Raw genomic sequence first — 57,671 nt, forward strand, 5'->3', positions numbered from 1 at the left:
TCTTCCTTGATGTACTGGATGACCTCATCGGCCGTGCTGAACGTCACTTGTTCTCCTTACGGATCGGTTCCCAGCCAGTGTCGATTGCATGGGTTCGTCGCGACCAGACGCTATGGATGCGGTGTTTCCCTACAGTCAAGGCTGTGTTTCGCCAGTGTTACACGTGCGGCTGGTCGGGTGGCGATGGCCACCCTGTCTCGCCAAGCATGGTAATCCTCCCATCCGCCGCGCGCCCCGTGACGTTGAGCTCCCCCTTTGCGGTGCTGGGCGCACCAGGGTAGCCGCTGATCAGGCGCTGTCGGGCGTGGTCCGCCGTCGAACCCGCGCCGGGCCGAGTGGAGGCGAGACAGCCGCCTATTCTGGAGGCCATGGCGCGTATCACCGGATCCTGGCTTTCCGGACCTTCTGCGGACCCCGGGGACTCGGCTACGTCCGAGTTTCCTGGCGAACTCCTCGGGCTGCCCCGCGACGGAGCGGGCTCGCTGGCCGGGATGGGCCGCCGGATCGCGGCGCTGTTCGTGGACTGGATGATCGCGGTCGGCATCTCGGCGCTGATCGTGCGCGGTGTGAACGCGAACCTTCCGCTGCTCATCTGGTTCGTCATCGGCGTCGCCGCGGTCTCGCTGTTCGGCTTCACGCCGGGGCAGTACTTCCTCCGGTTGCGGGTCATCCGGGTCGACGCGGCGGCCCCGGTCGGCTTCGTCCGGGCATTGGCGCGCCAGGTACTGCTGATATTCGTGGTGCCCGCGCTGTTCACCGACGGCGACGGCCGCGGCATGCACGACCGGGCGACGGGCACCGCGCTGGTCAAGTCGCGGTAGGACCGCCATTCGAACCCTGCCCGCGGGTTGGGGCGATCGAGCGGAGAGAAATGGTGGTTCGACGCGGCGCCATTTCTCTCCGCTCGATGTGCTGTAGCCGCGTGAGAGGGGCCCGCTACCGGACCGTGCGCCCCAGGAAGTCGCGAATCAGTGCGGCGATCTCGTCGCCGTGGGTTTCCAGGGCGAAGTGCCCGGCGTCGAGGAGGTGCAGTTCCGCGTCCGGCAGGTCGCGGAGGTAGGCGCGGGCGCCGTCGGCTCCGAAGATCTCGTCGTGCTCGCCCCAGGTGATCAGCACCGGCGGCCGGTGGTCGGCGAAGTACTTCTGGAAGTCGGGGTAGGAGTCCAGGTTGAACTGGTAGTCCCAGAAGAGCTGGAGCTGGATCTCCTTGTTGCCGGGACGGTCGAGGTAGGCCTGGTCCAGGGTCCAGGTGTCGGGGCTGACGCGGTCGCGACGGTCCTCGGGGACGCCGTGCAGGTACTGCCATTCGGTGGCCTCGAGTTCGAGCAGCTTGCGGACCTCGGCTTCGTTGGCGGCGCGGTCCTTCGCGTGCGCGAAGAGAATCTCCCAGAACGGCGTGAAGCCCTCGAGGTAGGCGTTGCCGCTCTGCGTGACGATCGCGGTGACCCGCTCCGGGTGGCGGCTCGCGATGCGCAGTCCGATCGGCGCGCCGTAGTCCTGGATGTAGAGGGCGAATCGGTCGACGCCGAGGGTGTCCAGGAGTTCGGCGGTGATCTCGGTGAGTTTGTCGAAGCTGTAGTCGAATTCGTCGACTCGCGGCATGGAGGACCGGCCGAAGCCGATGTGGTCGGGGGCGATCAGGTGGTAGTCGTCGCCGAGGTCGCGCAGGAGATTGCGGAACATCGCCGAGCTGGTGGGGAATCCGTGGAGCAGGACGAGAGTGGGGTTCGCGGGGTCGCCCGCCTCGCGATAGAAGACGGTGAGGTCCTGGATCTGGGCGGTCCGGTGGTGCACGACGGTCATGACTCTCTCCTTGGGTCGGTGTCGAACGGGCTTTAACCACTCAAATCAATTTGAACAGTTAGATACGGGCCGACTGTTCCCGCCTCGGAGAGGTTTTTTCGACTTTTCGGCGGCCGATCGCCTGACCAGGCCTGTCCCGGAAAAGACGAAGGCCCGCGTCCCGGAATGTGGGACGCGGGCCTCGTGAAAGCCGTACTCAGCGCCTGCGGATCGTGCGCTGCACGCCGCGCATCTTGGCGCCCGCGGGCATCGGGCCCTTCGGCAGCGCGGGACCGCTGCGCGAGCTCAGGGCGGCGAGCCTGCCCTCGATGTTGTCGATGCGCTTGGTGTCGATGTTGCGCGGCAGCTTGGTCAGGTAGCGCTGGAGTTCCTTCAGCGGGACCTGACCCTCCTCGTTGCCGACGATGACGTCGTAGATCGGGGTGTCGCCGATGAGCCGCGCGGTCCGCTTCTTCTCCTGGGCGAGCAGCCCCTTGAGCCGCTGCGGCGAACCCTCACCGACGAAGACCACGCCGGGCAGGCCGATCACCCGGTGCACCGCGTCCAGCTGGGTGGTCGCCGCGACGCCGTTGCTGACCCGCCACTTGCCCTGCAGGTTGTCCAGCACCCACGCGGCCGCGCCCGCCTGACCCTCGGCCTTCGCGTAGACGTTCTTCTGCACGCGACGCCCGAAGAGGATGAACGCCACCAGCACGCCGAGCAGGATGCCGATCGGAAGCAGGAACCACTGCAGATCGAAGATCAGCCCGATCACCAGGAACAGCACGGTGATGCCGAGCACCGCGCCGATCATCAGGGGCAGCAGGAGCTTGTCTTCCTTGCGCTGCATCTGGAACGCCTGCCAGAGCTGCTGGCGCCGCTCCTTCGACGCCTGCTTGCGCGCCGCCTTCGCTTCGGCCTTCGCTTCCTTCGACGGGTTACCGCCCTTGCCTGCTGCCATGTGTTTCAGAATAGTGGCCGCCGAGCTCATCATTTGCGCCGGGACGGTGGACAGTTTCGAAGGGTTGATCAGCCCTTGCCGTTTTCCCGGAGCGCACCGGCGAGCTGCGACGGCATCGGCTCGTGACGCGCGTAGGTCCTGCTGAAATCCCCGGTCCCGTGCGAGAGCGAACGCAGGTCGATCGCGTAGCGGCTGAGTTCCAACTCGGGCACCTCGGCGCGGATCCGCGTGCGCCCGGTCCCGTGCGGTTCCGTGCCCAGCACCCGTCCGCGACGACTCGACAGATCGCTCAGCACCGGCCCGAGGTAGTCGTCGGAAACCACGACCCAGACCTCGGCGAACGGCTCCAGCAGATCGATGCCCGCCGTGGCCGCCGCCTCGCGCAGCGCCAGGGCGCCCGCGGTCTGGAACGCGGCATCGGACGAGTCGACCGAATGCGCCTTCCCGTCGAACAGCGTGACCCGCACATCCACCAGCGGATACCCCGCGGCGACTCCGCGCGCCGCCTGCGCGCGCACGCCCTTCTCCACCGAAGGAATGAACTGGCGCGGCACCACACCGCCGACGACCTTGTCCACGAACTCGAGCCCCGAACCGCCCGGCAGCGGTTCCACCTCGATCTCGCACACCGCGTACTGCCCGTGCCCACCCGACTGCTTCACGTGCCTACCGCGCGCTTTCGCCGTGCCCGCGAACGTCTCTCGCAGCGCGACCTTGTGATCGACGGTGTCCACCTGCACCCCGAACCGGGTGCGCAGCCGCTCCAGCGCGACATCGCGGTGCGCCTCGCCGAGGCACCACAGCACCAACTGGTGTGTCTGGCTGTTGTTTTCCACGCGCAGGGCGGGATCCTCCGCCGCAAGCCGGGCCAGACCCTGTGAGAGCTTGTCCTCGTCGGACTTGCTGTGCGCGCGAATCGCGATGGGCAGCAAGGGATCCGGCATCGGCCATGGCTCGATCACCAACGGCTTTCCTGTGCCCGACAGTGTGTCGCCGGTCTCGGCGTGGCCGAGCTTGGTGACGTACGCGATGTCGCCCGCGATGGCCTCGCCCAGCGGGCGCTGCTGCTTGCCGAACGGCGCCGTCACCGAACCGACGCGCTCGTCCACGTCGTGGTCAGGGTGCCCGCGGTCGGCCAAGCCGTGCCCGCAGACGTGCACGGTGTCGTCGGCGTGCAGGGTGCCGGAGAAGACGCGCACCAGCGACACTCGGCCCACGTACGGGTCCGAGGCGGTGCGGATGACCTCCGCGGCCAGCGCGCCGTTCGGGTCGCAGGCCAGCGGGGTCGGCGCGGCGCCGTTGGTCGCGGGCGCCGCCGAGACGACGTGTTCGGTCGGGGCGGGGAAACCGCCCGTGATCAAGTCGAGCAACTCCATCGTGCCCAGCCCCTGCCGCGCTTCCTCCGGCGCGGGTGCGCCGAACAGCACCGGGTGGAAACTGCCGCGCGCCACCGCGCGCTCCAGATCGCCGACCAACGTGTCCAGTTCTATGTCCTCGCCGCCGAGATAGCGCTCCATGAGCGACTCGTCCTCGCTCTCGGCGATGATGCCCTCGATGAGCCGATTCCGCGCCTCGTCCAGCTCCGCGGCCTGCTCCGCCGACGGCTCGCCGCGAACTCCTTCACCAGAGGCGTAGTCGACCACGCAGTGTGGCAGCAACTCGATCAGCCCCGTGACCGGGCGGTGCCCATCGACGCCACGCGGCCCGTACACCGGCAGATGCAGCGGCAGGATGTTCTCCGACGCCCCGCCACCGAGCACTTCCCGGCACGTCTGCACCATCTCCTCGAAGTCCGCGCGCGCGGTGTCCAGGTGCGTGATGACGATCGCGCGCGGCATGCCGACGGCCGCGCACTCCTCCCACAGCGCACGAGTCGCCCCGCTCACCCCCTCTGCGCCCTCGGCCGCCGAGATGACGAACAGCGCCGCGTCCGCCGCGCGCAACCCCGCCCGCAGCTCGCCGACGAAGTCCGCGTATCCCGGCGTGTCGACCAGGTTGACCTTCATCTCCTGCCACGCCAGCGGCACCACCGACACCTGCACCGACCGGTGCTGCCGATGTTCGATCTCGTCGTAGTCCGACAGCGAGGTGCCGTCCTCCACCCGCCCCGCGCGATTCACCGCGCCCGTCGTCAGCGCCATCGCCTCGACCAGGGTCGTCTTCCCCGCTCCGCTGTGACCGACCAGGACCACGTTCCGAATGCGTTCCGGCCGATCCACCGTCACTGCTCTGCCGTTGCCCCCGGCAGGTCCACTCGATTTGTCCACCATGTGTCACGCTTCCTCGCCTCGACACCGCGGTCATATCGAGCTTCCCACCATCGGTAGCCGTGCGTCCACGAATCGGGGGAGAAGGGCGAGGAGCTGGGCCGACGGTCCGTGGGCGCGCAATGGCCGAACAAGATCGTCTCGGCAGATCTCGATGGAACCGATTCGACGGCGCTCGCGTCAGAGGAAGAAGGCGACACCCACAACGTCGTGAGAGCTGCACGTCGCCCGCAGGGATGTAGGAGTTCGAGTAGGAGGGGTTGATGACCGTATTCGATCCGAGCCGTATCGCGGAGGACATCGCGCACATGGCAGCGGATTTCGAGCGTCAGGCCGAGCGATTCGAGCAGTTGCGCGAGCGCATGGCGGCGCTCACCGCCACGGAGTCCAGCAGCGACGGGCGCATCGCTGTCTCGGTGAACAACAACGGCGTCCCCACCGACATCGTGCTTGCTGTCGGCACCCGGGGCATGGATCCCGCGGCGGTCTCGGCCGAGATCATGTCGTGCATGCGCAGAGCTCAGGCGACACTGCGCGCGCAGGTCGCGGAGACCGTGCAGAACACCGTGGGCGACGATCCGGCAGGCGCGGCCATCGCTGATCAGTACGCGAAGAGTTTTCCGGATGTCCCGGCTGGCGACGTTCCGAACTACGCGCTGCCGGAGCCACCGGCTTCCGCGCCACCGCAGCTGTCGGCGTCCCCACAGTCGGCCGTGAGCGTCACGCCCGCCCCGTGGGAATCGGCCCCACAGCCGCGTAACCGCAAACCCGATCGCGATCAGGTCGTGCGGCCGGACGAGCCGGACGAAGACGACGCGTACTACAACCGCAAATCCTGGCTGGTGTGATCATGGGAAATCCTGATGCGATCTCGGTGGATCCGGATGAAGTTCGCAATCATGCGGGCAAAGTGAAGCAGCTCATCGAAAGTCTGACGCTGTCGCTGGAAGCCGCCTCCTACCTCGGTGCCGCGGACGACGGATTCGGCGCTATTCCACGGCCTTTCGTGCAAATGGTGCTGGACGACAATCATCAGAACACCATCGAGGTGCTCCGCAAACTCGGTGAGGACGTCGCACAACTGCCGGACAAACTGAAGGTCGTCGCGGAGACGTTCGATGACAAGGACACCGCTTTCAGCAAGTCGTTGGGAGAGCTGCGCGAGGAGATCGCCGCGGCGAACGGGGAGGCGAAGTGAGCACTCAGATTGGCAACTGGTTCAACGAGCACACCGCGGGTTTCGATGACGAGAAGAAACCCACCGACAACCGATTGATCGCGAACGGAACCGACTACCGCGAGGAGTACTTCCAGGAGACGGTCTTCTTCCTGTCGGACGTCGGGCTGAAGCAGGACGAGGAGACCAAGCGCCCGGGATTTCTGAACGGCACCATCGCCGGTGACGCCTGGGAGGCATACGCCAACCTCAGGAACGGCAAGACGCTCGAGGCGATCACCGGTGGTGTGGCAGCCGGCGTAACGGCCTTCGACGCGATCAAGGACCCGTTCGGTTTCGCCGGCGAACAGATCGCAGGCTGGATGCTCACCCACGCCGAGCCGTACCGGAAAGTGCTGGACGCGCTCGCAGGCAACGACAAGATGGTGAAGGCGTATTCCGAGAGCTGGACGAACATCGCCAACGAACTCACCGGCATGAGCGAAACCTGGAAGAAGAGCCTGGGCGAGGACATCGCGACATGGACCGGTAGCGCCGGTGACGCCTACCGGAACCGTGCCACCGACATGATCGATCAGATTCTCGGAGCAGGCGGTGTCGCGGCCAGCCTCGGGGAGGCGATGCAAATCGTGGCGGACATCGTCAAGGTTTTCCGGAAGATGGTGCAGGACATCCTGGCCAGTCTGCTGGGCGCTCTGATCGGATACACGATCGAACTCGCGCTGACGCTGGGTGGCGGGGCCGCGCACGTCATCGCGTCGGTGTATGGCCGATTCGCGCGCGACGGTTTCAAGATCTCGATGCTGCTTGTCGAGATGGCGAAGGCCTTCGGAGACCTGAACACCCTCATGCAGGCTGTCATGGGTGTCATCAACGCCCTGCTCGGCAAGCAGAACCAGCCGCAGACGGCATAGCGGAGAACTTCGGCTGTTCGCGGGTGTGTGCCTCGAACAGCCTGCGCATACGGAGAGACGAAACCTCATGAGCTACGAACCACAGCCCGGCGCGCGCTTCGGAACACCCGACACTGGCTCTTCCTCAGGTGTCCCGCCGACCAGACCCGCGGGTCACAACGGACTCGCCGCGTATCCGGGTCGCAATATGCCGCCGCACAACGGGATTCAGCCGCAGCACGGTTTTGCGCCGCCCGGCGGCGCCTATATGACTCCGCCGCCCGGCACTATCGGTCCACACGGGTTCCTGCTGAAGCACGGGACCGCTGTGGATCCGGTCGACGCCTATCGCCCGGAGCCCGGAGAGACAGGAATCCTGGTGGATGCCAGCTACTTTCGATGGTGGATCGCCGCCGGTGCCTATGCGTCGGCCCGACCGAGGATCTTCGTGGACGGCGTCGAGGTACCGGATGTGAACTGGGGGAGGACGCATATCCCGACGACTCCCGGACTGCACCACGTCGAGGTCTCGACCAGTAAGCCGAAATGGTGGTACGAGTGGATTTTCCAGTCTTGGGTGCGCGATATGGGGTTCGCCGATACGGTGGTCCCGGTCGCCGCAGCTCACTGCACACTGGTCCACTATCGCTCCCCAGGGCTGTACGTGCTGCGCGGTGCGATCGGCCCCGAGCCCATGCGATGGCCGGGGTTGAACTGGATCCGGTTCAGTTGGGTGATCACCGCAGTATTGGCAGCATTCGTGGGGTTGATGCTTGTCGGGGTCGTCCTCAACATCCTCGATTGACTCTGGCGGTGTAGGGGTTCGGTGCACGTGGCCGCCGGGCTAGCCGCACAGCGGCGGCCCGGCGGCGTGAGTCGGTGGCGGCGTGAGTCGGTGGCGGCGTGAGTCGGTGGCGGCGTGAGTCGGTGGCGGCGTGAGTCGGTGGCGGCGTGAGTCGGTGGCGGCGTGAGTCGGTGGCGGCGTGAGTCGGTGGCGGCGTGAATCGCAACTTGACGCGCCCGGTCTTCACAGCAAGAGTGCGCGGGTGGCTGTCACGACCGATGTGTCCCGAACTACGTTGCGCAAGGTCACCCTTCGGCTGGTGCCCTTCCTAGGCCTGCTGTATTTCGTCAACTACCTGGACCGCGTCAATATCGGATTCGCGGGCCCGAGCGGCATGAAGGCCGATCTAGGGCTGACCGAGACGGCGTTCGGATTAGCTTCCGGCATCTTCTTCCTCGGCTACCTGCTGCTGGAGGTGCCGAGCAACCTCGCCCTGCACCGGTTCGGGGCGCGGCGCTGGATCGCCCGTATCCTCCTCAGCTGGGGTGCGGTCGCCACCGCGATGGCGTTCGTGCCCAACGAAACCGTGCTCTACGTCTTGCGTTTCGCGCTCGGCATCGCCGAGGCCGGATTCTTTCCCGGCATTCTGCTGTACCTCACGTATTGGTTCCCGCAGTCGCAGCGGGCGAAGATCGTGGCGTTGTTCATGGTCGCCGTCCCGGTGTCCACGGCACTGGGCTCGACGGTTTCCAGCCTGATAATCCAATACGGTGAGGGCATTCTCGGCCTCAGCGGGTGGCGGTTCATGTTCCTCGTGGAGGGCATTCCCGCGATCCTGCTCGCGGTCGTGACGTGGTTCTATCTCACCGACAGTCCCGCGTTGGCACGATGGCTCACACCCGACGAACGCCGCTGGCTCAGTACTGAGCTCGCCTCCGAACACGAAGCGGTAGAACAAGCCGAGCACTGGACGGTGCGCAAAGCGCTCACCCATCCCCGCGTCTTCGGCCTGGCGCTGATCTACGGCGGCGTCGTCTACGGGTTGTACGCGCTCGGCTTCTTCCTGCCGACCATCATCAAAGGATTCGAGGAGCAGTACGGAGTCAGCTATTCGATTGTGCAGCGCGGGCTGATCAACGCGGTGCCCTACCTCATCGGGGCCGTCGTGATGGTCTGGTGGAGCAGGCACGGAGATCGCACCGGCGAACGTGCTTGGCACGTGGCGCTACCCGCACTCGTCGGCGGCCTCGCCATTCCTGTCGCGCTGTATCTCGGCAACCCGTTCGCGGCCATGACGGCGGTAACCATCTGCGCTATAGGGGTACTCGCCGCACTACCGACCTTTTGGGCGCTGCCCAGCGAGTTCCTCTCCGGTGCTGCGGCGGCAGGCGGGATCGCGTTGATCAATTCCATCGGAAACGTCAGCGGGTTCGCCGCGCCGTATGTGACTGGCTGGCTGAAAGATTGGACGGGAACGCAGCGTGCCGGATTGTGGGTGGTCGGCGGGTGCATGGTGGCATCGGCCTTGGGCGTGCTGGCGCTGCGCGGTCGGGGCGGTCGACGAGGTGAGGTGCAGCCGGTGTAGGGCCAGACACGGATGGGTGCCGAGACACTCCGTGATTCAAAGAACCCGCCCGTCCTTGATCTTCACCGCCTGTGAGTGGGACGACTTCACTGCCAGTGTCTCCCACGGCGCATTCGACGGCCCCTACATGTGGTCATCGCGCGGCCATGCTCCAGCTCCACTCCATGTCGGAGCATGGCCACTGTCGCGTCCGGGTCTGTGCCGAGGCGGGCTTCGTGCCGTTCTCGGCTTCGGGTTACTCTGTCGCTTCCTGCTCGACGCAGGACGTTGCGTGAGATCACCGCCGGTCGTATCGGCGAGTGCGGTTTTCCGTCCAGGCTCGAATGTTGTTGGCTTCTGCCAGAATTGATCCGTTCTTGTCAGGAGGGGGAAGACATCGTGGTGTTGACCGCGCGATTTCAGCCGGGGGCGGCGAGCCGCCCGTTCGTCGACCGTGAGCACGTGCTGACTCGGTTCGACGAACTGCTGGTCGAAGCCGCCGAACGTCCGCTGGTCATGCTGCTCAGCGGTGTCGGCGGAATCGGCAAGTCACGTCTGGTCACCGAGTTGCGGGCGCGCGTCGAGAAGAAGCATCCGGCGGCGGTGCTCGATCTGCAGGTGCCGAGTCACCGTCAGGCCGCGGACGGGCTGGCCGTGCTGCGCGTTCAGTTCGGTGCCCGGAAGATCAAATTCCACCGCTTCGACATCGCCTGCGCGGTGCTGTGGCAGCGCATGCATCCGCATCTGCGCCTCACCTCCGAATCGCTGACGCTTGCCGAGCACAGCGAGATCCTGACCGAAATCCTCAACGACGCCACCGGGATTCCGGTGTTCGGTACCGCGACCCGTCTGCTCGATCTGGGTGCGCGACGAGCGGTGCGCACCCGCCGGATACGCCACGACCCGATCCTCCAAGAGCTCGACCAGTTGAGCCTCGCGAGCCTGGAGACAGCTGTTTCCTACCTGTTCGCGCAGGACTTGAAGAACGGCACGGAGGGTAAGGGGCCCTACGTGGTATTTCTCGACGCCTATGAGGCCCTGATGGGTGGTACGGACCGCGAGGGCCGCGCCGCGGCTTCCGATGCTTGGTTGCGGGATGTGGTCGCGCAGCTGGACACCGGGCTGGTCGTGATCGCCAGCCGTGAGCCGCTGGGTTGGGAGCGGCATGATCCCGAATGGGGCTCGCGATTGCGGACCGTGCGGGTCGACGACCTTCCAGAGGACGCCCGATTCGAACTGCTCGATTCGTCGGGGATCGAGGACGCCGCCGAACGCGCGGCGATCTCGAGGTCGAGTGCGGGCGTGCCGTTCTACCTACATCTGGCGATCGACGCCCGCACTCGCGCGGGCTGGGTTGCGCCCGCGGAACTGGTCTCCCCGGAAACGATTCTCGAACGCTTCCTCCAGCACGTACGCCCCGACGAAGTTCGGATGCTGGAACTGCTCGGGCTGCCACGCACCTTCGATCGAGACATCTTCACCGCGGTGACTCGGCAATTCGAGCTGCCCGGTCATATTGCGGCATGGAAGTCCTTGATCGCGTACTCGTTCGTCTACTCCGCGGACGAGAGTGACGGTGCCGAGTACTACCAGCTGCACCAACTGATGGTCGCCGCATTGCAGCGCCGCCTGGACCCTGATGTCCGGCGAACGTTGCACGAGCTGCTGCATGACGTATGGTTCGCGCGCGCAGAGGGGCCGGCCGGTCGAGTCTCGGCGTTGCGCGAAGCCGGATACCACGGCGTACGGGCGGGGATTCTGTCCGCCGTGGCACTGCTTGCCTATGTCGATCGGATCGAAGCAGCTGGCGGGAGCCAGGGAATCGGCGGAGTGATCAGCGATCTCGACCGCTACCTGACCGAATCGCATGAGAATCTGGCAGGTATGGCGGAACTCTCGGAACTGAAGAAGTGCCTGGAAGCGGAAGCCGCCCTGCTACTCGGCGACGCCAAGCAGGCCGATCGGCTCACCCGTGATACGCCGCTGGAAAGGACCGGGCCGATCGCCGAGCGCCTTGCAGTCGCCGCGGCGAATGCGCGCCGCATACTCGGTGATACCGACGATGCCTTGGCGATCTATCAGGACGTGTGGTCACGGGGGTCGGGGCGGGCTCGGCTCGAAGCCGGGCTATGGGCGGCGGACCTGCACATGTGCCAAGGCCGATTCGGTCAGGCGCTGGCACTGTGCGAGGAACTCGTCACCATGGCCGATGACGACGATCATGCGTTTCTCGGGGATGTGGCGCGCTTGCGTCATCTCGCCTATCGGCTGGCGTTCGATACCGAGCGCGCCGCACAGTATCTGGCCGAGGCCGACACCCACTATCGAGCGGCGGGCAGCGTCGTCGGTCAGGCCAATATCGCGACGAACGTGGCCGAACTCCAGGCTCTCACCGACCCGGTCCAGGCGATCGAGGCCGCCGGAACCGCTATCACACGGCAGCGCGAACTCGGTGCCATGCACGAGCTCGGAAAGGCTTACACCGCCTTAGGTTTGGCTCGACTGTCGCTCGGTGAACTCGACGCCGCGGAGCGTGCGCTTGCCGAAGCGTGCGAGATTCTCGACAGTGTCGGGTATCGGTCGGGTCGTGCCAGGGCCGAACTGTTCCGCGCTGGGGTCTTCGCACGCCGCGGGCAGCGCGACGATGCGGTACGTAGTGTGCGCTGGGCGATATCCGAATTCGAAGGCGCGAACGTCTATCCGGGGCTGGTTCTCGTCGCACGGGCTGTGCTGGCGCTGTTCGGCTGGATCGAACCCGACGTCTCACGAGCAGCCGCAGCCGCCCGATTGCGTATCCAACCGCCGACGCCCGGACCGAGCATGGACCGTGACGCGGCGCGACTGATCTCGCGGGCACTCGGTGTGAACGCGAATGCGGTGTACGCCCAAGCTCTTTCACTTTCGCAAGCCGCCGCCGGGTACTACAACCACAATGTCCGAGTCGACGGCCCGATGGGTGCGGTGAATGTGCGGATCGCCGTCGAAGGTGCTGACGTGATGGACCTGCGCCAGTGGCCTGAGCCGGCGGTACTGATGGCGATCGAGCCGTTCGTCGCTTCGGCGCCGAGATTGCGCTGGGAATCGGCGCAGCCCGCCTATCAGATCCATGACCATATCGACGGCGATCTGTTGGACGATATTGCGCCGCGAGGGATTTCGGTCCCAACTCACGTGCCGGGGAATGTGGCGCAGCTTTTCGCAAACCTGCGGAATATCCCGCGCGAGTTGCTGCCACCGGTCGAAGACGGGTGGAGCGAGGAGCCCGCAGCCTTCGCTCGGCGACTGTCGGCAGTCACCGAACGTGTGCATGGTGAAAGCAGCGTCGTGTTCGGCGAGTTGTACCGCAGGCTTGGCGTCCCCGATCACCCCCTCGACCGTGTCCTCAATTCGTGGAATGCGCTCGAACCGAGGCCGTTTCGGATGGTGCACGCCGACGTACACCGCAAGAACATGATCGTGCGGAACGGGCAGGTCGTATTCATCGACTGGGAGCTCGCGCTGTATGGCGACCCGCTGTACGACGTGGCGACACATCTGCACAAGATGGGCTACTTCCCGCGGGAAAGGGAGTCGTTTCTCGCCGCGTGGGTTGCTGCCGAGCCCTACGCCACGAGTGGAGAGTGGCGGCGTGACCTGCAGGTCTACCTCGACCATGAACGGGTGAAGTCCGCCATTGTCGACTCGATTCGTTACCACAAGGTTCTCGCGCAGGGGCACGCGAGCGCGGAGCGGGAGTCGGCGCTGGTCGCCAGCTTGATCGGGAAGCTCCGGTTGGCGCGAGAGGTGTGGAGGCAGAGCGAGCCGGTCGACGGCACCGTCGTAGAAGCGGCTTTGCGCGACCGGTATTGAGGTGGGCAAGGCTGAGGAGGTCGCTCATATCGCGGCGGAGTGCGTGGTAGCGCTCAGTTGTAAGCCGCAGGGCTTGTTGGTTGGTGAGGTGTCGGGCCAGCGAGTGACAGGCTCGGGTGGGGATCGCTAGTGCGTTGACCACGAATGTCCGCCGGGTCGGGTGGCACGCCGCTGGGAATCCGGCACATCCGGTACTTCCATGGCTGCTACTCCCTCGGCGACGACCAGTTGTGGGGCGTCACCCGCCACCGCAAAGGCGGCGACCACAGCCTGGCCGTGCTGAAGTCGATCCTCGGCGCACGACCCGACGGTGCCGATCTATGTAATCCTGGACAACCTCTCGGCGAACAAGACACCTCGAATCCGTTCCCGGGCAACGGAAAATAGTGTCGAACTATGCTTCACCCCGACCAGCGCCTCGTGGGCGAACCCGATCGAGGCGCAGTTCGGGCCCGCGGCTCACCTTCGTCATGGGCGACTCCAACCACCCCAACCATCCGGTGCTCGTCGGCCGCCTGTAGGAATACCTGCGCTGGCGCAACGTCAACGTCCGACACCCCGATGTGCTGGCCGCCCAACGTCGAGAACCCGCATCCGCGGCGAACGCCAGCGGCGCTGGGGCCGGCCCCGAACCCACGCCACCGCAGCCTGACCGGTGAAGGTCGTGGTCGACGCGCGGGTCGGGCCGATGTCCTGATGCAGGGTGTCGGATCAGCTCGTCTTGATGGTCCCGCCGTCGATGACGAGGTCGGCTCCGACGATGTTGGCAGCCTTGCCCGAGACCAGGAACGTCACGAGGGCCGCGACCTCTTCGGGTTCGGAGATTCGGCGCGAGGCGATGCCGAACTGCTCTGGCAGCGCCGCCAGCAACTGTTCGTGCGAGATGCCCTGTGCGGCGGCGAGCTTCGCACCCACCCATTCGGAACCGCGCCAGATCCGGGTACCGACCACGCCCGGTGAGACCGTGTTGACGCGGACTCCCTGCGGACCGAACTCCTCGCTCAGGCGCTTGCCGAAGGCAGTGAGCGCGGCCTTGGCCTCGCTGTAGCCGACCGGCCCGGCGGATGGCATTCGCGCGTTGATCGAGGAGACGTTCACGATCGCGCCGCGACGGTCCAGCAGGCTGGGCAGGGCGGCGCGGGTCGCCCAGACGGCGCTGAACAGGTTGACATCCAGGAAGTGCCGCCACTGATCGTCGGTACTGTCGAGGAACCCGCCCAGCGTCAGTCGGTCGGGGTCGCCGCCACCGACGTTGTTGATCAGGATATCGATGCCGCCGAGCTCTTTCAGCGCGGTATCCACGAGCGCGGTGGCACCGTCTTGCGAGCTCGAGTCCGCCGAAACAGTAGCCACGGTGGCCTTTTCGAGTTCGGGTGTGATGGTGCGGGCAGCGCCGACCACGCGTGCGCCCGCGGCGGACAAGGTCTCGGCAACGGCCAGGCCGATGCCGCGGCTCGCTCCGGTGACGACGGCGGTCTTGCCGGTCAATTCGAGATCCATGGAGATTTCCTTTCTTGAACTACAGGTCAAAAATTGGGGCATACGAGAGCCATTGCAACGTGGCGTATGGGTCAGAGGGAGGTCAGGGCGACGTCGATGATGCGATACAGCGCTTCGGCGTCGCGGGTCTTGGCCATGATGCGCAGGCCGACGCTGGTGTTGAGCAGGAACTCGGCCGTGGCCTGCGCATCGACGTCGGGACCGATATCGCCGTCGCGTCGGCCCTGTTCGATCCGGGCGGCCAGCACCGCGACGATGCGCTCCTCGATGCCACGCAGGGCTCGGGTGATCTCCTCGTCGTGGCCACCGAGCTCGGCGGCCGTGTTCACGACCATACAGCCACGCCGAACCGGCTGTGCGACATCGGAATCCACGGTCTCACGCAGGTACGCGCCGATGCGTTCACGGGTGGTTCCCGGTTGGAACAGCACCTCCTCGGCGTGCTCCACGCCCATCCGTCCGTAGTGGGCCAATGCCCGGTCGAACAGTTGCCGTTTGCTGCCGAATGTGTGGTACAGGCTGCCCTTGCCGACGCCGGTGGCCTCGGCGAGTTGTGCGGGAGAGGTGCCGCCGTACCCGCGGGTCCAGAACTCCTCCATCGCGCGCTCGACCACGGTATCGGTTTCGAAGTTCCGCGGCCTGCCCATGCGAAGAACTCTAAATGTTCTTGACCCACAGGTCAAGAAAACTGGCGGTTGCGTCCGTTCGACCGTCCGCGTCGCTCAGCCGACAGGCTCGAACCGGTTCCGGCACACACCACCCCACACTCTCGACAGCAACTGCCGTCGTCGAAAGTGTCCGGACTCCCGGCCCGCCGCCTGGACCCGGCGGCGCATCACCCAACCCGGCGGTAGTTCGTTGTCAACGCACTAGGAAAGGCCGGCGACGGGTTGTGCGTCGCTGGAGAGGGCGCGCGGACACGACGGCTAAGAGACGCAACAACGGAGCGGGATCGTGGTATCTCACTCCGCTGTTGCGGTCCAACACTTTCGGTCAGGCCGAGATCGTCCCGCTCCAGGACGTGAACGACCGCCCCTTCGACCGACAGCTGAAGCTGCCGTGGAAGCCGGACTCGCAGCGCGCCCCCGCGTGCTCGATGTAGGAGCCCCACTGCCCGTCCCCGGTCTTCACATCCCTGAGCAGCGGGTTGCCGCTGGGCCGTGTGTACGGCGTTCCTGGATCGAAGGTCGGGTGCGCGGGCAGGAACGGCTGATCGATGACGATCTCGTTCACCGTCAGCAGGAAGGGCAGGAAGCTGTACTGCAAGCGCGTCGGTGATCCGAGATCACAACCGACGGTGCCGTCGTCGTAGATCGCGCAGTTGGTGCTGCCCGCGCTGAAGAACACCGGCCCCGATTCGGCCTGCGCGGTCGCGGCCAGCATCACCGGCGCCAGCGCGGCCGCCGCCACCCCGGCGATCTTCCCCACGATGCGTTTCATACGTACTCCTCGGACTCGATGTGGCCGAACAGGTCATTGGGTCTGTCGAACTCGGGAAGGTATTCGTTTCGGTTCGGTAGCTTCGGATCGGGCCGCCGTGCCTGCCGCCACGCCGGACACGCCAGCCCTTGTGTGGCCAATCCCCTGTTCTTACAGTGCCTTTCGATTCGCGAGGTGCCCCGGCGGCGAATAACGTTGAGCCGTCGATTGGCGTGGACGCGATGGAGGTGGCCGTCGATGCTGGTCATCAACGAACGAACGGCGATACCGAGATCCGAGCAGCGAGTGCTCGAGTGGATGCGGACATGGACGGGCCAGTACGTCATTGTGGGCCTGGCCATTTCAGGCTGCTACATCTCCGAGCGCGATCACAGAGGTCGAGCGCAGGAAGCGGATCTGGTGGTGATCACACCCCGAGCGGTCGTGGTCCTCGAGGTCAAGGGCATGGCTCCGGACGCGAGCGCAGGAACCCTCACCGTCCAGGCCAACGGCCGCTGGCGGCTGTCGGGGTTCGAGGGCGATCCGATCCACGTCCGAGAGCAAGACACGAGCCCGTTCGACCAAGTCACGAACAACGTCTTCAATCTGAAGGCGCTGGTGGGCAAACGCCATCCCGAAGCGTTCGTCGACGGCTTGGTCGTCGTCGTGCCGCCACGGGAATCGACCGTGACGTTGAACGTCGAATCGCGCAGGCACGGATGCGGCGTCGTGCTCGGCTCCACGCCGGGCGAACTGCGTGCTTGGTTCCACCGCACCGCGGGCCGGCGGTTCGTGTGGACCGCCGAGGACGTCCACGCGCTGCTGGAGGATCTGAACTTCGGCGAGCGGGTGACGATCGAAGAGCTTGTGGCGGAGGGGTTTCCGCGAGAGCGCAAGCCACTTCTCGACAAGGTGCCCGACCGACGGCCACGTGAACAGCCGCCGCCCTGGATCGAACCCGACCCCGACGTCGAACCGATCCCGACACCACGCAGGTCCGAGGGCGGCGGACACGCACCCTTGATCGAACCGGAGGATGCGGTGACGACGGAATCCGCTTTCCCGCTATCGGCAGAAGCGCCCGCTCCTACTCCGGAGGACGGCGCGGAAACCTCACACTCCGCGGTGGCCCTGGAAACCCAGCGGTCCTCGCACTCGGACGAGGCCGCCACACAGACATCGCCGGAAGGCTCGGTTCTGGTCGAGGACGACACCGATCCGCCGCACTCCGAGCGGGTCGAAACACAGTCGTCGGGACACGTGGTGCTGGTCAAGGGCGACCCCGAGCCCGCACGTACCGAGCATCCGTTGGCCACACTCCCCGACAGCGCCACGGAATCGCAGTTCACCGACCGTTGGTCCTCCTGGATACTGCCGGAGACCGAAACTCCCAGCCCGCGTGCCACTTCGGCCGCAATTCGCGAACCAGTTTGGCTCACGCCGGAGGTCGAGCCGCAACCGCTGCGTCGCCTCCGACCGGCACCCGTCCCGGAAACTCGGCACAGCGTCGCGATCCTCGGGCGGACGATTTCTCTTCCGCAAACATTGGAGGGCACCGGGGTTTCGGTGTTGCGCGACAACCATCGCGTCCAGCAACTGGCTGCCTGCGCCGTCGTCGCCATCACCCTCTGCGCGATCTGGCTCATGGCGTCCACCTGCTCGGCGAGGCCCGAGAGCGCGAACGAACCGCCCCGACCCGTTTCGCAATCCGAAGTCGTCCCGCCGCCGGCGCAGGTCGCTGAACAGTCCGACGCAGGGCCGATGGCCGTGCCGCCCGTGTGCTTCCCACTTCCCCCAGAATGCTGACGGGCGGTCGAGTCGAGACTTGCCGGTAGGGAACGCCGCGAAAGGTGCATGCCATCACATCGGCTCTTTTCTAGGGTTGACTCGCACGCGACAACCGTCGCACCGATGGTTCTCGCGTCTGACACGACGCTGCGGGTCGCTGGTACCTGGTTCTTTGCTCTTCTTTCCGTTGACGTTTCCCATAGCAAGGTTGGACGTGCCGACCTGCGATCGGGTTCCCTTCGGTTCGAGATCGGTTCGCACCGTCCACCGATCATGTCGAGTCTGCTCTCGCTCTCCGAGGTCTAGTATCTGAACGCTGTCTGCTGGTGACTCACGGACGCGGCTCGGCCGTCCTCAGAAGTTGCAGGAGGCCGTTGACGACGGCGTACTTCTCCGCCGACAGGGGATCGGTGGCGAGGTGCATGAGGTAGTTGCGGACATTGCGGACCTGTTCGAGAAAGTCGACAACCTGCTCGCGGTCGAGTCGTCACCCAAGTTTTGTTCCAGCGGACGGGGTCTCGCAGGAGAAGGCGTAGCTGCCGAAGGTGAGGTCGGAGCGTTCGAGGCGGGATTCCTGGTGTTTCGGGACAGCGTCTTTCAGTGAGCGGTCCCCGACGACGAGACCACCCAGGAATAGAGCCAGGTGATTTCGTATCGTGTTCAGTCGGTCCCGCAGGCCATCGGATGATGGGTGTGGGTGCAGGCCGCAGCGTACTCGGCCGGGGTCAGATAGCCCAGCGCCGAATGCCGGTGCCGCCGATTGTGGTCGACCTTGAAATCGCCGATCACCACCCGGGCCTCGAGCAATGTGGTCCAGTGGTTGCGGTTCAGGCACTCGGTCCGCAGCCGCCGGTTGAACGATTCGACGAAGCCGTTGTTCCAGGGCGTGCCCGGAGGAATGTAGGAGATCCCGACCCTGTCGGCGCAAAAGCGTTGCAGGGCACGGGAAATCATCTCCGGACCGTTATCCATCCGCAGCACCCTCGGCGGGCCGCCCGCCTCGGCGAACACCTTCTCCAGCTCGGCGACGAGCCGGTCGGCGGTGATCGACCGTTCCACGAGGTGCAGCAAGGATTCTCGGGTGTGTTCGTCGATCATCGACGCGATCTTCACCGCCCGACCGTCGACCGTCGAGTCGAACTGGAAATCCAACGCCCACACCACCTTCGGCGCATCGGCCTCGACCGGCGGGGCCGAGGAGACCCCGGCTCGTTTGCGGGGATGGTGTTCGCGGACCTGCAGGCCCTCCTCGCGCCAGAGACGGTGGACCTTCTTGATGTTGACGCCTACACCCTCGTCGAACCGCAGGACGGCCCAGGCACGGCGGAACCCGTGCCCCTGATGTTTGACCGCGTACGAGCGCAGCCACGCACGCAAACCGGCATCCGGATCGGTCGGAGTGTCCTTGATCGGCAGCCGCCGATAGGTCGACCGATTCAGCCCAACGACCTTGCACGCGAACCGTTCCGACACGCTCTTCATAGTGCGAAGCATGTCCACGGCGCGGCGCTTGGCTGCTGGGCTCAGAATTTTCCCCGTGCGATCTCCCGCAGAGCGTCCTTCTCCAGCTCGGCATCCGCGAGCAGCCGCTTCAGGCGGGCGTTCTGCTCCCGCAGCTCCTTGAGCTCTTTCGCCGCGTCGGTGTCCACCCCGCCGTACTGGCGGCGCCAGTTGTACAACGTCGCCGTCGACACCCCGATCTCCGCGGCAACCTCCTCGCCGGTCTTACCGGCGGCGGTCAACTCGTCGGCACGGCGCAGCTTCCGCACGATGTCCTCCGCGGAGTGCCGCTTGCGTCCTGCCATGTCCCTCAGTGTCCCTTCTCGGCCCTCACCAGGCCAAACAAGGACTCTAATACCGAACGGTCTCATCTATGGGGGACGGCCCATCAGGTCGTCGATATTGATGCTTGCCTCTCGACGCAGACCAGGCGGGGGTCCTCATAACGGCGGTCGTCCTGGACGCGGATCACGCGGCTGAGGACAGTTCAGCGGACCGGCTCGGGCATCCGAGGTGTGCTAGGCTCCGCCCACCAATGGGTTTAGGGGGATGCCATGGTCGTTGATCTCAGATTCGCGGGCCGAATTAGTCTGTGCGGCAGCGGAGTCCAGCGATGACCAACCCTGGTACGTCTTTCGTGACGGACATCCTCGGCAATCCGGTGGCGGCCCTTCAGCAGAAGGCCACGACCTCTCAGCAGAACGCGCTGAAGCAGGACCAGGAAATCGGGGTCGGCCAGGTCGACGCACCTTATGTGACGAATCAGGAAAATCCTCCTGAGACGATGACACACCAGGAGATCTGGGATGCGGTGAACAGCATCGACAAAGAGGCGATGTGGAAACTGGTGACCGCCTGGTCGAATGCGTCCACTACCGCGACGATGCTATTCCAGATGCACCGCATGGCACTGACGCGTGCGATGCAGGACAAGTGGGAAAGCGCGGGCGCGGATGCCGCACGCCAGGCATCGGAACGCTTCGCGAAGGCTGGTGAACAGGCCGGGGAGATCGCGCAATCGGTCGGCCTGCGTTTGGACTCGATGTACAACGCCGCCGTCGCGCTGGCTGCCGCAGTGCCTCCGGTACCGACCAGCGCGGCGCCGAACCCTGACAATCCGAACGAGTCGGTGCTGCCTGGCCTTACCGGCGGGGAGAAGGACCGTTCGGACACCGAGGCGGCGACCAACGCCCGAAATGAGGCGATCTCGGCGGTCAACCGGATCTACCTGCCGATCTTCCCACCTGCTGGTGAGAACGTCCCGACCTTGATCGCCCCGCCGTCGATCGGAAACGACGACCCAGGGACACCGAACTCCGGCGTCCCGAACAACCAGCCGTCGGCGAATACCCCGAACCCGAATAACGGCAACCCGACTGCTCCGTCTCGAGAGCAGCCTGTGCAGAACCCGAGCGAGCCTGGCAGCACGAAGCCCGCCAACGCCACCGACCAGGCGAGCACGAACCCGGCGGGCACCACCCAGCCTCAATCGACCTCGCCGGCGTCGGTGAACCAGGGCAACCCTTCCTCGCCGACATCGAATCAGCCGGGCGCTCTATCGAATCCAGGAACCACACCCGGGACTCCCAATCAGAGTCCAATCGGCAGCACCCCCGGTCGCCCAGGCTCGAGCACCACCGCTCCGGCACCCCGGCCGGGCATGCCAGGAACGTCAGTGCCGGGGAACCCGAACTCGAGCACACCTGGATCCGGTGCCGCGGGCAATTCCGCAGCCTCGCGTGCCGCTTCAGGTAGGCCAGGGACGATGGGACCGATGGCGCCAGGAGCAGCGGCACGGCGTAAGGATGATGACGCTCAGACTCGCGGCGTTCCCGACTATCTGAAGGGCGTCCAGTCGGAGCTGGCTGATCTGCCGCCAGCGCCATCGGGTGCGATCGGTAGCGACTACGACGCCTGGACCAGCCCCGGTGGTGCGGCCACCCCGAGTGCGTCCGTAACCACATCCGCCGCGCCCTATCACCCGGCCTCCGCGAGCGCCGCACCGACGACGCCGAGCGCCGCGAGCGAGGGTGAATCGCCGAGCGCGCAGCGCCGTGCACCGGCACTTCCAGTCCGATACTCCGACGGTGACGAGCTCCCAGCCGCACCCTTGTCGACCCCCGCGTCGTCCGCTACCGCGCCGGTAGCACCACGGGCAGCGGCACCACCACCGCCGCCCAGCATGGCCGCTCCGTTGCCCACACCGCTTGCCGCCACTGCCCCCATCGCCGAAGATGCCGGGGCGGGGGCCGGGACGGACGGCCAGCCAAGCGATGGTGTGGAGGCCACGCCCGAACCGGAGGACTTCAGCTTCTCCGGGGAAGGTCCGATCATGGACGACGACGAGCCCACCGACCTCCCGGGTGCTGGTCGGTGAAGACTCGTACCGTATGGGATTTCACTCCCGATGAGTTCGTATGGATCTGGGCCGAGACCGGGCACGACTATCCGTACCCCATCAGCATCATCGAAAGCCCCACCACTCCAGACGAATACGCGAATCGCCGCGCCGAGATCAGCGCCCGGTTCCCGCATCGCGCCGACCCGGACCTCACCGGCCCGCTACGCGCTCTGGCCGACCCAGACCTGCGTCTGATTTGTACTGGCAAGTCGCACGGCTCCCATAAGCGGGTTCGTACCCTCGCCGCTGCCAGCGCCAACCTCGGCGTGATCCTGTTCCAAAAATCGGGCAGCACCGCCGAGTTCGGCGGCACCATCAAACTAGTTGTCACGCAACGGCACCTGCTCGGCCGCCATCTTGCCGCGACCATGCCCCCCGCCCAGCCCGGTGCGATCGCTCCGATGCTCGGCTACACACCACGTGTCCGTGGCGAGCAACCACCGGCCTCGTGGGGAATCACGGTCGATGGCCAACAGCCCGTCGAGGAACGTATTCGAGCTCTCCTTCGTGCGCCACGCACGGCCGATGGACATCTATGTATCGAACAGCACCTCCAGGCTCGGCACCCGCATCCTCGGATCTACCTGAACTGGATCGACGTTCGAGACGACCACCCGGCCGCTGGCCGCTATCTGATCTCGGTAGACGACAACGACACCTCGGTTATCCCTGCCAGCGAGGACGTTATCGCTGACCAGCTGTACCGCAAGGCTCAGCTCGACCACCTGTAGGTCAGGCATGCACTTCTACTATCGTTCGCCACAGAGGTTTTGGCCTATTTGCCGGTGCCGTCTCGCGCAGCCGGGCCGTTTGTTGAAGGGGGCAGCACGCCGTGCTCGAAGCCGACATCCAGGAACTGAAGAACCTGGCGACCACGCTCGATGGTGTCGCAGCCGAGGTCGACAAGATCGATGTCCGAACGACCGGCGACCAGATCGCTGCCGCCCTGCCCGGATGCTCGGTCGGCGGCGTGTGTGCGCAAGCGGGTGAGTTGACCGAGGGCGCGTGGCTGCGCGTGGCGCAGCGTATCCAGAAGCTGTCCGGAATTGTCCGGCAGAGCGCGGAGACGTTGACGACCACCGATGACGAGTTCAAGAAGAAGCTCGACACTATGGACTTCACTGTGCGGGGGGATCGCTGATGCCGACACGACCACAAGTCACCGACTGGAAACCCTTCAAGCTCTCCGAATGGGCCGCCGAGATGGAGACCGATACCCAGGGGTACGAGACTCAGCTGGCTCGGATGATCACCCACTTCACCGGCACCACCTGGTCCGGCAAAGCACACGATGCTGCCGCAGACCGATTCACCGAAGAACGCACTCAAGGCTTGCGGCTCGTCCAGGAGATCAAAGACATCGCCAACGCCCTGCGCGCGGCCGATACACGGCTGTCCGATGAACGCGCCACTCTCCTCGGCCGCGTCACCGACGCCGAAAACGATGCAGAATGTCCGCTGCCCCTTGTCGTCACGGAGAAGTGGGTGGTTTCCGCCAACGCCAGCGGGTTCCACCTCTCCGGTGAGGACCAGCAGAAGGTCAAAGACCGGGTGCTACACCACCAGGGCTTGATCAACGCCGCCTACTACGCCATGCAGAACGCGGCGAGCGAAGCCTCCGCAGCCATTTCCGCTGCCGCCCAGGAGGTCCGCGTCCGCGGCGACCTCATCGGCAGCGGTCTCGACGCCGAAGTCGCTCCCTCCGACGCTGGCAAACTCGGCAACCAGGACGGATCGAAGCTGGCGGAGTGGGCCAACACCCCTGAGCACCAGCGCAACCCGGCATTGCTCGCCGAGGTCGCCAACCAGCTCCCCACGCACGCGCTGACAGATGAACAGCTGAAGATCCTGTCCGAAGGCGGCGAGGTCGACACACTCCCGGCGTCGGTGCAGGAGTACTACAAGGAGCTCTACAAGACTGGCGGCAAGGAGGGCATCCTCGGCCTCAGCGAATACCTCCAAGAGCAGGAAAAGGTCGGAAACCCCGAGGCCGCAACACAACTCGATTCCCTCGCCAACGGCCTCATGGTCATCAGCAACGAAGACATCGGCACCGGACGCGGCGACGACGGGAAACTCACCGGCACAGGCAACTACGAGAACGTGCCCAAAGAGTTCCGCGAACTCCTCGAAGCCAAACGCACTGATATCAACCCCATCGGCACCGACCCCAGCAAGGCCCAGTCGCCGACCGTGCTGCTCCAGCAACAACATGAGGACACCAGTGCGCTCGCTGCACTACTCAGTGAGTCCAATCCCGGATACGAGCCAGGTACCCAGCTCGGCACCAAGATGTATGAAAAAGCCGCCGACATGGTGCAGGACCAGTACACCTGGAACGACCGCGACGAAGCAGCCGCAGCGTTCGCGAACCTCGGTGGACGCAACGACGACTCCGCACACCAGATCTGGACTGGTGAGGGAATGGGCGACAAGTACGACCGGGACGAGACCGTACGCACTCTGCTCGGCTACGAGAAGTGGCCCGACGAGGGCAAAGGCGCCTCGACTCTGATCGACCGAATCACCGAAGAATCCCAGCTCCCGGCCGACGACCCTAGATACAAGCGGGCCCAAAACGATCTGGCCGAGATGAACGCCGTCCTCAACCCCGACAACGAGACTTTCGAGAAGATGAAGAAGAGCTTCTCCGAGAACGATGAGCTCTCGAACGCGATGAGCCGGGCCGTCGCCAACAACCTCGAGGCCGTCAGCTCGCCCGGGAACCAGCAGGGGTACTCCTTCAAGACCGATGTTTACGACGGGAAAGCGCTCTGGCATGCCGAGACAGCCGACAGATTCCTCCAGCTGAGCAGTTTCACAGAGGAATCACGGCTCAACCTGACCACTGCGGTCGAGCAGTACCACCAGTCCCAGCTCACCCAGGCGTTGAACGGGGATCCGAACGACCTCGCTGGAGTTCTTTCAGCCAGCGATGTGGGATCTTTGACCGGCCGAATCGACTCAGCCATGATCGAATCGCTCGTCTACCAAGACAAAGAAAAAGGCGATGCCATAACCAATCCCGAGGATGCCGTGTACAAGGCCAAGATGATGGGCATCGGCCTTGCCGGCGGTCTCCTGGATGAAGGGATTGGCAAGATCCCTGGTGCGACCACTCTCGGCGGCATGATCGGGCTGGAACCTGGCGAGCTGCTGAGCGAGGGGTTGGAAGAGTGGATCAAGCCTGATTACGAATACATGGAACGACCGCCCAACTCGACCCTGTACGCCGACGCGCACAAGAACGCGCAAATTGCGATCTTGAATGCGGCATTCGACGCCAATCAGCTGCCACCTACGCTTCACAATGGCGGTCAACCATTCAGTATTGAGGCAATACAGGCGGACAGAACAATGTGGTCCGATTTTACTAGATTCCTAAACTCGCACGGACTCAATCAGTATCTAACCGACTACGGCCAGTCGTATTCGATGCATAATGATCAGGCAAATGCGCCTGGTGACGATAAGGAAGGCAAGTGATGCGAGCCGAACTCAAGGCCGCCATTTCTGGCTTACTTGCGGTGATGCTGACTGCGTGCGGCGGATCGGATGGCGACAAGCAATCTAATCCGACGACTTCAACGACGATCCCGTTTCCGTATCCCCCTGAGCAATCTTTCACAGACGTGGCGGTCCCGCTGGATGAGAATTTGAGGGCTGCGGCCGAGTTCGCCCTTGAGATGAGAGCTGACCTTTTCTCCTTGCAGGACGAGCATGAATGGGATAACCGCCATTCCAAGTACAGGAGTCGAGTCGACCCTGAAGTATTCGTACCTGAGAAAGAGGCCACCCCGCCCGGCTGGGTCGACACCACCGGTGGGAATACCCTGCGGGTAATTAGCGCCAAAGACGTAGGCAATGACACCATCGAAGTTGTAATCTGCTCATACAACGTTCCAGGAAGGTACATTTTAAAGTGGAATGGGAAGATCGATCCGCCAGATCCAACCATTGGCCTGTACGGACTGACTCGCCCCCGCATTCAATGGACCGATCGCCCAGCCGCTGATGGCTCGGTTTCCGCTGGGCAAAGGTGGCTATTGGTGGACGATGGCATAGACCTGAGCCCGAACGCGCCACGCAATCTCGCTCAACAGGTATGCGAGCCGTTCAAACCGGAACCGTTCGTGCAGAAGATGCCTGACCCGACAACGACCATCGCGACACCTACGCGCTAGGCGGATCGCTACGACGCTGGGCCAACTCCCGAAACCGGCGAGCCCTCACCTCGGTAGGTCACTCTGAAGCTTCTCGGCTACTACGCGCACACGAACGCACGGGTCACCGGGATCGCGATCGACGTATCCAAATAATGACAGGTTCAGCACGCCAACCGAGGAATCCATCGCTAAGAAGCAGCCGCCCTGATAATCCGACTCTGACAGCCTGTAGGTCATGGCGGGCTGACCGCCGATCGTGTATTCCTTCATTGTCTGCCGATACCGGTCACCAAACTCCGTCATGCTGATATTGGTCGCGTACATGTCCAACGACCACGTTCGACGTCCCTCGGCGTTCTTCTGCTTGAAGTTGCAGCCGAGGAATGTGTAGGTATCCCCGGCCAGCTCGGATTCGGACCTGGCCCGGGACTTCGGGTCGAAGCCCATCTGCTGGATCACATCATCGCCGACATCGACGCAGGGGTCGAAGGTCACGGCTGGGCGACCATTCATGTTACGTTGCGCCGGAGCTGGTGAAACGGGAACTGCGACGCTAGGTCGAGTTGAGGATGGGCTACTACTGGCTGATGCCGAGCCGCCGTCCCCTGATCCGCCGCCGCACCCGGTCACCAGTGCGGCGGCAGCGCCGATCGCCAACATGGCCTGCGCAAGCTCGACCGATTTCACTTTTCCGCTCCGAGATACTGAGTGGCAATCTCTTGCGCTCTGGCATACTTCGAATCTGCCTCGTCAAGGCGATTCCCAGCAATTAGGTATGCCTCTTGGAGACGAATCGCTCCCTCGATCGACTGGACGAGAACCTCGATGTACTGCTCGGCTTTGCCAGCAAAGCCTGCTGCCAGCTGCTGTGTAGACGGGAAGCCTCCAAAGCCGGATATGTTAGCCGCCGTCCGAACACGTTCGAGCTGCTCCTCCAACCCGCGGATAAGGGTGTCGTAAACCTGCACAACATCAGTGACTGCCTGGGGATCGAACTTGATGGAGCCGCTCTGAGCGCCTTGTTTGAAGGCTGCGATGTCGGCCTGCCCGTAATCGAACGCAGTCTTTGCCACGTTTCCCCCTTCGGAGTGCTTATGCGAGAGGCTACCAGCCCGAACACGGCAGGACGTCTCGCCACTGCTGGCCGCGACTCCAAATCCACACTCGCACCCTCGCAGAAGGCTCCGAGTCCGAGTGCATACCGCTCCACGGGCAGTGTGGGCCAATCGGCCAAGGGGAACGTCTCGACGACAACTTTGCGTTTGTCGGCAGCGGCGGCGACCTGGGTGGCGATAGTGGAACGATCGCACTCGCCGATAGCGGTTAGGAGATCGGTGGTCGTGTGGCCTCGCTGAGAAGACATGGGCGTCAGACGTTTGCCGAGACGCGATGGTGGGACAGGTGGGTGAGAATGGCCTGGTTGGCTTCCCAGCCGTCCGGAAACTTCACGGGAACGCCCAAGTGCACGGGTTCGGCGGAGGGGTGGGCGTCGAGGAGTTCTGGAATGCCGGCGCGGCCGACGAGGATGCAGGCGTGACGGTGACGGGAGGCGAGGACACAGAGACGTCCCGCTTCGAGGTGGAATGCACTGGCGTCCCGGCGGCCGGACAGTGGGTGCAGGACCACGGTGACATCGTATTCGCGGCCTTGCAGGCGGTTGGCGGTGTCCACGGTGACCGATTCGGCCGGGGTGCCGCGCAGCGCGGTGCGCACGGCATCGGCCTGGTCGCGGTGGGCGGTGCCGACGGCGACTCGTTCGGCCGTCACGGGGCGGGAGCCTTGTTCGGAATGGGCTGTCGCGCTGCGTTCGAGTACGCGGCAGGTGATCTCGGCGATCGCGCGGACGGCTTCGCTGTCGGTGCGCAGGGTGTGGCGGGCGGGCAGTTCGTACCAGCCCCAACCGTGTTCGGCCGCTTCGTCGAGCACGTCGTCGATCGGGCTGCGCAGCCCGGAAGCGGCGAATTCCATTCGGCGATCGTGGATTCCGGTACCTGCTCGAAATTCGTTGAAGGGGTAGAACGCTTTCGAGATCACCGGCGCCGCGGTCGCGGACAGCCGCCAGGACACGGGCAGGCTGTGCACGGGGATGTCGTCGTTGTTCGCGAGCATCACGCTGACCGCGCTCATCGTGGGATCCCAGTCCAGGCCTGCCCACCGACCGACCTCGACGGTCGCGAACGGATCGAGCTGACCGGGGTCACCGACGAACAGCCCGTGGTCGAAGCGATTCGCGATGCGCAGCAACATATCCGATCGCATCTGATACGCCTCGTCGACGATCGCGTGCGGCCAGCGCCCGTCGTCGATCGTCGCCCATTTGGCGGCGGTGCCGATGAGAATGGTGCTCTCGGTGAGGTCCGCGATCTTCTGGCCGACGGTCACGTTCGGCCGGTCGATGCGATCCGGCTTGAGGTACCCGGTGCGGGAGAGCCTTCCGATACGCAGCGCGGGATCGGCGGTGGCGAGGCGGTCGATGAGATCGTCGACCTGCTCGTTGGTCTGGGCGACGACGATGTGTTGCCCACCGGATTCGGCGAGCTGTCGCGCCGCACGCACCACGAGCGTGGATTTGCCCGCCCCGGGCGGTGAATCGACCACGACCGCGCGGTGCGAGGTGTCGGCGAGGTCGGTGAGGATGCCGTCGACGGCCGCGTCCGCTGTTCGCATCACAGTTCCTCGATGGGTTCGGATTCCGGTGTCCACTCCGGCGGCGGGCCGCCGTGTGTCCACGGAGTGTCTTCGCGGGCAGGAAGCTTCGCGGGCGGCCCGCCACTCCCGATCTTGAAACCGGCGAAGCAGACGATGGCGCCGAGATCGGGGACAGACCCTGGACGGGCGACCTTCCCGGTGCCCATCCCACCGGACAGTTCCAGCACGATGTAGTCGTGATCGCCCTCCACCGGCAACACCGTTCCCGTCTGGGTGGGATTGCCGACGTTGCAGAACTCGTCGCCCTCGGCCGTGACGATCGGATCGGCGGTGCGCACCTGCAGAATCGGTCGCAGCAGGGGACGATTCTTCTCACTCATCACCACACGGGCCGGATCGACACCGATCACGGTACCGACGAAAGCCGTTCCGGCCAGCCGATGTTCGAGCATGGCCCGAGGATCATCGAAAGCCTTTTCCGCCTCGTACTTTTCGAGCGCCCGCTCGCGATCGAGCAGTTTCCGCACGGCCGACACCGCCGAATCCCGCCGCGCTTGCGGCACACCTTCGGCCACCGATCCGGCGAAGTAGGAGAACGACCCGACGTCCTCGTTCCACCGCCGGGCGACTCGAGAACCGGCCGAGAGTTCACGTAGCAGCGCGAGCCCCTGCCACATGAGCTGCCAGGTCGGCTCGACCTGGGCGTGCAGAGCGCGCTCGATACGTCGTGCGGCAAGGGATTTCGCCTCGTCGTCCTCGGCGGTGTCGTAGGTGGCGATGAGCGGGGCGAGCTCTTCGTTGTCGAAACCGGGGTCGGTGGCGGGACCGGCGGGCGGCACCGAGAGCGGGTCTTCGGCCCGCGCGGCGGCCTCGGCGCCGGTGCTGCCGGGCGTGGGAGCGATCCACCCGAGCAGCGCGGCGAGGTTGGCATCCTCGAGGGCGGATTGGCCGGTAGCCCAGTGCGCTGAGAGCACCGAGGTGAGGGGGACCAGCGTGCTGGAGCCGGGATGCTCGGCGCGATCGCAGAACCAGGTGAGCCAACGGCCGAGCAGCGGGATCGATTCGGGGACAGGGTTGTCGCCCTCGGTTCGGTGAAATCGCACCGAGCGGCCGAGTAGCTTCAGGAACCCCACCCCGCCCGAGTTCGGCACCCACAGCTGAGGTGCGTCGAGGCACCGTTGGTAGGTTTCGCCCGACTTGGTGGTCAGCTCCTCGGTGTTCTCGGCGTAGGCCGCGAGGTAGGGGAGCACGAGTTCGGCGAGTTCGGCGAGGAAACGTAGGCGCAGCACCCGGTCTCGTGGCTGCGGCACGGTCAGCAGTGTCGGTGCGGCGGGGTCGGTTCCCACCATGACCGCCAGCGGTGCGGCGGCCTCGCCTGCCAGCTTCAGTGGCACCAGTACCAGCGGATTGTCCGACAGGTGCGTGTGGCGCACGTCGGCGATCGGTTGGGCGCGGCCCGCGCGCATGGCGTGCAGGCGGGCGAGGGCGGTCAGAGCACTCATGTTCGAGGCTCGCCGTCGCTCAGCGTCAGCACGCGTTTCACACACCAGCGAGCGATGCACTTGCTCCGCTTCTTGATTGGTTCGCTCACGCCTGCTCCTCGCTGACGCTCGGCTCGGGCATGTGCGATGCGCGCGGGCACATGATTCGCTCACTTCTTTCGCTCATGCCTGCACCTCGCCGACGCTCGGCTCCGGCATGTGCGAAGCGCTGATACACAATTCGCTCACTCGGTGCACTCATCCCGCGATCTCCAGCCGAAGCCGGTCGGCTTCCCGCAGCATTCGGGTGATGTCAGCGAACTCGGGCCCGAGATCGCGCGAACCGTCAGCGACGGCGAGCACGGTATCGATGTCGTCGAGACCGCCGAGGTCGTCGCAGACACCGCGGCCGAGTGCATCCACCGAGCCGTTCGCCCGCGCGGCGTCGCGGCAGGCGAAAGCCAGCTCGCACGACGACATGCATTCGGGGGCATAGCGGGCAGGGATATCGGCGATCGTCTTCGCCAGGTGCTCGCCGGGCGCGAACGACGCACTCTCCGGCAGGGTTTCGATCAGCTCGCTGATGGCCGTCAGCCGCGACAACTGACGCGAGATGACCGCGATCTGCTTGCGCAGGTCGACAAGCTCGGCGGTAGGCCGGTTGGTGAAATTACTGGTGCAGACCAGGATCACATTGTGCGACACAAGATCCGGTGATTCGCCGATCTCGGTCATGAGTTCGCGCAGCGCGATGACGTAGACGGCGGACTGCCGCGCCGCGGCGGCGACCTGCACCGGATCGGCCTGCCCGTCAACCACGGGGAACGACTTGATCTCCACCACATGGAAGCGACCGCCGATCTGCAACGCGACTACGTCCGGCTCCAGATAGGCAGGGGCGCCCGCGATGTCGAGCCGCAGCATCGGATGGTCGAACAGGGTGCCCTCGCCGGAGCTGATCGCGTGCGCGAGCAGCTGACGGGTCCGCTTGTAGCGCACGGCATTACCCGCGTTGTCACCGACCGAATTCAGGTCGTGATAGCCGGCCTCGGGAAGGGGGAGGTTCAGCTTGTCGCGCAACAAAGCGAGCAGCTCGGCACAGCCGTTCTCCTTCACCATCGCCTCGAACGCGTTACCGCGCGTGATCGCGAACTGCGACTGACCGAATCGGGGTGGAAAACCCAGCTCCCTGGCGATGGCGGCCTTGTCGGCCGCCGCTGCGTCCAGCAGCGCGCGCCGCGCGCAGCCAGGGTTCGCCGTCAACGCCGCGATGGTGCGGGCATTGTGGCGGCACGCCGGCGCTGCACCTCGCAGCTCATCCAGCCGTGCCGAAAGTGTGTTCATCCCACCTCGTTTCGTCTGCCAGCCACACCGAGCCGGACACCGAATAACCGGGAGGCCTCGTCGAGCTGCTGATCCGCGCGTCGCGCGGCCTCGGCGCGGCGGCGGGCGTCCTCCTCGCGGTGGACCGCGAGCTCCCTGGTGGCGGCGTCGATCACTGCGCCAGGGTCGATGGTGTCAGGCGAACCCTGCACGCCGGGAACGGAAACCGAGAGCTTCCACAACACTCGTCGTGCACCCGGTCCGCTGTCGGGCTGAGCGGCGATGTGTTCGGCGAGCCGGATGGTCGCCGTGAGCAGATCCACGCGCGGACTGAGCGGCCCGATCATCCGCTGCGCCAACGGCCAGGAACTCACCGCCATCAGCCCGCGCGCCGGGGCGAGGTGATCGGCGGTGAGGGCCGCGCAGATGTAGTACGGGCGCGTGAACGGCGAAGCGCGGAACGACCGCTCCTCGTCGCGGCGCAGGCTGGTCAGACGCATGGGAGCGATCCCGCCGGAAAAGAACGATTCATGGACCGCCAGAACCAGTTTCGGCGACGCAGGCGCACCGATCAGCGTAAGTGCGCGATGGACGTGCTCGCGGATCGGCATTGCGTCCGATTCCGTTCGCTCCGCGGGCGCCTCCGCCTGCGGCGCTTCAGCGCCGAGGACGGCCGAATCCCAAGCGTCCTCGGTGCGCCGCAACTCGGCCCGAAGTTGCCGGGCGCTCACGCGATCCCCGGCGGTCACCGCACGCCGAACCTCGGCGCGCAGCTCGGCGATACGCGCTTCGAGTTGCTCCGCGGTGTCGGTCACGGCGCGAGCGTATCCATACATTCCAGTGAAGTCCAGTATTTTCCAGTATTTGCCCGCAGGTGGCGGGCGGTGTCGGCGGCAGTGCCGCCCGCACCGTATCCGCCGGGGCCGACAACTTGATTCCTCCGGTGTGCGAGGAGATCGCCGTATCGGGTGTGCGGGGTGCCCGCGCCGGGGCGGGCACCTCTTTCGTTCACTCGCAGCCGATGCCGTTGCCGTCGCGATCGAGTCCGTACTCGTCGGGTCCGATGACCTGGACGCGCCCGGTGTAGACGGGGCCGTTCCCGCTACCGCCCTCGCAGTCCACGTCGCTGACGATGGGTAGGCACGGGATGTAGGAGGCGTGGCAGTTGGAGGGGGCGGCGGTGGCCGTCTGTGGGGTTGCGAGAGCGAAGCCGAAGGCGGCGATCGCGGCGGAGGTGAGGGTGACGATGTACTTCATTGTGCTCCATCCAGTTGTATTGCGGACGACAGTCTGCCACGGACCTGAACGCGAATTGCGCAGTACCAGACGGCAATTCACTTGCGATCACCGAGGAAATCGGTGTGCTTGCTTTCGTATCGAGGGCTCGTCGGCGACGGAGGCGTATGGGTTGTCTGAAATTTGTCTGTAGCGGGGGCTACCGCGGCGGTTAGTGGTTATGGAGTGTGAGAGCTGCCTCGCTCTGTCGGCGGGCCTATGTACGGCCCTTCGAAGAGGCAGTCGACCTAGCTTGTCGTAAGTGATAGTCGGAGATGGATGGGAAATTGTGTGGCCATAGAGAGGGCGGATCATGAGCGCATTCCATGAGATATTCTTGCGAGCTGAAAAGAGTGACGCAGAAGCAATTCGGGATATCGGACTAGCAGCTGGCGCCAAGCTGAATCTCGATGCTTCTTCGGACGATGCAATGATTCGCCGGGCTATTGTCGAATACTGGGTTGTCGAGGTAGAAACTTCGCATGGTTACGAGGATGACTTCGGAATCCCATTCTCGGAATATCCGATCGCTATAACGATTCGCGACCTCGAGGGAGATAAGCAGCGAGAAGAATCAGCTGCCCGCTCGATCTTCGATAATCTGGCGAGCGTCGGCGGATACAGTCAGTTGCTGGTATTCGACCTGCAGAAGCTCCTGGCCGCGTCGGGCAACCATTATCCTTTTTCGGCTGTATCTACCTTTAAGCAACTGCGGACCTGACCGAGGTGCCGTTGGTCGATGAGATCGTCGATACCGAACTCGCTGTGGACGATACCGAACTCGCGGCGGACGGTGCCAACGACGGTTCGAACCGCCTCGGAGAATTCGGCAACTCAGGCTCTCGATCACCGATGAGCTAGGCGTGGTCGGGTGGCCGGGCTCGCTGTGGCAGATGATCCACCGGCGCCCAGGTCGGAATGAGGCGAACTTTCTTTGATCCGCAAATTGTCCCGGACGTGCGACAAGGAGTTCGCCGGTCGCGAGTTGAGACTGCGAACCTTCAAGTGCTGCAACGCACGGCGGAAGCAGCGAACGGGCCCGCCGGTATGCTCTGTCATCGAAATTGACATAGCAGGGGGGATCTCGACATGAGCGGCGGCTGGGCAACTCGGCGGACGGTGACAGCGCTGGTACTGGGTATGGCGGCGCTGGCGGCGTGTGCGCCGCCTCCTCCGGACGAACCGCTGCGTAAGCCGGCGCCGCCGAACAGGCCACAGGCCGCCTATGGCGTGATGGTCCCTTCCGGCGACTTCCAGAAACTGCAGGTCGCCGATCAAGTTCGTGCCGTGGATCCCTGTGGGCTGATCGACCGTGAACGCCTCGCCGCCCGTGGTCAGATCGCCACGGTGGGGCCGGATTTCGCGTTCGGTGACTGTGCGGTGGGTGTGGCGCTGCCCGAGCGGGCGCGGCTGCTGGCCCGTGTGAGCATCGACTTGTCGGTCGGCGAACCGGGCTCGAAAGACACCGAAACCCGCCAGATCGCCGGGGAGACAGTGCTTGTCGACGGCATCCGCAACGACCACCTCCAGTGCGTGTATCTGGTGCCGTTGTACTTTCCCGCCTCACCACCGGCGGCCGGGGCCGCCGTACCCGATGTCATCGAGGTGCCTGCGGTGCAGTATGCGCGGGTCACAGCGTTCATGTTCAGCCCCGACCGCAATTGCGGGATCGCCGACGAGGTGACAGCCTCGCTGCTGGGCGCGGTCAAGGAGAACCGGCTGCCACGCCGTGACCAGGCGACGGTGCGGCTGCCGCTGGCCGAGCGAAGCCCCTGTGAATTGATGTCCGAGCTGCCGACCGGATTTTCGGTGTCGAAGTTCGACGCCGAGATCGAACCCTACGAATGCTATTTCACGGTTAAGGGTGCTGAAGCGGGGCCGAGCGGCAAAACTGTCAGCGTCAGCTTCCAGTTGGACGATGCCGACAACGCGCTGCTTCCGATCCGCGATCAACGACTCATCGATGTCGGCGGTCACCCCGCGCTGCGGGAACAAGACGTCATGACGAACTCCTGCAGCCTCGAGTTCCCCGTCGGTCCGGTCGTGGATTCCTACCTTCCCGGCACGCGCGCCAGCCAGTCCGAGATCGACGGCTCCCGCAAACAGGTCATCGCGCGAGTGTCCGCCGCCTGCCCAGTTCTTGACCGGCTGGCGCCCATCGCCGCCACGGCCTTCGGAGCCAACCGATGACCCGCTCGGCGGCAATCATGACTGCACTGAATGTCGTACTGGCTGCGCTGCTGGCCTCTGGATGCGCGAGCACCGTCGACGGCGCCGCTGTGCCCGTCGACCGCGGATATCGCGCCAACATCACCACCGAGGTCGCGCGGGAGAGGTTGAGCGAGCACGACCGCATGCGACGAGTGGACCCGTGCGGGTTCATCGACGAGGCATCGGCTACCTCGATCGGGCGTGTCGCCTACTTCGGGCCTGGGCTCGACCAGGACGGTTGCGAAGTGCGGTTCGACCGCTTGACCACGCCCAAACGGATATGGGCACTGAGGATGACCATCACGGTGATCCAGGACGGGTCCGGACAGGCCACGAGCTTCGCCGGGCGCAGCGCGTCCGAAACCAGCCTCGACGGGATGTGCAGCATCGCACTGGACTATCAGGGAGAACGGGCCTTCCACTACACCCTCGACAGCGAGGACGGCTCACCGTGCGAGGAACTACGGGCGATCGTCACCGCCTCGGCCCCGCTGCTCGACATCAACCCCCCGCGCGCCGAATCTGCGAAAATGCCGAAAACCAAAGCCTGGACATTGGACCCGTGCGCGGCCCTGTCCACGACCTTTCCGGCCGAGCAACGCTTCTACATGACCGGCCTGCCCAGTAATCCATTCGAGTGCGATTTCTGGCTCGGTAACCGAGCTGAACCCGGAGATGTCAACAGGCACAAGATCACCTACTCCCACATCCACCAGTCCCAGGTCACCTTCATGGCGCCCGCGGATCGCCGCCTGCGGATCGTTGGCGTCGATGCCAGGGAACACAGAGGGGAAAAGGACTACTGCAAGATCACCGCCTTCGTCGGCGCGAACAACCCATTTCCCACCACCGACTACTACGGCAAGCCCGAACCACTGGTCGAGGCGGTGGAGGTCACCGGCACAGGCTGCGACAATGTCCGCCGCCTCGCCGCCGAAGTCGTCAAGAACTATCAGAAGGGCTGAGGCAGCGCCGGCCTGACGCCCAGACGGCGAGCGACGTTGCTCGATTGACTCCGCTGCGCTTCGCCGCTCAGCATGGTTCGCCGCAGTCGTCTGCCGCCTCCTCACGGGCAGCCGAGTGAACGCCTTTACCGAGAAGGGATGCCGCCGATCCAAATGGGTGACCACCGCCGCAGCGGCGACTGGATCGAACCTGCCCGCATCCTTGCGGGACATCGTCACCATCACTGACTGGCGAATCCGCGCGGGCTCGGCTTCGATCCCGAGCCCCACACATCGAGCACCGCTTACGGCTGCGCCGACGGCAGCGCCGTGCTCACGCTGGCAGTAGCTCGTCCCCATTCCACGTGAACCTCGCCGTAGTCACTGCGTCCTGCCCATCCCCGGTGATGATCTGGTGGATTCCGATACCGCTCAGCTCCGAGTATGTGCACCATTCGTGGTCCGACGTCAGCACCAAGTCCAGGTCCAAAGCCGAAAGCAGCGCGAAGATCTGGCCGCGGTTAGCGGTGTCCACGCCCACGAAGACTTCATCGAGCATGATCACGCGGGGTGCGCTGGGTGTGGATTGGTAGTGGGCGGCGACCGCGGCGAACAGGGGGAGGTGCAAGGCTATCGCCTTCTCGCCGCCGGACAGGGCGCCGTGGAGTTTCTTGGTCAGCTCTTGGAAGCCGTCACCGGAGCCGCGGTCGACCTTGACGATGAATTGGTGCCATTTGGTGTAGTCGAAGACCTGGGTGAGCTGTTGCTCCCAGCTGGTGGCGGTGTCGGCGGCCTTGGCGGCTTCGATGCGCTCACGCAGGAATCGGTGCAGGGATTCTCGGTCGGTCTCGGTCAGTCGCGCGGGGTCTTTGAGCAATAGGTCGCGCGCGGCCTTGGTGCCGGGCGGCAGGTCCTTGCCGACTTGCCATACGAGTTCGACCGCGACGTTGGACGCGGTGCGCACCATACTGAGCCGGGCGTTCATGCCGTCCACGAGCTCGTTGGCCTGCCGGATGCGGGCGGCCAGGTGGCGGCGGGTGTCGCCGGTGAGGGTGTGGTCGAACAGGCGGCGTTCGTGTTCGGTGATCTCGTTCTCGGCCTGTTTGGCTTCGTCTTCGATGATGCGCAGTAGTTCGGCGCAGCCCACGCGCACGCCGTCGATGATCGCGGCGAATACCTGGACCTCGCCATCGGATTCGAGATCGAGGTCGGCGCGGGTGCTCAGGGCGGTGCGGCATTCGTGGACCGAGTCGGCGAGTCTGCGCATCGCCTCGCTGATGTTCGTCGGTGAATGGGGGATGGTCGGCCAGGCCGCCGAGATCATCCGGGCGGCGTCGAGCGTGGCCCGCACGCCCTCGGATGCGGCGAGGGTCGCGCGGAATTTTGGCAGATCGGAGAATCGGCCGTCCTCGGGGAAGGTGCCGCTGGCCAGGTGCCGAAACCGCAGCGCGAATTCGTCACGGGTCGCGGTCGCGGTGTCGCGGGCCGCCAGGTCGGTGGTGCGCTGGGAATCGAGCTTGCCCAGCCGGTGCGCGAGATCGGTCAGGGTGGCGCGGTCGGTTTTGATCGAATCGTTGAGTGCGCGGACTCGTACGCGCACTTGATCGATCCGGGTCAGCGTCTCCTGGTAGTCCTGCCCGGCGGATTCCTCGATCGCCGCGAGTTCGGCTGCGGCGCGGCGGTATTCGTCCGCGGCTGCGGCGGCGGTCTCGGCGGCGGTGGTGGCGTCGGCCGCGGACTGTTCGGCGGTGGCGGTGGCCGTGTCCGCGGTGCCGCGGGCAGCGCGCAGGTCGGCGTGGGAGTCCAGCCACGCACCGGCCTGACCGGCGAAATTCTCGATGGCCTCGACGACGAGTCCCAGCGCGGGACGGTCGGTGGGCAGCCCGGTCTCGGCGGCGGCGACTGCCAAGGCGTGTTGGGTTTTGCGCACCTCGCCCTCGCGGGTGGTGAGTGTGGTCGCGCGGTCGCGTACCTGCGCGTCGGCGGTCGACAGCGCCGATTCCGTTCTGGTGAGCTGTTTCTCGGCCGCGTCCACTGCGGTGAACCCCGGCAGGTTCGCTCGCTCGGACTCGATGAGTGCGCGGTGGGCGGCGCAGTGGTCGAGTTGTTCGCGCAGTTCGTCGAGGCGGCGGTCGTGTGCGGCGATCTCGGTGAGCAAGCGCTGGATGCGGGCCTCGCGGGCCTTGGCTCGGGTCGATGCTCCGATGAAGGCGGGGTGGTCCTTCGACCACGAGCCGGTCACGGTGGCCAAGCGCCAGGCGCCGTCGGCGGCGACGGCGTCGCCGGGCAGACGTTCACCGAACGCGATGCTCGACAGCAACCGGTGCACTTGCTCGGGCGCGACGTCCGCGCAGGGCACCGGGACCAGCACCTCGGCGAGCGAGCGGCCGGGAACCGGTTCGACCGCTGCAGGATCGGCGAACAGATCGTGGCCCGTCACCTCGCCGCGTGCACCGACCCACGCGTCGAGCAGCCCGCAGGACTCCAGCGCGCTTCCACGCCCGCCGCGGTGCGGGGCGCGAGACCGTCGGCGAAATCGATCAACTGCCACAGCGGTGCGCCGGGACGTCCCGTGCGGTCCGCGGTGCGCCAGTGCGGTGGCTCGGGTGGGATGTCGTGTTCGCGGGCCAACCGATCGCGTTCGTCCGCGCAGGTGTCGCGCAGCACGGTCACGGCGTCGATCTGGTTCTGGTGCACAGTCTCTCGCCGGGTCAGCTCCTGCAGCCGCAGGGTCGCGGCGCGATTGGCCGCTTCGACCAGCGCGGGCCGGTCCTCCGCCAGCTCGGCTATCGCGTCCGGGTCGTCGAACGACAGTGCCTCGCACGAGGCCGCCCAGGAACGCACGGCCTCGCGCAGTGTTTCGAGCTCGGTTTCGAAGGCGCGCTCGGACTCCGCGTGTTCGTGTTCGGCCGCGAGCAGTGCGGCGCGAGCCTTGTCGAGGTCGGTTTCGGCGTCGGTGCGGCGTGTGATGGCGTTGTCGTGGCGCGTGAGTACCGTGAGCATGTCGTCGACCTGGCCGCGCTTGGCGCGGACGGCGGCGCTGAGCAGTATCCGGCTCTGCCGGGAACCCGGGTCGGCGGCGAGCTCGTCGTGGATACCGGTCATGCCCGCGCGGCGAGCCGACTGCCCGGCCTCGATTCCGGCGGTGGCCACCGTGCGTTCCCATTGCTCGACGGCCTGGAGTGCTGTGGCGTGCTTCGCCCCATCCCGCTCGGCCCGGCTGAGCAGCTCGGCCGACTTTGCCTCGGCGTCGGCGGCCCATCGCCGCGCTTTCGCGGTCTCGCGGCGGCGGTCGTCCAGTACGAGGCCCTTCTGGTAGGCGGGCGACTTGATCAATCCCTCGCGCTCGCCTTCGGCGACCGACAGATCGGCTTCCGAGTTCCCCACGCGCTCAAGGGTTTCCAATTCGAGCGCCGCGATCCGCTCGTACTCGGCCGCGGACGACTTCGCGGCCTCGGCGAGTTTGTCCATCTCGGTGGTCGCGGCGCTGAGGGTCGCGGCCGCGGAACGCAATACCCGCTGCGCGTAGGTTTGTTGCTGGCGGGCCAGCTTTCGGGTGGCCGCCACCTCCTCGCCCAGGCGGGCGAGTCGTTCGCGCTGGGCGTCGAGACGCTCGAATCCCTCGGCCAGGTCGGCGATCTCGTCTCGATCGAGCGGGGGCAGCGCGCTGGACAGCAGCGACGACAGCAGGGCCGGGTCCAGCCGCTGCGACAGTTTGGGTGTGCGCAGTTGCAGCAACGCGGTGATCAGCGCGTCGTAGCGGTCGGCTCCCATGGACGGGAACAGGGTCGAGCGCACCGCCGCCCGGTAGTCCGCGGCGTTCTCGTGCACCGTCCCCTGCTCACCGAGCCGCTCGGCGAGGGCCGCCTTGGTCAGCGGGCGGTTCGCGTCGGTCAGTGCGAGGGAATCAGGTGCGTCCGGGTCCGAGACGCGCAGCGCGGTGGTGAAGTAGTCGGCGTGCACGGTCGTCGTCCGTGAGGTCGCTTGCAGGCGCGCCCCGCAGGTGAACCACCGGCCCGGTTCGCCGGGGAACCGGAACTCCAGCCACACGTACCCGACTCGGGTGGCTCCGGAAGCGCCTTCCCCCATGAGATTCCAGTGCATGGTTCGCTCATTGGTGCCGAAGGTGGACAGCCGGTTCGCCCGCAAGTTCGCATCGAACAGGAAGGGCAACAGCAACTCGAGCGCCTTGGACTTGCCGCTGCCGTTCGGTCCGCGCAGCAGCAGACGGCCGTCGTGGAATTCGAAGATCTCGTCGTAGTAACGCCAGACGTTCACGATGCCCGCCCTGGTGGGTGCCCATCGCGGTTCCCGTTCGGTGGTGGGAACGAGGTTCGGCAATGCGGTGACGGTCATGAGGGGTCCTCGGAAGCTGTGGACGTGCGAATACCGGTGACGCGGTAACGGGCGGCGGCAGGGAGAGGCACGACGAGGCCCGATGCGTGGGTGCGGACGAGTCCGAACGATCTCAGTACCACCAGTGCGTCGGCCACCAGTTGCCGAGCGCCTTCCTCTCCCTGATAGGTCCGCGCCCAACGTGGGAATTTCGTCAGCAGGTCGGCGGCGGCGCGACGCAACTGCTCGTCAGTGGCAGGACCGGACATCGTATCCAGCAGGAGCAGGGCGGCGACCTTCGCCGTCGCGGCATCGTCGGGGAAACGGGAGTCGGTGGCGATGCCTTCCGGATCGACGAACAGCACACCCTCCGCACGTTCTTCGAGCACGAAACCACCCTGGTCGGCGGCTCTGCGCAGGAGTTGCCTGCCGGTCGGGGACGCCAGATAGGCGCGTTCGTCGGCGGTGAGATCGTCGAAATACACGACCGGGTCGTCGACCAATCGGCGGAACACACTGTGCCGCAACCACAGATTGCGCTGAGTTTCGGAGATGCCGGAGGTGTCGGTGTGTTTGCCGGGGTCGCTCGCGGGCCCGTACCGGCGCTCCCGGACCAGTTCGGCCAGTAGTTCGTCCACGCGCAGAGGTACTTCCGACGCCGGGATGCCGAGCTGGGATGGTCCGGTTGGCGCGGCGAGCAGCCGCAACAACAGTGTCGTGTCGACACGGAAGAGGACTTTCGCGGAATCGGAATCCACATAGGAGTCGGTGACGCCGTCGATCACCTGGAGACGCCGAACGACTCCAGCAGCCGCAGGACATCCACGAACGCCATGCGGTGGGTGCGTGCGGCGGAGTCGAAGCCGGCGAGCAGCGGGTCCTCGGCGGTGGCGGCCCGCACGCGGCCTGCCAGCAAGCCGATCGTCGTCACCGGCGCGGCGAAGAGCTCGGCGGCGGTGACACACAGCAGGACGTAACGCAGTCTGTCGAATTCGGCTCTGCCGGATCGCATCCTGCGAGCCGGTCGGGTCGGGTCGAGTGCCGCGCGCACCTTCACCAGCCGGGCGTATCCCAGGCGCGGCTCCACAATGAGCGTCCATCCGCAGTAGTAGTCGAACCACTTCGCGATCGGATCGCGCCGCCGACGGACGATGTCGAACAGCTCCGGCGCGTCGCGCTCCACGATCAGCGGAGCGGCGAGCAGTTGCCGCACGCCGCGGGCGACCTCCGTGCGTTCGGCGATGACCATCTGATTGGTGAGGTCACTCATCCGCGGCCCTCCGGCGTCGTTCGCCTGGTCCGGCGTTCACGCGGACACCTCGGAGTGCCTGCCGCCGCCGCGGACGATCTCGACGACGTAGTCGGGTCCGCGGAAGACGCCGCGCGGGGTCGTCAACTCCGCGATCGCGCCATCCGACGGTGGGCGGAGCGCGATCTCGACACGACCGTCGGATGTACTGCCGCGCCGCACGCCGCCCGAACCGGGTGCGCAGGCCAAAGCCCGGCCGAGGAGCTCGAGCAGCCGCTCGAACACGCCGTGCTCGAGCTTCCCGAACGACGAAAGCCGCACGGCACCACCGGTGTCCAGCATGTCCCACGCCGCCTCCAGTTCCGCGCGTTCGATCGCGGCGCGGGCCTTACGCTCGGCTCTGATCGCGGCGACGTCGGGAATCCCTCCCGTACGGCCGTAGCGTTCGGTGCGGCCGGAGGCGCGGAGCAATGGGGAGACTTCGACGGCAGGCGCCGACGTCCACGATTCCGTGTAGCCGACCAGCTCGGGGTCTTCGTGCGCCAGGTGCGCGTGTCGCGCCGATCCGAGGCCGAACACCGTCGACCACAGGCGGTGCAGATCGTCCTGGTCGGGCAGTATCGAGAACCAGCGCGCCAGCTCGCGGAAGTCCGATACGGCGCTGCTGGAACGACGACGCGACTCGGTGATCCGGTCGAGCACCTGCAACAGGGAGACGATGGCCTTGCGTCCGACGACGCGGAGCTGGTCGATGCGCGGCGCCGCCCCGTCCGTCGGGAGGAACCACGCGCGCAGTCCGTCCCAGCGTGCGCGACGCTGCTCGAGCCACGCCGCCGCCGGATCGGCTCCCGTGAGCCGGGGCAGATCGGCGCCGAGCAGAGCACACTGATGGACGCGGGTGACTCCGTGGTCGTCCACCGCCTGGATTCGCGAGGCGATGGTCTGCGTGCGGTGCTCGATATCGGTCAGGAATTCGCGCAGGTAGGCCACGGTGGCGGCCTTGACCTCGTGGAAGACCGTGAGGTCGACGCCCTCGTCGCGGAGCAGGCGCTGCAGTTCGCCGTTGAACTGTTTGGTGTTGCCGCGCAACGCCTCGAGGTGGGCCTCTAGTTCGGTGAGTGTGGTGAACACGCGGCGATCCGAACCCGATTCCAGCTCTCGCAGCAGATCGGCCAAGCGGTCGGCAATCGCGTCGAGGACCGCGGTCTGCAACGCGCCGGTCGAAGCCAGGACGGTCATGGCATGCGCGACTCCGGCGAAGGCCGCCTCACCCTGTTTGGTCAGTGAATACTGCAAGTTGCGGCGTTCGTATTCGGCTGCGGTGCGGTAGTTCTCGGTGTGGTTCTGGACGATGTCCACTAGGTTCCAGTCACGCAGTTGCCCCAGGGCGTGGGTCAGGTCGTCGTCCTCGATGGCTTCGAGCCAGCCGACCGTGCGCAGCCGGGATCGGACGTCGTCGATTCCGAGGGTGGTTTCCATCCGCTCGTTGGCCTCGCCGAATGCATGGAGGATGGACACGTACAGGCCCGCGCGATCTCCGGTGGTGAACCGGAACATCTCGGGTGGCACCCGAATCGGATCCATGGAACCTCCCCTCGACTGACGGTCAGCAGCAACCATAAGCGCGGGGACGGACATCTCACGGTGCTATGTCGGCCAGAAGTCGATCGATGATGCGCTCCTGGGGCAACGCTATCCCGGATCGGCTGATGTGGTCGGACAGCTCGGCATCCCACGGCACAGGCGTCATCCGGCCCGCCGGCGGGCCTTCGCTGCCGACCGCGGACAGGTAGTCTTCGCTGGTCATACGCCATGGGATGGCATCGAATCTCGCGACGAGGTTGGCTGCGATGCGCAAGCCTTCACCATCGAAATCGCCATGGTAGTGCAGTTTCGCGCCCGCGTTCGACAACAGTTCCAGCATGACGACGGCGGCGCTGCTCGGCCAGCCGGATGTACACACCATCGGCGGGCAGTGCGGACCGAATCGGGTAAGGGCCGTCGCGAGAATGCTGGGATTCTCTACGACCCAGACGGTCTCGGCGACCTCGGGTACTCGGCAGATGGCGCGGAGTTGCTGCAGACTCAGTACTGCGGCGAGGCCGGAGTCGGCGCAAGTCCGCAGGATGCGGCCGACGACGGAGTCACCATCGGTGATCGGCAGTCCTGCGGTCAGCACCGTCGAGGACAGTTCGTCGTCGGAGATACCCGCCTGCGCCCACAGTTGCCGCAGGCCGATCGCGTCGGCGGGAGGTTGCGCGTCGTAGAGGGCGGTCAGCGCGCGAACCACGATGGTGTGCAGGCGGGAGCCGTCATCGAGCGCGTGCGGGTTTCCGAGCACATTCGCCGCGAACACGGGTAGCTGTACTCCGGTGCCGGGCAGCTCGTGTAGGACTCGCAACGCACGGTCGAGCTCGGTCTTCGTGCGCGACACCGATCCCGCGATCAGACCGTTGCGCCGCATCGCCTCTGCCCATGTCGCCAGGGCGGGCTGGGCGCGTACCACATCATGATCCGTGAGCCACTCCCACAACAGATTTCGCTCCGCCATCGCGGCTGCCCGCTCCGCGGACCGGTCCGGGATCGGGCCGCTTCGATACTCGAGCGCGGTTCTGGTGTCACAGCCGGCGATCTCGCGCAATGCGCTGTCGATGGTCGCGAGATGCACGGTCGCGTACTCACCGGGCAGGCGAGCGAGCCCGAGCAGGTCGGCCACCGCCGCCTGCTGCATGGCGGTCAGGGGGCCCACGCGCACTCGCTGAACCGCACGACCCGATGAGAAGCGTTGGTACAGCGCCTCCCACAGCGGCGCCAAGTCCGGAGATAGGCGAGCTATCGCACGCTCGGCGCTCATCGCGTGGGCCCGGTGCAATCGGCTCCGGTTGTATGGGTCATGGTGAGCAATTGTGGTCCGCCGGTCGCGATCCCGTCGGCACCTGGCCCTTTCCGGAAGAGGGCCGCGAACCCGCCCGGATCGCGCGGCGTAGTCAGCAGCCGGTGCGGATGCGGCGTGCGATCGTGGTGATGGCCTCGGCTCAGCATCAGCCGGTGCCGATGATCGCGAAGCTGATGCAGGTGTCGGAATCGTATGTGCGGCAGGTGATCCACGACTTCAACGAGAGGGGTTTCGCTGCGCTGGACCCAAAATGGAGCGCGGGCAGGCCGGCGAAGACCGATCAGGCGACGCGTGATCGGATCTGTTCCATCGCCCGGTGCTGCCCGCGTGATCTGGGCTGGCAGTTCTCCACATGGAGCTTGTCGAAACTGGTCGAGGTATTGCGGCACAACGATATCGCCGACATCAGCAGGGAACACTGCGGCAGATCCTGCGCGCCGTGGGGGTGTCGTGGCAGGCCACCAAGACCTGGAAAGCCAGCAACGAACCCGAGTTCAGCGAGAAGCTGGAGCGGGTGCTCGACTTGTACGACAATCCGCCTGCCGACGGGCGCGTGGTCTGCGTGGACGAGTTCGGGCCGCTGAACCTGCAACCCCGCGCCGGGCGCGGCTGGTTTGGTCGGCGAACACCGAAACGGCTGTGTGCGACCTACAACCGCATCCAGGGCGTGCGGCACATGCTCGGTGCGCTGGATCTTCGTACCGGGCAGCTTTACTACCGCATCCGCGACCGCAAACGCTGGACAGAGTTCCTGGCCTTCCTCGAGTCCCTGCGCCGACGGTGGCCAGGTCAGAGGTTGTATCCGGTCGCAGACAACTATTCGGTCCACAAACGCCGCGAGGTGCGGGAATGGTGCGTCGGCAACGACGTGGAATTGGTGTTCTTGCCGACCTACTCGTCCTGGTTGAACCGCATCGAGTGCGAGTTCTCCGCGTTGCGGTACTTCGCACTCGGCGGCACCGACCACCGCAGCCACGGCGAGCAGGACGACGCGATCGGCGCCTACATCCGCTGGCGTAACCAACACGCCGAACCCATCCGCGACTTCGCCGTCGGATCCAAGATCCGACACCCCGATTACCTACGAAGGCTGCCTGACACGGCACTAGCCACAGTTCCGTCCGTTACATCCCGCGGTCCTCGACCAAGGCAACCAAGAATTTTCGATTCAATACGTTGTGTCCCAACGCCTCCTGTCGGGTGCAAGCTCAGTGTGGTCTGTTCGTCAATTGCGAATACGCTCTCTGGCGTGCATCCGGACCGGGGTCGGCGGCGAAGTATCCACTCGATTCGATGTGCGACAAGAAGTCATCCTCCGGCGCAATGCCGTACTTCTCCAGGTAGTAGCGGGTGGCTGCAGTCCATATCCATTCGCCATCGGTCTTGTATATGCGCGGAACCACTTTTCCCTTGGTCGGGTCGATCATATCGATGGATTTTCCGTTCGCAGCCCGAATGACGGCTCCGCCGTGGAGGAAGCCGAGTATTCTCTCCTTGGTCGCCGGGTCTGTTATTTTCCGCCGGGAGGAGATCACGGGTGTGCCTGATGAATCCACATCATCGAATAGGCGTGCAATTCTGGCCACGATATTCTCCTTCTCTACTTGCCCTTGGGTTCGAACAGTACCCAGTTGCCGTCCGGTGGGTCCTTCGCCTGGTTCTCGCCGAGAACCGGATCCCATACTTCGGTCGCGACCACGATATGTCCGTCCTCGCCTGTCCATGCGATCTCGTTGGGGGCCCATACTTGTACGCCCAGCTCGTTGGCAAGGTGCTGGGCGAAGGGGTCCGCACCCTGTCCGGTTTCGCAGGACAGCAAACGGATGGGCTGGCCTTTCCATTGCGGGTCGGCTCGGATCAGTGCGGCAAGGTCGGCGGGTGAGAGCTCGTCGTCACCGATCCCTACAGCGCTCGGATCTCCGTGCATGTCCACCGTATAGAATCCTTTGGCGGGTATCACCCAATGGGCATACTCCCGCATTTCCGTGTCTGATTCCTCATAATAGGATCGCCCGGCCGGTGTGTTTTGTCCAAGATCGAAATATTCTTGCAGCCGTGGACTCAATGGCGCGGCTGGGGTCACCGGTAGCGGCTGAGTCGGATAATCGTGGACGGGTTGGCCTGAACCTGTCTGGTTGGTTCCATCAGGAGGCAGGCCGTGCGGGCCCGGTTGCGTCCTTCCGACCCGACCCGCTGGACTCCCTGACGGATTGCCCTGGCCGGTTGGAGGTTCGGAAGTCCGGCCGGTGCGTGGATCTGGGGAGGCCGGGTGCTGGTCCGGTTTTCCGATGTCGAAGTTTCCCGGCGAGTTTTTACTCGGTGTCGTGGGTATGTCGGTGTGGGTGAAGTTGTTCGGTTGTTGTAGTTGCGCAGGGTTCTTCGTGTCGGCGGTCGAGGGCTGAGTTGGAGACTCGGGGCGCGAGCTGGTTGGGGTGGTCTCGGTGTTCCAAGGGTTGGAATTGGGGTTGTACTCGGCTTGTTTGAAGCGGTCCTGCCATTCCTGGTAGGTGCGCTGGTAGGGGTTCTTCTTGGTGGGTTCGCCTGAATGGGGTTCAGGCGCTGAGTGATTCGGGTTGATGTGGTTGGGGTGAGAGGGGGCGTTCGAGAGGGGTGCGCGGTTGTCGGGGAGATTGGCGAAAGGTGAGCGGTTCGGTGTCGGGGTGGACTCTGGTGTGCGGTTGCCCGGCAAGCTGGTGAGAAAGGTTTGCTGGTGTTGGGGTGCGGGGTGGGCGGCTTTACCAGGGTGGTTCGAGTTGTCGGTCGGATTCGAGGGGAAACCCGGTTTCGTAGGAAGGCCGGGTTGTACAGGAGAGCCGGGATTCGGGCGCGTCGGGGTGTCCGGGCCGATGGCGGTGTTCTGGGGGTTGGCCGTACCCGGGAAGGTGGGTTTGGCGGGAATGTTGGCGGGTGAGGCGTTGTCCGGGCGAGACGGAGGTGTGTCGGAGCGGTGGGTTTGGGGAATGTTCTGGGGGCTGGGTTGGGTGCGTTGGGGTGCGTTGGTGGTGGGGGATCCCGCGGATGCGCCCGGGTCGCCGGTGATGGGAAATTGCTGCGGGGTGCGGGTGGCGGCGTCTGTAGGGGTGTTGGTCGGGAAGGACGTTGGCGGGCTGGTTGTGGCGGGGGTGGAGGTAGCGGTGGAGGCGGTGGTGGTGTCGATGAACGCCGGGTTGGTTGTCGAGTTCTGGGTGCCTGCCGTCGGAGTGGTGCCGGTTGGTTGGCTGAGGCTTGACGGTGTCGACAAGGAGCCGGGTGTCGACAAGGAGCCGGGTGTCGACGGAGACGATGGCGTGTTCGGCGTCGACGGAGTGCTCGACGTGGGTGTGCTGCTGGACGGTTGGCTGATGCCGTCCTGATTGGACGGCATCGCGGGCGAGGCGGGGTTTGCCGGGGTGACCGGCATTGATGGAGACGCCGGGGCGGACGGAGTTGTGGGCGTGCCGGGGGAAGATGTGGTCCCGGAGGGCGGGTTGGTGGTATCGGTGCTCGTCGGGTTCGACGGGGTATCCGGGCGGGCTTGGTTCTGATTCTGATCGGTGGGGGTGTTCTGCTGGGGGGAGGGCTGCGAGTCTTGCTGATGGGTCGGCTGTTGGGGCGGCTGGTTGGAGGGGTGCGAATCTTGCTGATTCGACGGCTGCTCTGGCTGCTGGCTGGACGGCTGCGAATCCTGTTGCTGGGATTGCTGGGACGGTTGCGTGTCCTGGCGGTTGGAGGGATCGTCGGTGTGGTCGGGCCGACTCGAGGAGGTGTCGGTGGCCTGGTCGGGGTTCTGGTTCGACCCGGTCGACCCGGTATCCGGAGGTTGTTGCGACTGCGGCATCTGTGACGACTGTTGGGGCTGAGACTGCTGCGGGGTGTCCTGGTGCTGGGACTGCTGAGACGGCGACTGCTGGGATTGTTGATTGGTGCCGGAGGGCTGGGTTTGCGAGTCGTCGTCGGTACCGGCAGGGTTGGTCTGGTTGCCCTGACTCTGATTCGGCTGACTCGACTGGTTCTGCTGCTGGCTTTGCTGGTTCTGGTTCTCCGAATCCTGCTGGTTCTGGTTCTGCTGGCTGCTCTGGTTCTGGCTGCTGTTGTTCTGCTCGTTGCCGTTGCCGTCGTTCTGGTTGTCGTTGCCGCCGGTGTCGTTGCCGCCGCCGCGGTTACCGGCGTTCTCCAACCCGCTCTGACCGGCACCGGCCAGCGACGAGGTCAACGTCTCGGTGGTCAACACCTCGGAAAGATCGAACGGTTTGTCGTTGAGTGCGGCATCGGTCGCCGCGCTGGCGACTTCGCCGACCAGGCTGGCCCCGACCTCTTTCGCACCATCTTTCAGGGCGTTGGTGATCGGGTTGCCGCCGTTGCCGTCACCGCTCCCGCCGCCGAGCAGGCCTTCGGTGGCGCCGCCGACTCCGGCGGTGATCAGGTTCTTACCGGAGTCGATCCACTCCTGCTTCGACAACGGATCCCGCCGATCCGCCGCGACCTGCGCCAGTTTCAACCCGATGTCGAGGACGGCTTCCTCGAGGACCGCTTCCCACGCTCCACGCAACGCCGCACGCCCGGCGGCTTTCAACGCTGCCTTGGAGATGATCTTCTGCAGCAGCTTCTTCATCAGGATCCGCAACGTGATCCGAGTCGCCGTCTGTGCGGCGGCCGCGGTCGCCGCACCCGCGGGCGCGCCCACCCCGGTGGCCATCTCGGCCAAGGCCGCAGCCATTTCGATCGCGAAGATCACCAGTGAGGCGATGATCACCAGCTTGGTGTGCTCGATATCGGCAGCGCCGTCACCGATCTGATCGGCCAGGGTCTCGATGTGTTCGATCAGGCCTTCGAAGGCGCCCTGCCCGCCCCCGAGCTTGTCCCAATGTTGTGTCAGGGCTTTGCCGGTCTCACCGTCGAGGGATTGGATGGCCTGCTGAACCACCCCGGTGGCTTCGTCGTCGAGATCGCGCAGCGTGGTCGCCAGCCCCGTCCACGCCGTCTCCACCCGACGCATCGCCGTCTCATCACCCTCGGGCCAATCACCCGCGCCCACAACGTATTTCGCTGCCCACTGCAACGGTTCCGGAATCTCGATACCCACCCGAAAACCCCTCCCGCAACCGCTCGAACCGTGCTGGGCCAAAAATTACCGACAACCCACTAGACGCGCCGAAACCGGATACGGTTCCACCGTACGGTGAGCTCGGTGAGAAACGGTCGAGTCCGATCCCCGCCGAACTGCCCCGCAGAGCCGTGTCCAGATCGGCAGGCAGCGATCGCGGGCCACGCTTGATCAGGCGCCCGAAGCTTGTCCGCCGCCACGGAATCCGATTCGATCGTCGTCGCCCGGGAACACAGATGTAAGGATCGGTGGCGATGTCGGCGACTGGACGACCTCTGTCCACCCGACCTGGTTGCAGCAAGCCGCTGACTGTTCGCGGTCAGTCCGGGCCGGGATTGCGGTCCGCACACTTCGTCACCAGCCCTGCTTCGCGGGCCGCGGTGAGGACCGCGAGGGAGCGCTCGTAGCGGAACGCCGGGCGGATGCGCTTGAAGATGCGGGGGACCGTTTCGAGGTTGTGCGCCAGGACCTCCGGGCGCGAGGAGAAGACTTCGGCGAGTTGGTCGGGGTCGGCGTTGAAGTCGGGGATGAGGAGTTCGACGCCGGTGTTGGGGTTCGAAGCTTTGATGGCGCGGACGGTTTCGGCGTAGAGCCAGGCGCCGCCGTCTTCGAGGTCGTCGCGGGCGACGCCGGTGATGGTGGAGTAGCGCAGGCCCATGGCCTGGACGCGGAGGTCGTTTTCGCCAGACTCGACACCGGGATCCCCGCGGTGCCCAGCTGCTCGCGGATTCGGTCGGCAAAGTTGTTGAAGCGGGTGGCGACGCCGATGTCGCCGGGTTCGACTCCGCGGGCGATCGATTCCTCGGCGGTGGCGACGATCCGCGTGTGTTCGTCGCTCTGCGTGGTGCATTCGTGCAGGACGGGTGAGGGACCATCGACCTCGGACCGGCAGCCTGCGATCGAATCGAGGCTCTCGTCCATGGCATCGATGGTTTCGCCGAGCATCAGACCGAGGTACCAGCTCCGGATATCCGCGGTGGTCCGATAGTTGACATCGAGCTTGGTCGATCTGCTCGCAACCGACGAGGGTACTGCGAGGGAAGCTCGATCGTTGCCCGAAACGGCTGGGCCGTTGGTGGAAGCGCGGGCCGACCTGCCACCGGAGACGGTGGCAGGCCGATGGCGCTCAGCGGGCTGCTTTCTTCACCAGCTCGCCGATCATCGCTTCGTCGTCGGCGGTCAATGCCGCCAGCGCGAACGACGTCGCCCACAGGGTGCCGTCGTCGAGGTTCGCCTTGTCCTCGAAACCGAGTGTGGCGTAGCGCGACTTGAATTTTTCCGCGCTGCGGAAGAAGCAGACGACCTTGCCGTTCTTGGCGTAGGAGGGCATGCCGTACCAGAGTTTCGGCGTCAGCTCCGGTGCGCTCGCGGTGATGACGGCGTGGATTCGTTCGGCGAGGACGCGATCGGATTCGGTCATTTCGGCGATCTTCGCGAGCACGTCCTGCTCACCGTCGGCCTTGGTGGCGCGGGAACCGCGGCGGGCGGCTGTCTTCAGCTCTTGGGCGTGCTCTTTCATCGCGGTGCGTTCTTCGTCGGTGAACGCGACCGCGGACTTGGTCTTCGTGGTGGTCATCAGCCGGAATCCTTCTGTGTCAGTGGTTGATAGCGATGGTCTCGATGGGGGGACCGGTGTAGTCGGGGCCGTCGACCCGGGACGTCAGACGGTCTCCCAGGCGAACCCGTCGGGGTCGGTGAACGTCTCGGCCTTGGTGCCGATGACGATTCGGTGCGATCCGGTGCCGTCCGGTGAGACGCCGGCGTCCTTGGCAGCGGCACGGCGTCCGTAGAGGGCCAGCTTGACCGGCGACCCCGGGGCGGTGAACTCGACGTACTTGCTGCCGAAACTCTTCCCGACGGTCAGGCCGTGGTCGATGTAGAACTGCTTGCTTGCCTTGACGTCGTCGACGCCGAGCAGCAGCACGACGTCGTCGACCGCGCGGGTGGCGGGGAGGGTGTTCTTCTTCTGCGAGGTGGCGATCTTCCAGATCGCCCCGTCGGGGGCCTGGACGACGCCGCCGTATCCCCAGAAGCTCTTCTTCGCCGGCTTCACCGTCGTGAAGCCGGCGTCGAGCGCGGTGCCGACGAGGCTGTCGACGGTGCTGGGTTCGGACACCACCAGCGACACGATGAATCCACGGAATCCGGTCGTCGGCGCCGTCGCGGCGCGGACTCGCACCTTGTCGCCCAAACCGAAGGCGGCGTCGTAGATCTCGGCGGCCCCGGGCTCCGGTGTTTCGAGGGTGATGTAATCGATGGAGGTCATGGCAGTTCCCTTAGGTTTGTAGGTGTCTGGGGTGGGTGCCCTGGATGCCCGGGGCGGTGAGGTGTTGCTGATGGTGGTTCGGTGGTCCGTGCTCATCGGTCCTGAATGAGGCCGAGGACGTTGCCGTCGGCGTCGGTGACGGTGGCGACCCGACGGCCGCCGCCGACCTCGCGCGCGGCCTCTTTCACGGTGGCGCCCGCGGCGGTCAGGTCGGCCAGCTTGGCGTCGATGTCCGGTACATGCCAGTAGGCCACCGAGATGGTCATGCTCTGCGGTCCGCCGCCCGGGACCAGTCCGATGTGCTGGCCCCCGGCCTCGAAGCCGACGTAGTAGGGCGAGTCGGTCTGCGGCGCGACGCCGAGCAGTGCGGTGTACACCGTCTTTGCCGCCGCCAGGTCGGACACCGGATGCAGCACGGTCTTGATTCCCTGGGTGGAAGAGCTGGTCATGATCACTCCTGAATGCGTGGGTCCCGATTGGTGAACCGGACGTATTCACAGCTTCTCTTCCGGCGGCCCCTGCCCACATCCGTGGCGACCACGGAACCGTCCACGGATTGCCCACGGATCACGGACAGCCACCACGGACCGACCGCGGACCAGGCCCTGTCTCGAAGTCCTATCCGGCGCCTCCGCGGCCCAGATCGCGTTGCCATCTCGCCGACGCAACCCCGGTCTCGGGCGCCCAGCCGCGATGTGAGCCACGGATGCATCCGGCCGAATTTCTAGGCAGGGCCTAGGATCACGACGCAGCGATGGAAGATTGAGGGTCATGACGGTAACGGTGGAGATCTCGGCGCGGGAAGCCGAGGTGCTGGCGCTGGTGGGGGAGCATCTGAGCAACGCCGAGATCGGTGCTCGGCTGTTCATCTCGGTGCGCACCGTGGAGAGCCATGTGTCCTCGCTGTTGCGCAAGCTGGAGGTTCCGGATCGGCGGGCGCTCGCCCAGCACGCCTCGAAGTCGGCCGGTGCCGGACGGTCGCGGACGGCTCCGGTGCTGCCGACGCCGCTGACGTCGTTCATCGGACGGACGCGCGAGCGCGCCGAGTTGCTGGCGATGCTCGAGCAGCATCGCCAGGTGACCGCGGTCGGCCCAGGCGGAGTGGGCAAGACCCGGCTCGCGTTGGCGGTTGTCGCGGAGGCGGCTGGTGCGTATCCCGATGGGGTGTGGTTCGTCGATCTGGTACCGGTCACCAACCAGGACATGTGCGTGGTCGCCGGTACGGTTGCGCTGGCGCTCGGACTCGGGGAGCAGCCGGGTCGTGGCATGGACGAGTCGGTGCTTGCGGCACTGGCCGACCGGCGCGCCTTGCTGGTGCTGGACAACTGCGAGCATGTGCGCGATGGGGTCGCGCTGTTCGTCGAACGGCTGCTCGCGGCCTGTCCCGGGGTGACGGTGCTGGCGACCAGCCGGGCCCGGCTGATGGTGCCGTTCGAAAGGGTGTACCCGGTCGCGCCGATGTCGCTGGCGGGCGCGGGCGATTCGGATGCGGTCGCGTTGTTCATGGACCGCGCCGCGGCGAGCGGCTGGCCGCCGAATCACGCACTGCGCGAACAGGTCGCGGTGTTCTGCGAGCGGCTGGATGGGGTGGCGCTGGCGATCGAGCTGGCCGCCGCCCGCTGGACCACATTGGGGCTGGACGGCCTCGAAGCCGGGCTGTCCGACCAACTGCGGATGCTCGCGGGCGGCTCCCGCGCCGAAGACCGGCACCGCTCGGTGCGGGCGGCGCTGGACTGGAGTCATGCTTTGCTGGATCCGGACGATCGAATGCTGCTGCGCCGAGTGTCGGTGTTCATGAAGTCGTTCGGCATCGGGGCGGCGGCGCAGGTGGTCGAGTCCGAGAAAGGCGTGGTGGCCGACGGATTGGCTCGGCTCGCCGAGCAGAGCCTGCTGGTGGTGACGGCCTCGGCGAGCGGGACCGAGTACCGGGCGCTGGAAACCATCCGGCAGTACGGGATGGAGCAACTCGCCGAGGCCGGTGAGCTGGTCGACACCCGGTCTCGGCACGTGCGCTGGTGCGTGGTCGAGGCCGCGAACCTGGCGGAGGTGGGAGAGGGAAGGCGCGCACGGTTCGACGCGGTGGCCGACGACTTCCGTGCCGCGATGAGCTGGGTGGCCGAGCGGCCGGAGCAGCGCACGGACGCGCACCGGCTCGCCCGGCACCTGGCAGATCTGCTTTTCAGCCGTAACCTGATCGGCGAATCCCAGATGCGCTACGAGCAGGCAGCGGCCCTCGCGGACGATACGGCCGCCGCCTTGATGCTGCGTCACGCCGCCGCCGCGGCCGGATGCCAGATGCGCGGCGACGATATGTATCGCCTGAATCGTGCGGCCGCCGACGCCGCCCACCGGTCCGGCGACACCGCCGGGGCCGCCCGCGACCTGGCGACCGCCGCCGCCAACGCGTACCGGTTCTCCAGCAAGTTCGTCCGCACCCTGCCACCGGAGGAGGCGAGCGCACTCATCACGGAGGCGAGGCAGCTGGCGGGCGACGACCCCGCCGCGCTGGCGGCGGTGGCGCTGGCCGAGGCGGGGCGGGTGCTTACCGAGGCTCTCACCGCCCAGCTTCCCGCCGCCGATGCCGTACCGGCGATCGCGTGCGCCGAACGCGCGGTCGAGCTGGCGCGCCGCACCGGCGACACACTCGCCGAGTCCGCCGCACTCGACACGCTCGCCGGCGCCCAGAGCTGGGCCGGTGACACCTTCGCTGCCGCGGCCACGGCGCGGCAGCGAATCACGCTGCTGGAGTCAGCATCTCCCACTCCGGCCGCCACTCACGAGCTGATCGAAGCGCTCGGCGAAGCTGCCGAGGCCAGCCTCGGTGCGGGGGACCTGCCGGGCGCCCGCCGGTGGGCGCGGCAACTTGCGGAGCACCCGTTGCTGGCCGAGGTCGGCCATCGTGCCACCAGTTGGCTGCTGGTAGTCGAGGCATTGGTGGGCAATGTCGGCGAGATACTCACCCACGGTGTCCGGTTCCTCGAAGCGTGGCAGCGGGCAGGCAGCCCCGCCAAGGAGATTCTCGGTCCGGCGGTGGCCGGTGTGGTGATGATCCACGACCTGCGTGACGACCACGACGCACGCAACGAATGGGAAGCGGTCCTGCGTCGAATCGGCGCCTCACCGTGGCACACCCATGGCTACGGCGCGGTCTTCGACACGCTGGCCATGCTCCATCGCGGGCAGGCGCAGGAGGCGCTGCACCGGATGTCGCCGGAGCCAGGGGAGGTGTGGAGATGGGTCACGTGGATCTGGCTGCACTGGTATGTGGCACTGCGGGCCGAAGCCGCCGTACTCGCTGGGAGTCCTGACGCAGGCGACCGCGTGATCGAGGCCAGGACCATCGTGGCCGGGAACCCCGTCGCCGTCGCCATCGTGGACCGAGCCGACGCGCTGCTCGCTCGCGACCGGCGGCGACTCCTCGCCACAGCGGATGCGTTCGACGCCGCCGGTTGCCGCTACCAGTCGGCGCGGACCCGGTTGCTCGCCGGCGGTGACCACGCCGCATCCGGCGCGGAAGCGCTCGCCGATCTCGGCCTCGCCCCGATGGCGCCGCTCGCGTGGTAGGCCCTTGTCGCCCGGTTCCTTTCACGGTCGAGCAATTAGTTGGGCCGGTCCCGGACGCGGGCTCGGACCGCCATGTGTGAGCTGAACCAATCCCGATGAATGTCGGGATGGTGCTCCCTCCGGCGGACGACCACCCCGTTCGATGTCCGTCGAGTGGACAACGCAGATTCTGATCCTGTGGAGATGCTGATCGCGCTGAACCCGGATCCGGGTCTTCCACATCATCACTCGCTCCGGCCTACCGGTCGCCGAACTGACGGGGGCAGAACGCGACAGAGCCGAACTGGCTGCCCGACAGACGATGGTCGCGCTGACCAGAGCACGCGACTACATCTGGGTCGGTGTTGTCGACAACCAAGTTCGGCCACTCTGACCATCCGCCGGTCGAGAGCTCCCACGGCGCCGACGCCTTCCGCGGCTAACGAGGAACTGTGTGATGTTCTGGCCGACTCGCTGTCTGCGCGTCCGGGCTATGCGTCACCGCGACGGTCGGGAATACCCCGCGGTACGCGTACGCTGCGGACGACCAGATCAACTCCCGAAGCGGGCGAGGACGGAGGAGGCTTCCTGGGAAGCCGTGCCTTCCTCGGCGAGATGGGCCATGGTGGGGGCGATTTCGCGACCGTGGTGGGTCATGGCCTGGGCGTAGAGGCGTCCCGCTCGGTAGGACGAGCGGACCAGCGGACCCGCCATGACTCCGGCGAAGCCGATTTCTTCGGCGACCTTGGAGTGCTCGACGAATTCCGCCGGCTTGACCCAGCGGTCCACGGGATGGTGCCGCGGGGAGGGACGGAGGTACTGGGTGATGGTGAGGATGTCGCAACCCGCCTCGTGCAGATCGCGCATGGCTTGGGTGACTTCCTCTGGCGTTTCGCCCATACCGAGGATGAGGTTGGACTTGGTGACCAACCCTGCTTCGCGGGCGGCGGTGAGCACCGCAAGGGAGCGCTCGTAGCGGAAGGCCGGGCGGATGCGCTTGAAGATGCGGGGGACGGTCTCGAGGTTGTGCGCCAGGACTTCCGGGCGCGAGGAGAAGACTTCGGCGAGTTGGTCGGGGTCGGCGTTGAAGTCGGGGATGAGGAGTTCGACGCCGGTGTTGGGGTTCGAAGCTTTGATGGCGCGGACGGTTTCGGCGTAGAGCCAGGCGCCGCCGTCTTCGAGGTCGTCGCGGGCGACGCCGGTGATGGTGGAGTAGCGCAGGCCCATGGCCTGGACGCTTTCGGCGACGCGGCGGGGTTCGTCGCGGTCGAGGGCGGCGGGTTTGCCGGTGTCGATCTGGCAGAAGTCGCAGCGGCGGGTGCACTGTTCGCCGCCGATGAGGAAGGTGGCCTCGCGGTCTTCCCAGCATTCGAAGATGTTGGGGCAGCCCGCTTCTTCGCACACGGTGTGCAGACCCTCGCGCTTCACCAGGCCCTTGAGTTCGGTGTACTCGGGGCCCATGGTGGCGCGGGTGCGGATCCACTTGGGTTTGCGCTCGATGGGGGTTTCCGCGTTGCGGGCTTCGATGCGCAGGAGTTTGCGGCCGTTGGGTGCGGACGCGCTGTGCGGTGTCGGGGTGTCGACTGAGGTCACTGCATCGACCTTACGCCTCGGGTGTCGCCCGCTTCCGGGGTGGCGGTGGCCGTGCTGCCGACCGCCTCGACGCCCGCGGCTTTGGTATCGCCTGCGCCGGTGGTTCCGTCGGCGGCTTTGGCGTCGGCGGGGCTCAGCGCGGCGCGGGGGAGGTTGTGATCGCTGACGGAAAGCTCGCCGTCGAGTGCGCGGACGATCGCGTCGGCGACCAGCGGCTTGATCTCCGCGACGGTGACTTCGCGCCCGAGTTCGCGGGTGAGGGTGGTGACGCCCGCGTCGCGGATGCCGCACGGGACGATGGCCCCGAAGCCGTCCATGGAGTTGCAGTTCAACGAGATACCGTGCAGGGCAACGCCGCGCTGCACGCGCACGCCGATGGCGGCGATCTTGCGTTCGGGGTTCCAGTCGTCGGCGGGCAGCCAGACACCGGAGCGACCCTCGACCCGGCCGCACACGAGGCCGAGGTCGGTGCACACCGAGATCAGCGCCTCCTCGAGGCGGCGCACGTACTGGACGACGTCGACGGGCTCGGCCAGCCGGATGATCGGGTAGCCGACGAGTTGGCCGGGGCCGTGCCAGGTGATCTTCCCGCCGCGATCGACCTGCACCACCGGGCTGCCGTCGATGGGCAGATCTTCCTCCTCGGTGCGGCGGCCCGCGGTGTATACGGAGGGGTGTTCGAGGAGCAGCAGGCGGTCGGATCCCATGCCCTCAGCGCGTTCGGCGGCGATGGTTCGCTGCACGTCCCAGGCGGAGTGGTAGTCGATGAGAC

At 65.9% G+C, this 57,671-nt stretch carries 43 protein-coding genes and 6 pseudogenes (2 of these 49 running past the window's edge); 21 read left to right on the top strand and 28 right to left on the bottom strand.

Annotated elements, in window-relative coordinates; translation table 11 throughout:
• Positions 1 to 47: the 5' end (the start) of a type I glutamate--ammonia ligase gene (glnA, locus tag AC3ERS_RS03325; RefSeq protein ID WP_431963295.1), read on the bottom strand. It extends 1,390 nt beyond the left edge of the window; the window shows 47 of its 1,437 coding nt (coding positions 1-47); its start codon is at positions 45 to 47; the stop codon falls past the left edge of the window.
• A 321-nt stretch (positions 48 to 368) separates the two neighbouring features.
• On the opposite strand from glnA, the gene AC3ERS_RS03330 reads away from it, so the two are divergent.
• Positions 369 to 821, top strand: coding sequence for an RDD family protein (locus AC3ERS_RS03330; RefSeq protein ID WP_431963297.1), 453 nt, complete (start codon positions 369 to 371; stop codon positions 819 to 821).
• A 115-nt stretch (positions 822 to 936) separates the two neighbouring features.
• Here the strand turns inward: AC3ERS_RS03330 and AC3ERS_RS03335 are convergent, their stop codons facing one another.
• The 3 genes from AC3ERS_RS03335 to AC3ERS_RS03345 form a co-directional block, all read right to left on the bottom strand.
• A complete protein-coding gene (locus tag AC3ERS_RS03335) occupies positions 937 to 1,803 on the bottom strand; it encodes an alpha/beta fold hydrolase (protein WP_431963299.1) in 867 nt (288 codons plus the stop codon).
• Positions 1,804 to 1,999: 196 nt separating this feature from the next.
• Positions 2,000 to 2,743 carry a DUF4191 domain-containing protein gene (locus tag AC3ERS_RS03340; protein WP_431963301.1) on the bottom strand — a complete coding sequence of 248 codons (744 nt, stop codon included), beginning with the start codon at positions 2,741 to 2,743 and terminating at the stop codon, positions 2,000 to 2,002.
• A 68-nt stretch (positions 2,744 to 2,811) separates the two neighbouring features.
• Positions 2,812 to 5,013 carry an elongation factor G-like protein EF-G2 gene (locus AC3ERS_RS03345; protein WP_431963303.1) on the bottom strand — a complete coding sequence of 734 codons (2,202 nt, stop codon included), beginning with the start codon at positions 5,011 to 5,013 and terminating at the stop codon, positions 2,812 to 2,814.
• Positions 5,014 to 5,273: 260 nt separating this feature from the next.
• On the opposite strand from AC3ERS_RS03345, the gene AC3ERS_RS03350 reads away from it, so the two are divergent.
• The 8 genes from AC3ERS_RS03350 (at position 5,274) to AC3ERS_RS03385 (ending at position 13,929) form a co-directional block, all read left to right on the top strand.
• The gene (locus AC3ERS_RS03350; RefSeq protein ID WP_431963305.1) at positions 5,274 to 5,858 is read left to right on the top strand and encodes a YbaB/EbfC family nucleoid-associated protein; all 585 of its coding nucleotides are present in this window, start codon (positions 5,274 to 5,276) and stop codon (positions 5,856 to 5,858) included.
• Entirely contained in the window at positions 5,855 to 6,208 is a 354-nt protein-coding gene (locus tag AC3ERS_RS03355; protein ID WP_431963307.1) for a type VII secretion target, read from the top strand. Before AC3ERS_RS03350 ends, AC3ERS_RS03355 begins: the two co-directional genes overlap by 4 nt.
• Positions 6,205 to 7,101, top strand: a complete 897-nt coding sequence (locus AC3ERS_RS03360) for a hypothetical protein (RefSeq protein ID WP_431963309.1) — start codon at positions 6,205 to 6,207, stop codon at positions 7,099 to 7,101. Before AC3ERS_RS03355 ends, AC3ERS_RS03360 begins: the two co-directional genes overlap by 4 nt.
• A 187-nt stretch (positions 7,102 to 7,288) precedes the next feature.
• Positions 7,289 to 7,885 (top strand): hypothetical protein, encoded by a 597-nt coding sequence (locus tag AC3ERS_RS03365; RefSeq protein ID WP_431963311.1) that lies wholly within the window; start codon positions 7,289 to 7,291, stop codon positions 7,883 to 7,885.
• A 241-nt stretch (positions 7,886 to 8,126) separates the two neighbouring features.
• Positions 8,127 to 9,449, top strand: coding sequence for an MFS transporter (locus tag AC3ERS_RS03370; protein WP_431963313.1), 1,323 nt, complete (start codon positions 8,127 to 8,129; stop codon positions 9,447 to 9,449).
• A 378-nt stretch (positions 9,450 to 9,827) separates the two neighbouring features.
• The gene (locus AC3ERS_RS03375) at positions 9,828 to 13,277 is read left to right on the top strand and encodes a phosphotransferase (protein ID WP_431963315.1); all 3,450 of its coding nucleotides are present in this window, start codon (positions 9,828 to 9,830) and stop codon (positions 13,275 to 13,277) included.
• Between the two features lie 144 nt (positions 13,278 to 13,421).
• The gene (locus AC3ERS_RS03380) at positions 13,422 to 13,664 is read left to right on the top strand and encodes a hypothetical protein (protein ID WP_431963614.1); all 243 of its coding nucleotides are present in this window, start codon (positions 13,422 to 13,424) and stop codon (positions 13,662 to 13,664) included.
• Entirely contained in the window at positions 13,588 to 13,929 is a 342-nt protein-coding gene (locus AC3ERS_RS03385) for a hypothetical protein (protein WP_431963317.1), read from the top strand. Before AC3ERS_RS03380 ends, AC3ERS_RS03385 begins: the two co-directional genes overlap by 77 nt.
• A gap of 59 nt (positions 13,930 to 13,988) precedes the next feature.
• Here AC3ERS_RS03385 and AC3ERS_RS03390 read toward each other — a convergent pair whose 3' ends face one another.
• From AC3ERS_RS03390 to AC3ERS_RS03405, 4 genes are all read right to left on the bottom strand, one after another.
• Complete coding sequence (locus AC3ERS_RS03390; RefSeq protein WP_431963319.1) at positions 13,989 to 14,777, bottom strand: oxidoreductase; 789 nt, start codon at positions 14,775 to 14,777, stop codon at positions 13,989 to 13,991.
• A gap of 71 nt (positions 14,778 to 14,848) precedes the next feature.
• On the bottom strand, positions 14,849 to 15,424 hold the full coding sequence (locus AC3ERS_RS03395) for a TetR/AcrR family transcriptional regulator (RefSeq protein ID WP_431963321.1): 576 nt from the start codon (positions 15,422 to 15,424) through the stop codon (positions 14,849 to 14,851).
• A 346-nt stretch (positions 15,425 to 15,770) separates the two neighbouring features.
• Positions 15,771 to 16,217: a hypothetical protein gene (locus AC3ERS_RS03400; RefSeq protein WP_431963323.1), complete on the bottom strand. Its 447-nt coding sequence runs from the start codon at positions 16,215 to 16,217 to the stop codon at positions 15,771 to 15,773.
• Entirely contained in the window at positions 16,214 to 16,465 is a 252-nt protein-coding gene (locus AC3ERS_RS03405; RefSeq protein WP_431963325.1) for a hypothetical protein, read from the bottom strand. The genes AC3ERS_RS03400 and AC3ERS_RS03405 overlap by 4 nt, the downstream gene beginning before the upstream one ends.
• Here AC3ERS_RS03405 and AC3ERS_RS03410 point away from each other — a divergent pair.
• Complete coding sequence (locus AC3ERS_RS03410; RefSeq protein WP_431963327.1) at positions 16,455 to 18,002, top strand: nuclease-related domain-containing protein; 1,548 nt, start codon at positions 16,455 to 16,457, stop codon at positions 18,000 to 18,002. The genes AC3ERS_RS03405 and AC3ERS_RS03410 overlap by 11 nt on opposite strands.
• A gap of 642 nt (positions 18,003 to 18,644) precedes the next feature.
• Here AC3ERS_RS03410 and AC3ERS_RS03415 read toward each other — a convergent pair.
• A protein-coding gene (locus AC3ERS_RS03415) for an IS3 family transposase (protein WP_431963592.1) occupies positions 18,645 to 19,789 on the bottom strand; the annotation gives its coding sequence in 2 pieces (ribosomal slippage) (positions 18,645 to 19,513 and positions 19,513 to 19,789; 1,146 coding nt in all).
• Between the two features lie 308 nt (positions 19,790 to 20,097).
• Between AC3ERS_RS03415 and AC3ERS_RS03420 the strand changes: the two genes are divergently transcribed.
• The 5 genes from AC3ERS_RS03420 (at position 20,098) to AC3ERS_RS03440 (ending at position 26,069) form a co-directional block, all read left to right on the top strand.
• Entirely contained in the window at positions 20,098 to 21,861 is a 1,764-nt protein-coding gene (locus AC3ERS_RS03420; protein ID WP_431963329.1) for a hypothetical protein, read from the top strand.
• On the top strand, positions 21,858 to 22,616 hold the full coding sequence (locus AC3ERS_RS03425) for an ESX secretion-associated protein EspG (protein ID WP_431963331.1): 759 nt from the start codon (positions 21,858 to 21,860) through the stop codon (positions 22,614 to 22,616). The genes AC3ERS_RS03420 and AC3ERS_RS03425 overlap by 4 nt, the downstream gene beginning before the upstream one ends.
• Before the next feature lie 101 nt (positions 22,617 to 22,717).
• Entirely contained in the window at positions 22,718 to 23,026 is a 309-nt protein-coding gene (locus AC3ERS_RS03430) for a hypothetical protein (protein ID WP_431963333.1), read from the top strand.
• Entirely contained in the window at positions 23,026 to 25,371 is a 2,346-nt protein-coding gene (locus AC3ERS_RS03435) for a TPR repeat domain-containing protein (RefSeq protein WP_431963335.1), read from the top strand. Before AC3ERS_RS03430 ends, AC3ERS_RS03435 begins: the two co-directional genes overlap by 1 nt.
• Positions 25,371 to 26,069: a hypothetical protein gene (locus tag AC3ERS_RS03440; protein WP_431963337.1), complete on the top strand. Its 699-nt coding sequence runs from the start codon at positions 25,371 to 25,373 to the stop codon at positions 26,067 to 26,069. Before AC3ERS_RS03435 ends, AC3ERS_RS03440 begins: the two co-directional genes overlap by 1 nt.
• A gap of 45 nt (positions 26,070 to 26,114) precedes the next feature.
• Here AC3ERS_RS03440 and AC3ERS_RS03445 read toward each other — a convergent pair whose 3' ends face one another.
• The 7 genes from AC3ERS_RS03445 to AC3ERS_RS03475 all read right to left on the bottom strand — a co-directional run bounded on the left by AC3ERS_RS03445 (position 26,115) and on the right by AC3ERS_RS03475 (position 32,761).
• A complete protein-coding gene (locus AC3ERS_RS03445) occupies positions 26,115 to 26,738 on the bottom strand; it encodes a DUF3558 family protein (RefSeq protein WP_431963339.1) in 624 nt (207 codons plus the stop codon).
• Positions 26,735 to 27,124, bottom strand: coding sequence for a hypothetical protein (locus tag AC3ERS_RS03450; protein WP_431963341.1), 390 nt, complete (start codon positions 27,122 to 27,124; stop codon positions 26,735 to 26,737). Before AC3ERS_RS03450 ends, AC3ERS_RS03445 begins: the two co-directional genes overlap by 4 nt.
• A gap of 295 nt (positions 27,125 to 27,419) precedes the next feature.
• Positions 27,420 to 28,718, bottom strand: a complete 1,299-nt coding sequence (locus tag AC3ERS_RS03455; RefSeq protein ID WP_431963343.1) for an AAA domain-containing protein — start codon at positions 28,716 to 28,718, stop codon at positions 27,420 to 27,422.
• Positions 28,718 to 30,202, bottom strand: a complete 1,485-nt coding sequence (locus AC3ERS_RS03460; RefSeq protein WP_431963345.1) for a hypothetical protein — start codon at positions 30,200 to 30,202, stop codon at positions 28,718 to 28,720. Before AC3ERS_RS03460 ends, AC3ERS_RS03455 begins: the two co-directional genes overlap by 1 nt.
• Before the next feature lie 237 nt (positions 30,203 to 30,439).
• A complete protein-coding gene (locus AC3ERS_RS03465) occupies positions 30,440 to 31,525 on the bottom strand; it encodes a hypothetical protein (RefSeq protein WP_431963347.1) in 1,086 nt (361 codons plus the stop codon).
• A complete protein-coding gene (locus AC3ERS_RS03470; RefSeq protein WP_431963349.1) occupies positions 31,522 to 32,319 on the bottom strand; it encodes a hypothetical protein in 798 nt (265 codons plus the stop codon). The genes AC3ERS_RS03465 and AC3ERS_RS03470 overlap by 4 nt, the downstream gene beginning before the upstream one ends.
• 193 nt (positions 32,320 to 32,512) lie before the next feature.
• Positions 32,513 to 32,761, bottom strand: coding sequence for a hypothetical protein (locus AC3ERS_RS03475; RefSeq protein ID WP_431963351.1), 249 nt, complete (start codon positions 32,759 to 32,761; stop codon positions 32,513 to 32,515).
• A 331-nt stretch (positions 32,762 to 33,092) separates the two neighbouring features.
• Between AC3ERS_RS03475 and AC3ERS_RS03480 the strand changes: the two genes are divergently transcribed.
• The 3 genes from AC3ERS_RS03480 (at position 33,093) to AC3ERS_RS03490 (ending at position 35,955) form a co-directional block, all read left to right on the top strand.
• Positions 33,093 to 33,500: a hypothetical protein gene (locus tag AC3ERS_RS03480; protein ID WP_431963353.1), complete on the top strand. Its 408-nt coding sequence runs from the start codon at positions 33,093 to 33,095 to the stop codon at positions 33,498 to 33,500.
• 368 nt (positions 33,501 to 33,868) lie between these two features.
• Positions 33,869 to 34,969, top strand: coding sequence for a hypothetical protein (locus AC3ERS_RS03485; protein ID WP_431963355.1), 1,101 nt, complete (start codon positions 33,869 to 33,871; stop codon positions 34,967 to 34,969).
• Between the two features lie 17 nt (positions 34,970 to 34,986).
• Complete coding sequence (locus AC3ERS_RS03490; RefSeq protein WP_431963357.1) at positions 34,987 to 35,955, top strand: hypothetical protein; 969 nt, start codon at positions 34,987 to 34,989, stop codon at positions 35,953 to 35,955.
• 313 nt (positions 35,956 to 36,268) lie between these two features.
• Here AC3ERS_RS03490 and AC3ERS_RS03495 read toward each other — a convergent pair.
• The 4 genes and pseudogenes from AC3ERS_RS03495 to AC3ERS_RS03510 all read right to left on the bottom strand — a co-directional run bounded on the left by AC3ERS_RS03495 (position 36,269) and on the right by AC3ERS_RS03510 (position 44,372).
• Positions 36,269 to 40,290 (bottom strand): annotated as a pseudogene (locus tag AC3ERS_RS03495) (TIGR02680 family protein).
• Positions 40,287 to 41,539, bottom strand: a pseudogene (locus AC3ERS_RS03500) (TIGR02678 family protein). The pseudogenes AC3ERS_RS03495 and AC3ERS_RS03500 overlap by 4 nt, the downstream one beginning before the upstream one ends.
• Before the next feature lie 36 nt (positions 41,540 to 41,575).
• A complete protein-coding gene (locus tag AC3ERS_RS03505; protein WP_431963359.1) occupies positions 41,576 to 43,102 on the bottom strand; it encodes a TIGR02677 family protein in 1,527 nt (508 codons plus the stop codon).
• 55 nt (positions 43,103 to 43,157) lie between these two features.
• Complete coding sequence (locus AC3ERS_RS03510; RefSeq protein ID WP_431963361.1) at positions 43,158 to 44,372, bottom strand: TIGR02679 family protein; 1,215 nt, start codon at positions 44,370 to 44,372, stop codon at positions 43,158 to 43,160.
• Between the two features lie 200 nt (positions 44,373 to 44,572).
• Between AC3ERS_RS03510 and AC3ERS_RS03515 the strand changes: the two are divergent.
• Both AC3ERS_RS03515 and AC3ERS_RS03520 read left to right on the top strand, forming a co-directional pair.
• A pseudogene (locus AC3ERS_RS03515) lies at positions 44,573 to 44,782 on the top strand (helix-turn-helix domain-containing protein); the annotation flags it as partial.
• Positions 44,767 to 45,372, top strand: a pseudogene (locus AC3ERS_RS03520) (IS630 family transposase); the annotation flags it as partial. The pseudogenes AC3ERS_RS03515 and AC3ERS_RS03520, both read left to right, overlap by 16 nt.
• 250 nt (positions 45,373 to 45,622) lie before the next feature.
• Here AC3ERS_RS03520 and AC3ERS_RS03525 read toward each other — a convergent pair.
• From AC3ERS_RS03525 to AC3ERS_RS03550, 6 genes and pseudogenes are all read right to left on the bottom strand, one after another.
• The gene (locus AC3ERS_RS03525) at positions 45,623 to 46,000 is read right to left on the bottom strand and encodes a hypothetical protein (protein WP_431963616.1); all 378 of its coding nucleotides are present in this window, start codon (positions 45,998 to 46,000) and stop codon (positions 45,623 to 45,625) included.
• A 14-nt stretch (positions 46,001 to 46,014) separates the two neighbouring features.
• Positions 46,015 to 49,476, bottom strand: a complete 3,462-nt coding sequence (locus tag AC3ERS_RS03530) for a WXG100-like domain-containing protein (RefSeq protein WP_431963363.1) — start codon at positions 49,474 to 49,476, stop codon at positions 46,015 to 46,017.
• A gap of 370 nt (positions 49,477 to 49,846) precedes the next feature.
• Positions 49,847 to 50,164 (bottom strand): annotated as a pseudogene (locus AC3ERS_RS03535) (radical SAM protein); the annotation flags it as partial.
• Between the two features lie 459 nt (positions 50,165 to 50,623).
• Positions 50,624 to 51,073, bottom strand: a complete 450-nt coding sequence (locus AC3ERS_RS03540) for an iron chaperone (protein ID WP_431963365.1) — start codon at positions 51,071 to 51,073, stop codon at positions 50,624 to 50,626.
• Between the two features lie 84 nt (positions 51,074 to 51,157).
• The gene (locus AC3ERS_RS03545; protein WP_431963367.1) at positions 51,158 to 51,763 is read right to left on the bottom strand and encodes a glyoxalase; all 606 of its coding nucleotides are present in this window, start codon (positions 51,761 to 51,763) and stop codon (positions 51,158 to 51,160) included.
• A gap of 92 nt (positions 51,764 to 51,855) precedes the next feature.
• The gene (locus AC3ERS_RS03550) at positions 51,856 to 52,212 is read right to left on the bottom strand and encodes a VOC family protein (protein WP_431963369.1); all 357 of its coding nucleotides are present in this window, start codon (positions 52,210 to 52,212) and stop codon (positions 51,856 to 51,858) included.
• A gap of 322 nt (positions 52,213 to 52,534) precedes the next feature.
• On the opposite strand from AC3ERS_RS03550, the gene AC3ERS_RS03555 reads away from it, so the two are divergent.
• The gene (locus AC3ERS_RS03555) at positions 52,535 to 55,327 is read left to right on the top strand and encodes an ATP-binding protein (protein WP_431963371.1); all 2,793 of its coding nucleotides are present in this window, start codon (positions 52,535 to 52,537) and stop codon (positions 55,325 to 55,327) included.
• A 531-nt stretch (positions 55,328 to 55,858) separates the two neighbouring features.
• On the opposite strand, the gene lipA is transcribed toward AC3ERS_RS03555, so the two are convergent.
• Complete coding sequence (lipA, locus tag AC3ERS_RS03560; RefSeq protein ID WP_431963373.1) at positions 55,859 to 56,899, bottom strand: lipoyl synthase; 1,041 nt, start codon at positions 56,897 to 56,899, stop codon at positions 55,859 to 55,861.
• 83 nt (positions 56,900 to 56,982) lie between these two features.
• Positions 56,983 to 57,671, bottom strand: a pseudogene (gene lipB, locus AC3ERS_RS03565) (lipoyl(octanoyl) transferase LipB); its annotated part runs 67 nt beyond the window's last position; the annotation flags it as partial.

The sequence above is a fragment of the Nocardia sp. bgisy134 genome (assembly GCF_057708325.1).

Coding starts and splice junctions, on each gene's coding strand:
- AC3ERS_RS03545 (WP_431963367.1), bottom strand. CDS start 51,763: ATGACCTCCATCGATTACATCACCCTCGAAACACCGGAGCCCGGGGCC.
- AC3ERS_RS03540 (WP_431963365.1), bottom strand. CDS start 51,073: ATGACCACCACGAAGACCAAGTCCGCGGTCGCGTTCACCGACGAAGAA.
- AC3ERS_RS03480 (WP_431963353.1), top strand. CDS start 33,093: ATGAGCGCATTCCATGAGATATTCTTGCGAGCTGAAAAGAGTGACGCA.
- AC3ERS_RS03460 (WP_431963345.1), bottom strand. CDS start 30,202: ATGAGTGCTCTGACCGCCCTCGCCCGCCTGCACGCCATGCGCGCGGGC.
- AC3ERS_RS03345 (WP_431963303.1), bottom strand. CDS start 5,013: ATGGTGGACAAATCGAGTGGACCTGCCGGGGGCAACGGCAGAGCAGTG.
- AC3ERS_RS03335 (WP_431963299.1), bottom strand. CDS start 1,803: ATGACCGTCGTGCACCACCGGACCGCCCAGATCCAGGACCTCACCGTC.
- AC3ERS_RS03410 (WP_431963327.1), top strand. CDS start 16,455: ATGCTGGTCATCAACGAACGAACGGCGATACCGAGATCCGAGCAGCGA.
- AC3ERS_RS03505 (WP_431963359.1), bottom strand. CDS start 43,102: ATGGATCCGATTCGGGTGCCACCCGAGATGTTCCGGTTCACCACCGGA.
- AC3ERS_RS03490 (WP_431963357.1), top strand. CDS start 34,987: ATGACTGCACTGAATGTCGTACTGGCTGCGCTGCTGGCCTCTGGATGC.
- AC3ERS_RS03440 (WP_431963337.1), top strand. CDS start 25,371: ATGCGAGCCGAACTCAAGGCCGCCATTTCTGGCTTACTTGCGGTGATG.
- AC3ERS_RS03475 (WP_431963351.1), bottom strand. CDS start 32,761: ATGAAGTACATCGTCACCCTCACCTCCGCCGCGATCGCCGCCTTCGGC.
- AC3ERS_RS03550 (WP_431963369.1), bottom strand. CDS start 52,212: ATGACCAGCTCTTCCACCCAGGGAATCAAGACCGTGCTGCATCCGGTG.
- AC3ERS_RS03340 (WP_431963301.1), bottom strand. CDS start 2,743: ATGGCAGCAGGCAAGGGCGGTAACCCGTCGAAGGAAGCGAAGGCCGAA.
- AC3ERS_RS03510 (WP_431963361.1), bottom strand. CDS start 44,372: ATGAGCGCCGAGCGTGCGATAGCTCGCCTATCTCCGGACTTGGCGCCG.
- AC3ERS_RS03465 (WP_431963347.1), bottom strand. CDS start 31,525: ATGAACACACTTTCGGCACGGCTGGATGAGCTGCGAGGTGCAGCGCCG.
- AC3ERS_RS03555 (WP_431963371.1), top strand. CDS start 52,535: ATGACGGTAACGGTGGAGATCTCGGCGCGGGAAGCCGAGGTGCTGGCG.
- AC3ERS_RS03435 (WP_431963335.1), top strand. CDS start 23,026: ATGCCGACACGACCACAAGTCACCGACTGGAAACCCTTCAAGCTCTCC.
- AC3ERS_RS03405 (WP_431963325.1), bottom strand. CDS start 16,465: ATGACCAGCATCGACGGCCACCTCCATCGCGTCCACGCCAATCGACGG.
- AC3ERS_RS03395 (WP_431963321.1), bottom strand. CDS start 15,424: ATGGGCAGGCCGCGGAACTTCGAAACCGATACCGTGGTCGAGCGCGCG.
- AC3ERS_RS03350 (WP_431963305.1), top strand. CDS start 5,274: ATGACCGTATTCGATCCGAGCCGTATCGCGGAGGACATCGCGCACATG.
- AC3ERS_RS03485 (WP_431963355.1), top strand. CDS start 33,869: ATGAGCGGCGGCTGGGCAACTCGGCGGACGGTGACAGCGCTGGTACTG.
- AC3ERS_RS03400 (WP_431963323.1), bottom strand. CDS start 16,217: ATGAAACGCATCGTGGGGAAGATCGCCGGGGTGGCGGCGGCCGCGCTG.
- AC3ERS_RS03390 (WP_431963319.1), bottom strand. CDS start 14,777: ATGGATCTCGAATTGACCGGCAAGACCGCCGTCGTCACCGGAGCGAGC.
- AC3ERS_RS03420 (WP_431963329.1), top strand. CDS start 20,098: ATGACCAACCCTGGTACGTCTTTCGTGACGGACATCCTCGGCAATCCG.
- AC3ERS_RS03455 (WP_431963343.1), bottom strand. CDS start 28,718: ATGCGAACAGCGGACGCGGCCGTCGACGGCATCCTCACCGACCTCGCC.
- AC3ERS_RS03365 (WP_431963311.1), top strand. CDS start 7,289: ATGCCGCCGCACAACGGGATTCAGCCGCAGCACGGTTTTGCGCCGCCC.
- AC3ERS_RS03330 (WP_431963297.1), top strand. CDS start 369: ATGGCGCGTATCACCGGATCCTGGCTTTCCGGACCTTCTGCGGACCCC.
- AC3ERS_RS03380 (WP_431963614.1), top strand. CDS start 13,422: ATGTCCGCCGGGTCGGGTGGCACGCCGCTGGGAATCCGGCACATCCGG.